Below are 57,671 nucleotides of genomic sequence, written 5' to 3'. Positions count from 1 at the left end.
GCGGCTGCCGGTCTCGGCGGCCCTGCGGTACCAGCTCTCGGCGATCTCCAACGCGCCGCGCTCGGCGGCCCGCACGCCCATCCGCACCTGGGCCCGGCCGTGGCCGGCGTCGGCCGCCACCGCGTACCAGTGCTCGGCCTCCTCGGAGGCGTCCCCGCGCCGGTCCAGCAGCGAGGCCAGCCGGAAGGCGCCCTCGGCGGAGCCGCCGGTGGCCGCCTGACGGTAGCGCTCCATCGCGGCCGTCAGATCGCCGCGCTGCTCCTTGACCACCGCGAGCTGCAGCGCCGCCTCGCCGTGGCCCTCGGCGGCGGCCCTGGCGTACCACTCCTGGGCCTGCTGCTGCTCGCCCCGGTTCGCGTGCAGGATGCCGAGGTTGAAGGCGCCGTCCACACTGCCGGCCTCGGCGGCCTTGGAGAACCAGGGCTCGGCCCCGGACTCGTCGCCACGCTGCAGCAGCATCACGGCCAGCGCGTTGCAGGCCTCCCGGTGCCCGGCGTAGGCAGCTCGGCGGTACCACTGCTCGGCCTGCGCCTGGCGGCCCGCGCTCGCGCAGAGCAGGCCGAGGTTGAAGGCGCCGTTGTGGTCACCGGCCTCCAGCGCGGCGCGGTACCAGCGCTCGGCGGCACCGTCCTCGCCGCGGCCCGCGTGCAGCGCGCCGAGCGCGTTGGCGGCGTTGCCGTCGCCCGCCTCGGCGGCCTCCTGCCACCACTCGGCGGCCGACGGCAGGTCGCCGGAGTCGCGCAGCAGGAAGCCCAGCGCGCAGGCCGCCCGGGGCTCGCCGTTCTGCGCCGCCTGCCGGTACCAGCGGGCCGCCTCGTCGCGCGCGCCGCGCTCCTCGACCAGCACGCCCAGACGCAGCGAGGCCCGGGCGTGGCTGCGGACGGCCGCCGTGCGGTACCAGGTCTCGGCGCTCTCCTTGTCCCCCGCCGCCTCGCGCATCCGGGCCAGCCGGTAAGCAGCCTCGCGGTGGCCCGCGTCGGCGGCGGCCTTGAACCAGCGCTCGGCGCGCACGTCGCGCCGGTGCTCCATCAGATCGCCCAGCGCGTAGGCGCCCAGCGCGTGCCCCTGCTCGGCGGCGAAGTGCAGCCAGTACTCGGCGGACTCCTCGTCGCCGTGGTCGCGCAGGTGCAGGCCGAGCGCGTGCGCGGCCGGCGCGCTGCCCGCCACGGCGGCCTGCCGCCACCAGCCGCCGGCCTCGGCCCGGTGGCCGCGCTGGTGCAGCAGAACGCCGAGGTTGTTGGCGGCGGCCCGCAGGCCGGCCGCCGCGGCCTTGCGCAGATACGGTTCAGCCTCGTCCAGATCGCCTTGGCGCAGCAGCAGCGCGCCCAGCTGGCTGGCCGCGCTGGTGTCGCCCGCATCGGCGGCGGACCGGTGCCTGGCCTCCAGCGCGGCGGACTCGCGGGCGGCCAGCTCGGTCTCGAAGGAGGCGGTGTCGAAGTCGCTCCCGGGCTCGTCCACCGAGGTCGGGGCCGGGTCGGTGGGCGCGGGGTAGCGCCCGGCCACCTGCGGGACCGGGACGTGCACCAGGCTCTGCGGGCCGTAGGCCCGCCCGGCCTCGGTGGGCCGGCTGCCACGCTGCGCGGGGACAGGCGCGGTCAGGGACGCCGGATCCACCACGGACTCGGTGGCCACGGCGGGCTCGGTGGGCACGGCGGGCTTGGTCACGGCGTCGAGGTCCTGCTGCCGGTGCTCGCTGCGCCTCATGCCGACTCCCACCCACGGCTCGTCAACTGCCGTGCCCCGTCCCCCATGTGGTCCATCGTCGCATCACCCGAAGACTCGCGTACACCGGCGCGGGCGATTTTGCCGGGCCGAACCGAAGCGGGCGAGATTGCTTCAGCGCTTTGTCGATTTCCCGACAGTTGCACCCCACAAACCCAACGGCGCCGGGGAATGTACCGAGTTTTGTTCGCCCATAGTACCGGAGGCGGTGCCACCGCTTACGGGTGACACCGCCTCCGTCAGTTCACAGTCACTCACCTCACGAAGTCTCAGCTCACGCTGATGTCATCCGCGTAGTAGGTGCCCTGGCCGTACCAGCCGTGCACCCAGACGGTCACCGAGGTGACCGAGGCGCCGGTGGTGAACTTGGTCGAGAGCTGGGACCAGCCGGAACCGCTGGTCCAGGTCGAGGAGTCCGCGCCGGAGCCGGTCACCCCGAGGTAGGTGTAGTTGCCCTGCACCCAACCGGAGAGCGTGTAGCCGGTGTTGGGCTTGACCGTGATCGTCTGCGCGCACTGGGCGTCGTCGCCGCTGCTCGCGGCGCCCGCGAGGGCGTACGAGCCGGAGTGCGCGGGGCTCCTCACCACCGAGCCCAGGTTGCCGGAGCAGGTCCACGGGGCGAGCGAGCCGGACTCGAAGCCGCCGTTGGCCACGATGCCGCCGCCCGGACCGGTGGGCGTGGGTGTCGGCGTAGGCGTGGGGGTCGACGTCGGGGTCGGCGTGGGCGTGGGCGTCGGGGTCGGCGTCGGAGTCGGCGTGGGTGTCGGCGTCGGAGTCGGGGTCGGCGCCGGGCAGGTGGACGCGGAGCCGTTGGTGTCGTTGACCACGTCGTTGAAGAGCGTGGCCGCCGGGTCCAGGTCGTAGAGCGAGAACATCATCGTCCCGCCCATGCCGTTGCAGTGCAGGTAGTCGGCCTTGGCCTGGATCGACTGGGCGTCCTCACCGGTCCAGAAGTTGGTCCCGTCGTAGAAGTACGCGGCCTGCGAGACCGGGTCCCAGAAGGTGTCGGCGGGGTTGTCCACCACCCCGGAGAGCTCCTTGTACATCCGGGTGCCGGCCACGTTGCCGGAGTCCGCGGCGCCCGGCGCCGGTCCGGTGGCCGTCTGGAAGAGCCCGTGGTTGCCGCCGGCCGGCACACCGGTCCAGCCGCGGTAGTAGAACGGCACGCCCATGGTGAGTTTGTTCGCCGGGAACCCGCCCGGGATGCCGTACTGCGGGTCGCCGACCGTGTAGGCCTTGATCGCCTCGTCGATCGAGTACTTGGAGGTCCCGGGAGCGATCGGGTTGGAGGGGTCGGCCGGGTTCTGGTAGATCGGCGACTGGTGGTTGGCCGGCCCGGTGGGCTCCCAACCGCCGTGCATGTCATAGGTCATCGGGTCACCGAAGGTCAGTGACTGGCCGATCTTGTCGGTCTCGACGTTCGAGATCTTGTCCTGGCCGGCCGGCAGGGCCGCGGAGAGCGAGTAGGACTTGCCGTCGGCCGCGCCCTGGGCGTTCAGCTCGGTGCGGAACTCGGCAAGCAGCGCGGTGAAGTTCTGCTTGTCCGCCGTGGAGGAGTGGTTGCCCAGGTGACCGCCGCCGCCCGGGTACTCCCAGTCGATGTCGAAGCCGTCGAAGATCCCCTTGCCGGTCCCCGCACCACCGTAGCCGCCCTGCGAGGGCAGGTTGCCCTTGATGAACATGTCGATGCAGGAGGAGACGAACTTCTTGCGCGAGGCGTCGGTGGCGGCGGCGTCGGAGAAGTACTTGGAGTACGTCCAACCGCCCAGGCTGAGAACCACCTTGAGGTTGGGGTACTTCGCCTTCAGCTCCTGGAGCTGGTGGAAGTTGCCGGCGATCGGCTGGTTCCAGGTGTCGGTGGAGTTGTCCACCGAGTTGCCGTTGGCGAAGGTCTTGCCGTAGTCGGCGAACGAGTCACCGGCGCCGTCACCCGCATCGGGGTTGTTCTCGTCCTGCGAGGCGGCCGAGTTGGCCTCGAAGCAGGTGAGGTTGGTCGGGTCGATGTTCTCGAAGTCGTAGATCAGGTAGTCGAGCTTGCTCGCCTCACCCGTGGTGTCCACGTTCTTCAGGTAGAACGCGTTCTGGTAGACCGACCACTGGTCGTAGTAGGCGACCTTGATGCCGCCCGACGTGGCGGGCGCACCGGTGGTGTTGGTGGGGGCGGTGGTGGTCACCGGAAGGCTCTGGATGGCCTGGGCGTGGGACATGCCCAGCATGGACAGCGCGCCGCCGAGCAGCACGGCGGCCGCCGCAGTCACCGCCCCGGCCGATCTTCTGGTTCTGCGCATTCGGAGGTCTCTTCTCTCTTTGTGGGGGACGAGAGATTCGGTCAGGGCATGCTGTGGAGGTGGCCGCCGACCGTGGTCGCGATGGAATTGCCGTTGCTGGCATCCCAGTTGGTGGACCAGGTCATCGCGCCGCCGATGCCCGGCCAGCTGGTGGTGGGCTTGAAGGAACCGCAGTTGCGCCCGCTCGCCAGGCAGTCGAGCGCGTTGTCCACGGTGGACGGCGAGACGTAGCCGCTGCCCGCCGCGCTGGTCGAGGCCGGTACCCCGAGGCCCACCTGGCTCGGTGCGAGGCCGCCCTGGAGCTGGATGCAGGCGAGCGCGGTGAGGAAGTCGACGCTGCCCTCGGAGTAGACGTTGCCGTCGCAGCCGTTCATCGAACCGGAGTTGTAGTACTGGGTGTTGACGATGGTGAGGATGTCCTTGGTGGCCAGCGCCAGCTTGAAGTACTCGGTCCCGGTGGACTGCATGTCGATGGTCTGCGGCGCCATCGTCAGCACGAAGCCGCTGCCCACCTTCGCCGCCAGCGAGTGCAGCGCCTGACCCATGTAGGTCGAGTTGACGCCGTTCTCCAGGTCGATGTCGACGCCGTCGAAGCCGTACTGCTGGACCAGCGCGTACGCGCTGTTGGCGAAGTTGGTCGCGGAGGTCGAGTCACTCACCGAGATGGTGCCGTTCTGGCCGCCGACCGAGAGGACCACCTTCCGGCCGGCCGCGTGCTCGGCCGCGATGTCGGCCTTGAACTGCGCGTCGGTGTAGCCGCCGAGTTTGCCGGCCAGGGTGCTGTCCAGGCTGAAGGTGATGCCGCCAGGACTGCTCGGGTCCTGGTTGGCGAAGGCCACCGCGATGATGTCGTAGGCCGGGTTGACGCCGCTGAGCTTCTGGTCGGTCGCGCCGTTGTCGAAGTCCTGCCAGTAGCCGGTCAGCAGGTGCTTGTTCCCGCCGCCAGGTCCCGTGGGGGTGGAGGTGGGCGTCGGGGTCGGCGTCGGAGTGGGCGTGGGCGTCGGGGTGGGCGTGGCGGTCGCGGTCGTGGTCGAGGTGGGGCTCGGACCGGCCGGACCACTGAGCACCAGGTCGTCCGCACCGTACGCGCCGGTCCCGTACCAGCCGTGCAGGTAGACGGTCACGCTGCTGGTCGAGGCGCCGGTGGTGAAGCTGGTGCTGAGCTGGTTCCAGGCGGAGTTGGTGCTCCAGGTGGAGGTGTCCGTCCCCCCTGTGCCGCTGTCGCCCAGGTAGACATAGCTGCCCTGCACCCAACCGCTCAGCGTGTAGGCGGAGTTGGGCTGCACCGAGACCTGCTGGGTGCACTGGGCGTCGTCACTGCCGGCCGGAGTGGCCTGCAACGCGTACGTTCCGCTGTGGACGGGACTGGTGACGACGGTGCCGGAGTTCGCCGAACAGCTCCAACCCGCCAGGCTGCCGAGCTCGAAGCCCGGGTTCTGCAGCAGGTTCACCACCTCGGCGCTGGCACTGCCACCGGCGGCGAGCAGCACCGCACCGCTCGCCGCCAGGGCGAAGGCCGCCACCCCGGCCACCGCGGAGCGCGTGGCCGCCGGCCGCCGCTCGCTCGCGCCGGGTCTTCTCTGGGTCTGTCTGGTCGCACGTTGCACGGTGCGGCTCCTCGGATCGGCAGGACGGCGCGGCCGGACCGGGCCGCGCCCGGACGCCCCGCCCGGACGGCAGGGCACAGGCGGGCAGGGAGTGCTGTCCTCGCGGACGGGACTCAGAGTGGACTAGACCAAATAGCCGGTCAAGGGGAGCCGCGTGGCCGGGATCGGCAGAGCGCTCGTCAAGTGCGCGCGCAACTGAGGCGATGCCGGTCGACACCGCATCAGGGCCGGTCAGCCGTGCTGCGGCGGGTTGCGGGACGGGGCGGGCGACATCCGGATTCCATCCCCCGTCCATCGGACGCCCGCTCAGCGGCGCCCTGGGCGACCGGGTCCGACGTCCCGGCAGAAGAGCGCGGTGAGCGGATGCATCCGGTAGCGGCCGTCCGCCGTGGGAAGCAGCAGGCCGTGCTCGGCGAGCAGGTCCAGCAGCGGCTCGACCCGGGGTTCGGGACGGCCGAGCAGCCCGGCGGCGGCCGCCGCCTCGAAGCCGCCGAAGCCCAGCGGCGCCAGCGCCCGCAGCGCGGCGGCGGCGGCCGGTCCGCCCGGCGCTCGGCGCAGTCGGGCCCGGGCCGAGCCCAGCACCCGCAGCACTCCCGCACCGCCCGGGCTGAGCTCCGCCAGCCGCTGCTCCTCGTCCGCCAACCTGGCCGCCAGCGCGCCGAGTCCATGTCCGGGGCGGGCCAGCAGCCGGCCCCCGGCCACCCGCAGGGCCAGCGGCAGCCCGGCGCACGCGGCCAGCACCGCGCCCTCGTCCTCGTCCTCACCCTCCCCCGCCTCCCCGACCAGCCGCCGCCACAGCCGCCGCGCGTCACCGGCCCCGAGGCAGTCCAGCGCCACCGGCCGGCCCCCGGGCAGCCCGGCCAGCCGCCCCCGCGCGGTGACCAGCACCGCGCAGCTGGGTGAGCCCGGCAGCAGCGCCGCCAGCTGCGCCTCGTCCCGCGCGTCGTCCAGCACCAGCAGCAACCGGCGCCCCGCGGTGACCGAACGGAACAGTGCGCCGCGCCGGGCCGGTTCGGCGGGCAGCGCCTCGGCCGCCACCCCGAGGTCGCCGAGCAGCGCGCCCAGCAGCGCGCCCACCTCGCCGGGCCGCCCGTCGGCCTCGTGCAGCCCGGCGTAGAGCTGGCCGTCCGGGAACCGCTCGCGCAACCGGTGCGCCACGTGCACGGCGAGCGCGGTCTTGCCCACCCCCGGCGGCCCGCTGATCACCGCCACCGGCACCGCCCCGCCCCGGCGGCCCTGGCTCGCCGCGAGACTCCGGGTGAGCAACCGCGCCTCGGCCACCCGCCCGGTGAAGTCCGGTAGATCGGAGGGCAGTTGGGCCGGACGGCAGACCACCCGCAGCCGGGGCCCGGGCGCCGTCGCGCCGCGGTCCAGCTCCAGGCTCGGGTCGCCTCGCAGGATCAGCCGTTGCAGCTGCGCCAAGTCGCCGCCGGGCTCGAGTCCTTGACTGTCGATCAGGTGCTGGCGGGTCTCCGCGAAGACCGCCAGCGCCTCGCTCTGCCGGCCGGCCCGGTACAGCGCCAGCATCAGCAGCCCCCGCAGCCGTTCCCGCTGCGGGTGCGCGGCGGCCAGCAGGCCGAGTTCGGCGACCACCTCGTGCTGGCGCCCGAGCAGCAGCGCCAGGTCGAACCGCTCCTCCAGGGTGGCCAGCCGCAGCTCGGCCAGCCGGCTGCGGTGCACTGCGGCGAACGGCCCCGGCAGCCCGTCCAGTCCGCCGCCCCGCCAGAGCGCGAGCGCCCGGTCCAAGGTGTCGGCCGCCCGGGCCGTCTCGCCCGCCGCGCGCTCGGCCCGGGCCCGCGACCGGGCCGCCTCGAACTCGTGCAGGTCCAACTCGCCGGCGCCGACCGCGAGGCGGTAGCCCGCGCCGTACGAGGTGAGCACCGCACCCGCCGCCCGCGGCGGCCGCTGCGGCTCCAGGATCCGCCGCAGCCGCGAGACGTAGGTGGCCACCAGGCCGGGCGAGTTGACGGTGGCGCGGACGCCCCAGACGGCCTGCACGATCTGCTCCCTGGGCACCGGCTCGTTGGCGCTGAGCAGCAGCACCGCCAGCACCGCGCACTGCATGGCGGGCCCCGGATCGCGGGCCTGCCCGGCCCGGCGGACCAGCAACGGCCCGAGCAGCTCGTAGCGGAGCAGCTCGCCCGCCCCGGCCCGCGCGACCATTCCTCCGCTCCCCTCACCCGTGGGAGCCGCCCGCGGGGTGGACCCACGGTGGACTAGACCAGAGGCGGCGTCAACACGCCCGGGAGAAATACTTGTCGCGCGAGCGACAACGCCGGTGCGCGGCAGCGACGTCGAGCCCCGGCGGAAGCGCCACGGACACGACACGGCGACGCCACGGAACGACAGAAAGGCCGAAGGCCCGGAGGAGAACCTCCGGGCCTTCGACTTCAGTAGCGGGGACAGGATTTGAACCTGCGACCTCTGGGTTATGAGCCCAGCGAGCTACCGAGCTGCTCCACCCCGCGTCGTTGTGTCTCAACCATAGCACGCTCGCGGCGGCCCCTGCGCACACCACCGATCCGGCGATGGGCGCAGGGGCGCAGCTCAGCGGCTATGGCGAGGCGCTCGCGCTCGGCGTACCAGTCGGTGCCGGCGCGGTCGGCAACGGCGGGGCGGCGGGCCCGCCGGTGTCCTTCTGGGCCGCTGCCGCCGCCGCGTTGAGTGCGTCCTGCAGCGCCTTCTGCGCCGTCCCGTAGGCCGCCCAGTCGCCTGCCTTCATCGCGTTCTGCGAATCCGTCTCGGCCTTCTGCGCCGCGGCCAGCGCCTGCTTCAGCGCCGGGTCGACCGTGCCGCCGCCGGTACCGCCACCACCGGTGCCACCGGTACCACCGGTACCACCACCACCGCCCGTGGCCGGCGGCGTCGTACTCCCGACGGTGCTGGTCCCCCCGCCGGCCGGCAGCACCCCGGTCGCCCCGGGCGCCGTGCCGAGCGCATCGGTCAGCGCCGCCCCCAGGTTGTTCTCGAAGCCCACGTTGTCGTTGCCGTAGACCGCGAGCACCTTCTGCAGCACCGGGTAGCTGGAGCCGCTGCCCTTGACGTACACCGGCTCGACGTTGAGGAACCCGCCGCCCACCGGCAGGGTCAGCAGGTTGCCGTAGTCCAGGTTCGCGTCGCTACCGTTCTTCAGCAGCGTGATCTGCGAAGCCACCACCGAGTCGGAGTTGAACTTCGCCTGCACCTGGCTGGGCCCGGGGGTGTTGCTGTCGCTGGGCACCGTGAGGATCCGGATCTTCCCGTAGTCGGGCCCGGGGTCCGAGTCCACCGACATCAGCGCCGCCAGGTTGGGCCGGCCGCTGGGCACGAAGGTGCTGTTCAACGAGAAGGTGGCGGCGGCCATGTCCGGCATCCGCAGGGTCAGGTAGTACGGCGGCTGGGCCTGGTTGCCGCTGTTGGTCGGGTCGGCCGGCACCTGCCAGATGTCCGTACCGTTGAAGAAGGCGGTCGGGTCGGTCATGTGGTACATGCCCAGCAGGTCGCGCTGCACCTTGAACAGGTCCTGCGGGTACCGCAGATGCGGCAGCAGGGCGGCCGGGATCGCGCTCGTCGGCTGGACCGTACCGGGGAACGCCTTCATCCAGGTCTTCAGCACCGGGTCACCGGCGTCCCACTGGTACAGCGTCACCTTGCCGGTGAACGCGTCCACCGTGGCCTTGACCGAGTTGCGGATGTAGTTGACCTGGCCGGCGTCGCCGACCACCTGGCCGCGCTGGTTGCTGAGCGAGTCCTTGGTGGCGTCGCCGAGCGTGGTCTTGGAGGCGAAGGGGTAGCCGTCCGAGGTGGTGTAGCCGTCCAGCACCCAGGTCAACTGGCCGTTCTGGACGACCGGATAGGGATCGCCGTCGATCGTCAGCCAGGGCGCGACCTTCGCCACCCGCTCCTGCGGCGTGCGGTCGTAGAGCACCTTGGCACCGGTGGTGATCGCCCCCGAGTAGAGGATCTGCGGCTCGTCGAACTTGACCGCGTAGGCGGCCCGGGTGATCGGGTTGTTCAGCGAGACCCCGCTGTCACCGCTGTACTGGTAGGTCTGCGCGCCGCCGTCGGCGGTGTTGTCGATCTCGTGGTTGGAGCCGCCGACGATCGAGTAGGTGTTGGTGTTCTCGCCGTAGTAGATCCGCTGCTGGTAGTCGCCCAGGTCACCGGTGGTGGGCAACCCCGACTCGGTGAAGACCGGCTGGCCGTTGCTGTTGACCTGGTTGCCCTTGGCCGCCACCACGCCGAAGCCGTGGGTGTACTTGAAGTGGTCGTTGATCCAGTTGTGCTGCTGCACGCCGTTCGGGTTCAGCTCGCGCACCCCGATCACGGTGTCCTGCACGCCCGGTGTGCCGTTCGGACCGGCGGTCGCGCCGCTGTACCGGTCGACGTCCAGGGTGGCGGGGAAGCCGTAGTACGAGCGCTGCTGCTCCATCTGCTGGAAGGTCGGCGAGACCAGGTTGGGGTCCAGCAGCCGGATGTCCGAGATGGTCTGGCTGTCCTGCTGCACGGCGGAGGCGGCCGCGGCCCCGTTCGGCGAGTACACCTGGGACTGGCTGCCGGCGATGCCGTAGGCCTGCCGGGTCGCGTCGATGTTCTGCTTGAGGTACGGCGTCTCCTTGGCCTGCTCGTTCGGCTTCACCTGGAACTGCTGCACGATCGTCGGGTAGAGCCCGCCGATCAGCACCGCGGAGAGCGCCATCAGGCCGAAGCCGATCAGCGCCGGGGCCCAGGTCCGCCGGATCGGCGTCAGGAAGAAGAGCAGCGCGCAGATGATCGCCACGCAGAACAGGATGGTCTTGGCCGGCAGGAAGGCGTTGGCGTCCACGTAGCGCAGCCCGGTGTAGCCCGGCACGCCCTTGTACGAGGCGGTCTTCACCGCCAGCGCGTACCGGTCCAGCCAGTACGCGACCGCCTTGAGCAGCACGAAGAGGCCGAGCAGCACCGCGAGATGGCCCTGCGCCCCGGCCGTGGCCCGGCGCCCGGGACCCTGCAGCCGCAGGCCGCCGTAGAGGTAGTGCACCAGCGCTCCGGCGATCAGCGAGACCACCACCGCGCTGAACGCGAAGCCGAGCAGGAACTCGTACCACGGCAGGTCGAAGGCGTAGAAGGCGACGTCCAGGTGGAACTGGCTGTCCTTCACCCCGAAGTCGGTCGCGTTGGTCCACAACAGCCACAGCCGCCACTGGCCGGCCGCCGCCGAACCCGCGATCAGGCCGACCAGCAGCGAGATGCCGATCAGCAGCCACTTGCGGAACGGCGCCACGCCCATCCGGTAACGGTCCAGGCTCTGTTGCTCGACCGACATCGCCGCCAGCGGCGGCCGCAGCCGGTGCGCCACCCAGATGTTCACCCCGGTGGCCACCGCCATCGCCAGCCCGAAGACCGCGAACAGCGCGACCTTCGTGCGCAGCTCGGTGCTGAAGACCCTCGAGTAGTGGACCGATTTGAACCAGAGCCAGTCGGTCCAGAGACCGGCGAACAGGACGAACCCCAGGAACAGCAGGACCAGGACGCCCACGGTGAGCAGCAGGACCTTGGCGCGACGGGATGGCGGACCGACCCTCGGCCGGAAACCCTGCCCGCCGCGGTCGGGCATCTGGAATACCAAGACGGCACCTCTGCTGTTGAAGTCGGGATGAAGTCGGGTTGTCGGACAGGACGGGGACTCGACCGGATCGGAACGGGCCTCGAGGACAGGCAACGCCAATCCGCCCGCCCCGGAGTGCAACTTAATCAGGCTCTCACCGAGTTCCCAGGCGCAGGGCGCGTTCCGCGCGGGTCCGGCCAGGGGCCGCGCGGCGACATGTGAGGATGGAGCCATGTCCGATGCTCGTAACACCCCCGCTCCGGCCACCCCTTCGGCGGACGGCCTGCCGCCGGCCGCGACCCCGCTCACCCGCGCCGCCCTGGAGATCGACGAGTACGTCGCGGGGCTCGGCTGGGACAAGCCGGCCCGCCTGTTCGCCCTGGTCGACAGTGCCCAGCTGCGCCGCAGCGACCCGGCCGTGGCCAAGCAGCTCGGCCTGGAGGACGAGACCGCGGGCAACCTGACCCCGGTCGAGCAGGAGGAGCTGCCGCCCGGCACGGCGCTGGACGAGTTCCTCGGCACCATCGCCTGGCCGGACATGGTCGCCGGCTGCGCGCTGGTGGTCGAGCGGCTGATGCTGCCGCCGGGTGCCGAGAAGAGCCGCCCGGCCGGCGCCACCGAGGCGCAGCTGGCCGAGTGGGTGGCCAACCACCCCAACCGCCAGGAGGTGCGGATCACCGCCGCCGTGCTGCGCGACGGCAAGCGCGAGATCGCGCTGCGGCTGCGCGAGAAGGACCTGGCACGCGAGGTGCTGACCGGCCCCGACCTGGTGCCGGGGCTGACCAAGGCGCTGCTGGCGACCTTCTCCTGACCCCGGCCGTCTCAGTCGCCGGTCACTTCGCCGGGCAGGAGGCGAGCGCCGATTCCTGCCCGGCCCGGATCTGACCGAGCGCCTTGAGCGCGTCGTTCAGCGTGTCCACCTTGATCAGCCGGAGCCCCTTCGGGGTGTTCGCGCCGGCCTCGGCACAGTTGTCGCTCGGCGTGAAGAAGTACTGGGCGCCGGCGTTGCGCGCGGCGATCACCTTCATCGAGATGCCGCCGATCGGACCGACGTTGCCCTTGTCGTCGATCGTCCCGGTGCCGGCCACGAACTTGCCGCCGGTCAGGTCGGTGGGGGTCAGCTTGTCGATGATGCCGAGCGAGAACATCAGCCCGGCGCTCGGCCCGCCGACGTCCTGCAGCCCGATGTCGATCTTGAACGGGAAGCTGTGGTCCTCCTCCGGCTGGATGCCGACGAAGGCCTTCCCGGTGCTGGGCGAGGTGGCCGTGGTGATGGTGACCTGGTTCTCGTCGGCCGGCGTCGGCGTCCCGCTGTCCTTGGCCTGCGGCACCACCGTGAAGACCACGCTCTCGCCTGGCTTGTGCTTGGTGACCAGCCCGGCCACCTGGTCCTGACCGGTGACCGCGGTGCCGTCCACCGCGACGATCCGGTCGCCCGCGTGCAGCTTGCCGTCCGCCGGAGCGCCGGCCACCACCGAGGAGACGACCACCTCGGAGCCGACCGGGATGCCGAGCTCGGTCAGCGCCGCCGCCTTGGCGCTGTCCTGGGAGTTGGTGAACTCCTCGGCGTTCTGCTGCTCGGCCTGCTGCTCGGTCTGGCCCTTGGGGTACAGGTTGTCGTGCGGCACCACCAGGACGTCCGAACGCAGCCAGCCGACCACCACCGAGACCAGGCTCGGCTGGTAGTCGGCACTGGTGACCTGGACGGTCGTCATGTTCAGGTGCCCGCTGGTCGGGTACGTCTGGTGCCCGGTGATGCTGATCACCGGGGTCCCGGCCTTGTCCTGGGCGCCGAGCGTGTTGTACGTCGGCCCGGGGCTCAGCTCGGAGTACGGCACCGACAGGAACACGGAGACGCAGAGCAGCGCTATGAGCATCAGGGTGGCGGCGAGCATCGTCGCAGAGCGGCGTGGCATGCCACGACAGTACGGGACCAGCGCTTGCCGCCGCCCGCCGGGCTAGGAAGAAGGGGAGCTGTCCGTGCCACCGCCATCGGCCCGCTGGCCGGCGGTGCTGCGCTCCATCGCGGCCAGGAACCGCTGGTGCTCGGCGAGTGAGGCGCCGTCACCGACCGCCCTGCGCGGTCGGGCGGCCCAGGACGCCCAGAGGACGGCGATCACGCCCGCCGCGACGGGGATCCCCAACCAGGCCAGTGCTCCCATGTCCGGTCCTCCGAATCCGTCGTGCCTATCAGCACATTAACCGCCCGGCGTGAGAACGGCCGTGGCGCCATCCGGGTTACGGCGAAGCGCAGACCGCCACCCCGTGGACGTATTCGTAGGACCGCCCCACCGCCGAACGGGTTCCCGGCCGGACAGGCTCGCGGCACTAGCAGGAACCGGCGCCGACCCACTCCTCCTCGCCGTCGGTGAAGACCTGGTGCTTCCAGATCGGCACCTCGTGCTTGAGGTCGTCGATCAGCTTGCGCGCCGCGGCGAACGCCTCGCCGCGGTGCGGGCAGGAGACCGCGACGATGACGGCGGCGTCGGTGATGTCCAGCCGGCCGATCCGGTGCACGGCGGCCAGCGCCCGGACCGGGTAGTCGGCCACCACCTTCTCGGCGACCCGGCGCATCTCCTGCTCGGCGCTCGGGTGGCAGCTGTACTCCAGGGCGGCCACCGACTTGCCGCCGTCGTGGTCGCGGACCGTACCGACGAAGATCGCGGTACCGCCGGCCGCGTCGTCGCCGACCGCCGCGTAGACCTCGTCGAGCGAGAGCGGGGTGTCGCGGATCGCGAGCAGACGGATGGGGTCGTGGTTATCGGACATGCTCCCCATGATCCGTCATCCCCGGCGGGCGGCGGCAATTGTCGGGTCGTCCAAGCCGGCCCGGCCCCCCGTCGCGGCCTCGCCCGGCCCGCTACTGGCGGACCCGCTCAGATCCGACGGCGCTTGCGGGCCCGGCGCACCAGCGCCGCGGTGCCCACCAGGGCTACCGTCGCACCCGCCGCGCCCAGGCTGGTGGCGGCCTCCTTGCCGCCGAGGCGCCGGCCGGCCACCGCGTGCTTGCCGGCGACCTGCGCCAGCAGTTCGGCCAGCACCTCCTCGTTGCTGTACCTGGGCCGCCAGCCGGCCTCGTGCAGCCGGCTGCCGGAGACCACCCACGGGTACATCGTGTAGGCCAGGTCCCCGGCCGGGGCAGGGGTGAGGCCGAGCCGGTGCAGGCGGGCGGCGGTGCCCAGGGCCAGCGAGGCGGGCAGTTCCATCCGGCGGATCCCGGAGAGCTCCTCGACCTCCTCCTGCTCCAGCCAGCCGTCGCAGCCGACCGTCACCTCGCCCTCGACCAGCCCGAGCGCCGCGTACTCCAGCGCGCCGGCCAGGTCGTCGACATGGCAGAACTGCCAGCAGGGCCGCGAGCCGGCCACCACCAGCAGCCGGGGCGCCTCGAAGTGCCGGGTCAGCACGGTGTCCACGCCGGGACCGACCACCACGGCCGGGCGCAGCACGGTGACCTGCAGCCCGGGATGCGCCCGCGGCGCCCGGTGGGCGAGGCGCTCGATCTCCAGCAGGTCGCCGACCAGGCTGGCCTCCTCGGTGGCCCGCAGCTCGGAATCCTCGGCCAGCGGCACCTCGTTGTCCGCCAGCGCGCCGTAGACCATCGCGGAGGTGCAGAGCACCACCCGGTGCACACCGGCGGCCGCGGCGGCGGTCAGCACGGTCTGCGCGCCCCGAACGTTGTAGGCGCTGCGGGCCCGCGGGTCGGACTCCATGTTCAGGTCCATCGCCAGGTGCACCACCACGTCCACCCCGCGCAGCCGCTCGGCCACCGCCGGGTCCCGCACGTCCAGCACCCGCCACTGCACCCCGGCCGCCTCACCGCGCCGATCGTCGATCGCGAGCACCTTGCGCACCCCGGGCGAGCCGGTCAGGCGGGCGGTGACCCGCTCGCCCAGCACGCCGGCGGCGCCGGTGACGGCCACGGTGAGCGGTCGGCCGCCGTAGGCTGGGGACGCGGACGCAGGCGCCACCTGCGCCTGCTCGCCTCCGGTCAGCCCAGAGCGAACGTCCGAAGGCGGGGAACTCACCGGCCATCCTCCACGGTTAGCTTATGTGCGTACGTACGAGTGTCACGTACGGTCCATCCTGCCCGAGGAGAGGGCCTGGCGGTGCACCCGGCGCGGGCGAGCCCGCCGTCCGCTCCGCGAGTTGTCCGACCACCTGCTCGAACCCGCTACTCCCACTTGCTTTCCCGCCACACCACCCAGCGCGTGACGGCCGACCAGATCGAGGACCCCGTGAGCGACCTCCCCTTCGGATTCGGTGTCCCGCCCGAGGAGCCCGAGGAGGGCAAGGACCAGGGCGGCGACGGCAACAAGGACGACCAGGCGAAATCCGGCGCGTCCGGTGACCAGCCCGGGCAGCCGGAGCCCTTCGGCTTCGGCGGCAACCCGTTCGGCGCGTTGTTCGGCATGGGCGGGGCCGGCGGCCCGGCCGGCGGCGCGGGTGACAACCCGTTCGCCGCGATGATGGGCGGGCTCAACCCGAACGACCTCGGTGCCGCCTTCCAGCAGCTCGGCCAGATGCTCTCCTTCGACGGCGGCCCCGTGAACTGGCAGCTGGCCAAGGACATCGCCCGGCAGACCGTGGTGGCCGAACCGGTCGAGGGTAAGCAGAAGGACCGGTCGGTGAGCGCCGCCGAGCGCTCGGCCGTCGAGGAGGCGGTCCGGCTGGCCGAGCTGTGGCTGGACTCGGCCACCGAGTTCCCGTCCTCCTCCGCCCGCGCGGTGGCCTGGAGCCGGGCCGAGTGGATCGAGGCCACCCTGCCGGTCTGGCAGGAGCTGGTCGACCCGGTCGCCGAGCGGGTCGGCAACGCCATGGGCGGCGTGCTGCCCGAGGAGATGCAGGCGATGGCCGGGCCGCTGATGGGCGTGATGCGCTCGATGGGCGGGGCCATGTTCGGCACCCAGATCGGGCAGGCGCTGGGCGCGCTGGCCGCCGAGGTGCTCGGCTCCACCGACGTCGGCCTGCCGCTCGCACCGGCCGGCAAGGCCGCGCTGCTGCCGCAGAACATCGCCGAGTTCGGCGAGGGCCTGAACGTGCCGGCCGAGGAGGTGCGGCTCTACCTGGCCCTGCGCGAGGCCGCCCACCAGCGGCTCTTCGCCCATGTGCCGTGGCTGCGGGCGCACCTGTTCGGCGCCGTCGAGGCCTACGCCCGGGGGATCAAGGTCGACACCTCCCGGATGGAGGAGCTGATGGGCCGGCTCGACCTGGAGAACCCCGAGGCGATGCAGGACGCGCTGGCCGGCGGCCTGCTGCAGCCCGAGGACACCCCCGAGCAGAAGGCCGCGCTGGCCCGCCTGGAGACGGCGCTCGCGCTGGTCGAGGGCTGGGTCGACGCGGTGGTGCACGCCGCCGCCGAGCCGCACCTGCCGCAGTCCTCCGCGCTGCGCGAGACGCTGCGCCGCCGCCGGGCCACCGGTGGCCCCGCCGAGCAGACCTTCGCCACCCTGGTCGGCCTCGAGCTGCGGCCGCGCCGGCTGCGCGACGCCTCCCGGCTGTGGGCCTCGCTGGCCGACGCGCGCGGCATCGAGGGTCGCGACGGGCTCTGGCAGCACCCCGACATGCTGCCCACCGCGAGCGACCTGGACGACCCGGACGGCTTCGTGCACCCCGGCGGCACCGAGATCGCCGAGGGCGGTCTGGACTTCGACGCGATCGACAAGCTGCTCGGCGAGGCCGCGGCCGGTCGGGGCGGGAAGCGCGCGACGCAGGACGAAGAGGGCGCGCCGGGCAAGCCGGACACCCAGGACGGCTCTGGCGGGCAAGCCGAGCAGAAGGACGAGCAGAAGGACGAGCCCGAGGCATGATCCACGCCGACGCCGTCCGGGTACTGAACGCCTGGACGCCCGAGGAGGCCGGCCAGCAGCAGCTGCGCCACGACTACCTGGCCCACCTGGCCGAGCACCCGGACGGCCTGTGGCGCTCCTGCCGGCCCGCGCACATCACGGCCAGCGCACTGGTGGTGGACCCGGCCGCCGGGCGGGTGCTGCTCACCCTGCACCCCAAGGTCGGGCTCTGGCTGCAGATGGGCGGCCACTGCGAGCCCGGCGACGAGACGCTCGCGGCAGCGGCGCTGCGCGAGGCCACCGAGGAGTCGGGGATCGCGGGGCTGCGGCTGCTGGCGGTCGGCGGGGCGGCGGAGCCGGCGCCGGTGCTGCTGGACAGCCACCAGGTGCGCTGCGCCGGCAAGGACCAGCCGGAGAACACCCACCTGGACGTGCAGTTCCTGGCGCTGGCCCCGGAGGGCGCACAGGAGGAGATCAGCGAGGAGTCACTCGACCTTCGCTGGTTCGGGTTCGACGCGCTGCCCGAGTTGACGGACGCCTCGCTGCGGCGGCTGGTGCAGCTGGGGCGCAAGCTGGTCGGCTGAGACCGACCGGTCCGATCCGCTGGGCGTTCTGACGCTGCCTCAGCCGCCTCAGCCGCAGACCTCGCCCGGTTCGGCCGGCGCCTCGGGCGCGCCGGCCGACCGTGCGCCCGGGACGTGCGGCAGCCGGGCGGCGCCGGCCACGCCCTCCAGGTAGCCGCGGGCGCGCTCGGTGCGCGGGTAGGCCTCCAGCAGCGCCCAGAACCGGGAGCCGTGGTCCGGGACGAGCAGATGCGCCAGTTCGTGCAGCAGCACGTAGTCCAGCACGTACTCGGGCATGCCCTGGAGGCGGTGGGAGAGCCTGATGGTGCGTTCACTGGGGGTGCAGGAGCCCCAGCGGGAGTTCTGGTTGGTGACCCAGCGGACCTGGTCGGGGCGGGCCCGGCCGTCGAGGTACGCGGTGGAGAGGCGGGCGGCCCGCTCGGCCAGCGCGTCGTCGCCGAGCGTGCGGCGGCTCTCCTGGGCGGCCAGCTTGTCGAGCATCTGGCGCACCCAGCGCTGCTCCTCGGCTGACGACATCCGGGCCGGGATCAGCACGATCGTGCGATCGCCCTCGCGATAGGCGGAGACCGTGCGGCTGCGGCGGGCACTGCGGCGGACCTCGACCGGACCGTGCTGGGGGTGGGCGCCGGTGGTCGGTGCGCCCGGGCCCGGCGCTGATGCCGGTGCCGATGGGGCCGGTGCTGCTAGGCCTGGTGCTGCTAGGCCTGGTACTGGCGGGCTCTGCCCTGCCGACGCGCCCTGCCCTGCCGGCCGCCCGCGCGTACCAGGCGTCGCGACTCCCGACCCGGCCGCTGCACGGGCACGCCGAGGCGACGCCGAGGGCTGGGAGTCCCGTTCGGCTGCCATGGCACACGACGTTACCCGCTGGCACTGACAGAAGTCCGCTGCCCCGGCCGAATTGTTTTCAACAACGGTCGGGGGTGGACGGCGCCTGGTCGACGCCGGGCTGACGAGAAGGATGAACGTCTTGAACACTCATCAGTTGTTCTCCACTGCCTGTGGATAACCGGCTTGGCGAATTCCCGCAGCTGGGGCAGGCTTTGATCACCTGAAGCGACCGAGCGGTTTCGCTCGGACACCGGGAGAGGAGGTCGCCATGCGTCCGATGCTCAAGTCCGCGTTGTCCCGGACCTGGCGGGACAAGCAGACCCTGCAGTTCGGCACCGAGCCCGAGCGGGCCCACGTGGTGGACCAGGCCGATGAGCGGTTCTGCGCCTTTCTCGACCTGCTCGACGGCGAACGGGACGGCCCGGCCGTGGCGGCGGCGGCCGAGGGCCTGGGGCTGGCCCCCGGGTACGTCACGCAGGCGCTGCGCTCGCTGACCGAGACGGGCCTGCTGGACGACGCGGCAGCGGTGGAGCAGGCGCTGGCCGAACTACCGCCCAGCCGCCGGGAGCTGCTCGGCCCCGATCTCGCCTCGCTCTCGTTGCTCCATCCCCGCCCCGGCGGCGGCGCCCAGGTGCTGGCCAGGCGGACCGGGCTGCGGGTGGAGGTGCGCGGTGCCGGGCGGGTCGGCACGGCCGTGGCGGCGGTGCTGGCGGCCGGCGGGGTGGGCGAGGTGCGGGTGGTGGACCAGGGACGGGTGCTGCCCGGGGACTGCGCACCCGGCGGTATCCCGGCCCAGGAGGTCGGGCGGACCAGGGCGGCGGCGGCCCGCGAGGCGGTGCGGCGCGCGGGCGGCCTCCCCGGCCAGGCCACGGCGGCGTCCCGGTCCGCGCGGACCGAGCCCGCCGGCCGCCCGCCCGATCTGGTGGTGCTCGCCCCACGGGACGGCAGCGGCGCCTACGCGGGAGATGCCGTCGAGGCACACACCCTGATGCAGGCGGGCACCCCGCACCTCTATCTCGGGGTGATCGAGCACCTGGGTGTAGTCGGGCCGCTGGTGCTGCCCGGTGCCTCGGCCTGCGGTCGCTGCCTCGGGCTGGCCCGCACCGACCGGGACGCGGCCTGGCCCCGGGTGCTCGCCCAACTCTCCGCCACGGGTCCGGCCCAGCCACGCGAGGTGGCTTGCGACGGCGCGGTGGCCGCGGCGGTGGCGGGTCTGGCCGGCCTGCACGCGCTGCTGCTGCTCGACGGGGTGCGGCCGCCGAGCGTGGACGGCTGGTGCGAGGTCTCCGCCCTGGACGGCATGGTGCGCCGGCTCCGGCTGCCGCCGCACACCGAGTGCGGCTGTTTCTGGCGCTGACCGGCCGGCGCCCACCGGCAGCCGTCGACGCCCGTCCCCGGGACGCCGAAGACCCACGGCACGGGCCCCGGCCGGGTCTTGGGGAGGAACGGGCACAATGGCACCGTGACCACCGTCCCTCAGCCGCCGCAGCCGCGGCAGCTGTCGGCGCACGTTCGATTGGGAGGCCCCGGTGAGCGATCTTCCGCGCAAGGCTGTGACCCGCACGGCAAGGCTCGCCGCCCTGCCGTTGGGGATAGCGGGCCGGGCCACCCTGGGGCTGGGCAAGCGGATCGGCGGCCGGTCGGCCGAGGTCGTCACCGCCGAGCTCCAGCAGGCCACCGCCGACCAGCTCTTCAAGGTCCTCGGTGAGCTGAAGGGCGGCGCGATGAAGTTCGGGCAGGTCCTCTCGGTCTTCGAGGCGGCCCTGCCGGAGGAGGTGGCCGGGCCCTACCGGGCCGCCCTGACCAAGCTTCAGGACGCGGCTCCGCCGATGCCGGCCGCCAGCGTGCACACCGCGCTGGCCGAGCGGCTCGGGCGGGACTGGCGGGCCAACTTCCGTACTTTCGACGACCGTCCGGCCGCCGCGGCCTCGATCGGCCAGGTGCACCGGGCCGTCTGGCAGGACGGGCGGCGGGTCGCGGTCAAGGTCCAGTACCCCGGCGCCGGCGACGCCCTGCTCTCCGACCTCGCCCAACTCAGCAGGGTGGCCTGGCTGCTCGGGCCGCTGATCCCCGGTCTGGACATCAAGCCGCTGATCACCGAGCTGCGCAGCCGGGTCGCCGAGGAGCTCGACTACGCGCTGGAGGCCGAGGCCCAGCAGGTGCACGCCGAGGAGTTCGCCGAGGATCCGGACATCACGGTGCCGGCCGTGGTCGCCCAGGCCGACCAGGTGCTGGTGACCGAGTGGCTGGACGGCACCCCGCTGGCCGAGGTGATCACCGGCGGTACCAAGGCCGAGCGCGACCGGGCCGGGCACCTGCTGGCCCGGTTCCTGTTCGCCGGCCCGGCCCGGACCGGGCTGCTGCACGCCGACCCGCACCCGGGCAACTTCCGCCTGCTGAAGGACGACGGCCCGGCGAGCGGCTGGCGGCTCGGGGTGATGGACTTCGGCACCGTCGACCGGCTGCCCGGCGGGCTGCCCGCGCCGATCGGCGACTCGTTGCGGATGGCGCTGGCCGGGGACGCGGTCGGGGTGCTGGACATGCTGCGGGCCGAGGGCTTCGTGAAGCCGAACATCGAGCTCGACCCGGACGCCGTGCTGGACTACCTGCGCCCGATCATCGAGCCGGCCGCGGTGGACGACTTCCACTTCACCCGGGCCTGGATGCGCTCCCAGGCGGCCCGGATCGCCGATCCCCGCTCCCCCGCGTACAACCTGGGCAAGCAGCTCAACCTGCCGCCGGACTACCTGCTGATCCACCGGGTCACCCTGAGCACCATCGGCGTGCTCTGCCAGTTGGGCGCCCAGGCCCCGTTCCGCAACGAGATGCTCGCCTGGCTCCCCGGCTTCGCCGAGATTTGAGCCGCCGGCCGAACCGCGCACGACCGTGCCCGGCCCCCGCTGTGCGGGGGCCGGGCACGGTTGTGTCAAGGAGCCGTCGGTACCGGTGCTGACCGCAGGTCAGAGCACCGCCGCGGCCAGGGCCTTGCGGGCCCGCAGCGAGGCGCGCTCGGCCTTGCGCCGCAGCCGGAAGGCGCGGACCAAGCGTTGGTCCTCAGCCTCCTGGAGGCGTTCTTGCATATGGGCACGGGCCAGGTTTTCGTGCATGAGATGCATCTCAAGGGTCCTGTTCTGGATGGAGAGTTCAGTGGTCTGGTCGGCGCGGGCGCTGGGCCCTGCGGTGATCGCCATGTCGTGGTCCTGCTCGTGGTGCGTGGTCGGGTAGGGGGTCTGTACCGCGGCATCAGCCTGGGCAAGGGCGATGCGGACGGAGTGGCGCAGTGCGCCGTCCGCCGGGGGGCATTCCCGGTGGACTGTCGCTGCTCGGTGCGCCGGGTTCACGCCATGACCTCGGTCTTGCGCGGGCGGCCACGCGGCCGCTTGCGGGCCACCACGACACCCTGGACGAACAGCTCGCCACCCCAGACACCCCACGGCTCGCGGCGGTCGAGGGCGCCGGCCAGGCAGGCCTCCTTGACCGGGCAGGTGCCGCAGAGGGACTTCGCGTACTCGACGTCAGCGGGCGTCTCGGCGAAGAAGACCTCGGGGTCGAACGAACGGCAGGGGATGGGAGCGCCGAGAGTCTCGGCGTCGTCGAGCGCGGTGATCTGCATGAGAGAGCCTTCCGGAGGAGGGAATGGAGCGGGCGCGGCCTGGGTCGGCGTTGTCAGCGGTACGGACGGGAGGGGCGGTGTGATGACCGTGGACACTGTTTGCGTCTTCCTCGTCTTGGTTGTGGTTCCGGTCCAGCCGACTGGTCGGGCTGGACCGGAGGCCCCGAGGGGCCTGGTGGTCTGTCGTACCGGAGAAAACAGAAGGGCCGCGGATCCCGGTGTACGGGTTCCGCGGCCCTGGAGTGCCGACCTGAGGGTTCCTCAGGTTCGCTCTCTCCAGGGTTCAGGCCCGCGGAAGGCCCGGATCCGGATGGCCTCGGCGCCGATAAAGGCGGCCTTGGCCTGGTTGATCAGCTGCTCGTCCTGCTTCTGGGCGGCTCCGGCACCGACGGCCAGCAGATAGGCGCCATGCTTGGCCGCCGCTTCCACTGCCTTCGGTGCCTCGGTCGGTCGCTCATCGCGCATCACAGGCGAAGAGTCGAAGGCGACCTGGGCCCAGCCGAGGGACAGACCGTTCTCGACAGCCGTCCCCGTGGTGCTACCGGAGAGCACACTGGTGCGCAGGGCACCGGTGGTACCGGTCGCGACGACACGGGTGGAGTCGAGACCCAGACCGCCGCGAACACCCGACAGCGAGACACCGTCGACGGGGGCACCGGTGGTGCGGGCACCCGGGACGGAGAGACGCGAGCAAGCGGAAACAGCGGCCTGGCCAGTCAGTTCGGCGCTCATCTGGATCTTCACTGTCTTCGCCTCCTCTCGGCGTCTCGCGGTGCCCAGTCTCCCGGGCTCCGGTGTTCGGATATTCGGTCGGTCCTACTGTCCTGCGGCGAAGCTGCCCTGCCGCGAGGCAGGGGTGAAGCAGGTCATGCGGTGGTACGCAGGGGTAAGCCGGTCCAGGAGAGCTCCCGATCGGCTTCGCGGTCTCGTCCCCTTGACCGCTCCGGCAGGCTATTGCGCTTCATGCACAGCGCGCAAACTATTTTTCCGGCGAGTTTCGGGACTGCTCCCCGGGCCCTTCGGACGGCTCCCCCGGCGGCTCCTGCCGAGCCTGCTCCGCGTCATCCGCGGCGAGGTCGCCGACGGCTTCACCCGAGAGGTCGTCCGCCTCGGCGGCCTGCTCCTCATCGGGGTCTTCCCCCGCGCACAACGAGAGCACAGCGGCCCCGTACTTGTCCAGCTTCATGGCACCGACTCCGGAGATCAGGCTCAGCTCTCCGGTGCTGGTGGGGGCGTCCTCGGCGATCGCCATCAGGGTCGCGTCGGTGAAGACCACGTAGGCCGGCACCGCTTGCTCCTTGGCCCGCTTGGAGCGCCACTCGCGCAGCCGCTCGTAGAGGCCCTCGTCCATCGTGGAGGGGCAGCCCTCGCAGCGGCGGAGCTTGCGCTCCACCGCCTCGGTCAGGGTGCGCCCGCAGACCCGGCACTTGACCGGCCCGCGCGGCGCTCGGCGCCCCGCCGAGCGCTCCGCCCCGCCCTCCACGCCACCGCGACCGCCGGGTGAGCGCCCGGCGCCCGCGGCCGAGCCCGGGCGCAGTCCGTCCAGGAACCGGCTCGGTTTGCGGCTGGCCCGGCCGCCGGGCGAACGCGACAGCGCCCAGGAGAGCGAGAGGTGCTCGCGCGCCCTGGTCACCCCGACGTACAGCAGCCGGCGTTCCTCCTCCAGTTGCTCGTCGGTCTTGGCGTAGATGATCGGCAGGGTGCCCTCGGTCAGGCCGACCAGGAAGACGGCGTCCCACTCCAGGCCCTTGGCGGCGTGCAGCGAGGCGAGGGTGACCCCCTCCACCGCGGGGGCGTGCTGGGCGGCGGCCCGGGCGTCCAGCTCGGCCACGTAGGCGGCCAGGTCGGCCGGCTCGCCGGCGGCCAGCCGGGCCGTCTCGAACTCCTCGGCGAGGCGGACCAGGGCGGCCAGCGACTCCCACCGCTCGCGCACCGCGCCGGAGCCGGCCGGAGCGGTGGCGGTGAAGCCGCGGGTGGCCAGCACGGCGCGGACCTGGGCGGCGAGGTCGGGCGCGTCGGCGGTCAGCGGATCGTTGCCGGCCCGGGCCGCGCCGCGCAGCAGCAGCCCCGCCTCGCGCACCTCGGGCCGCTCGAAGAACCGCTCGGCGCCCTTGAGCTGGTAGGACAGGCCGAGGTCGGCCAGCGCCTGCTCGTAGACCTCGGACTGGCCGTTGGTCCGGAACAGCACCGCGATCTCGCTGGCCCGCACCCCCTGGGCGAGCAGCTCCTTGATCCGGTGCGCGGTGCTCTCCGCCTCGGTGGGCTCGTCCGCGTACTCGGTGTAGACCGGCTCGGGCCCGGCCGGGCGCTGCGAGACGAGCTCCAGGCGGTGCCGGGCGGCCGCGCCACGGGCCTGCGCGAGCAGCCCGTTGGCCAGGTGCACCACCTGCGGGGTCGAGCGGTAGTCGCGGACCAGCTTCACCATGGTGGCGTCGGGGTGCTTGACCCGGAAGTTCAGCAGGTAGTCGGGGGTGGCACCGGTGAAGGAGTAGATGGTCTGGCTGGCGTCGCCGACCACGCAGAGACTGGCGCCCGCACCGCCGCCCGTCCACTGGTCGAGCAGCCGCTGCTGGAGCGGCGAGACGTCCTGGTACTCGTCCACGGTGAAGTGCCGGTACTGGGCGCGAACCCGCTCGGCGGTCTCCGGGCGGTCCTCCAGGATGGCGGCGGTCAGCAGCAGCACGTCCTCGAAGTCGATGACGTTGCGGTCGCGCTTGGTCTGCTCGTAGGTCGCGTAGACCCGGGCGATCTCGGCCGGGTCTCGGGGCGCGTCCCGGCCCGCCTTGACCACCGCGACCGGGTAGTCGTCCGGCACGATCTGGGTCACCTTGGCCCACTCGATCTCGCCGGTCAGGTCGCGCAGCTCGGTGCGCTGCACCCGCAGGCCGCTGCGCCCGGCGGCCTCGGCGACCAGCTGGACCTTGCGCTCCAGCAGCCGCGGCACCTCGCCTCCCACGGCGCGGGGCCAGAAGTACTGCAGCTGGCGCAGCGCGGCGGAGTGGAAGGTGCGGGCCTGCACGCCGTCGGCACCGAGCTGGCGCAGCCGGCCGCGCATCTCGCCGGCCGCCCGCGCGGTGAAGGTGACGGCCAGCACCTGCTGCGGCTGGAAGACGCCGCTGCGCACCCCGTAGGCGATCCGGTGGGTGATCGCCCTGGTCTTGCCGGTCCCGGCGCCCGCGAGCACGCAGACAGGTCCGTGCAGCGCGGTGGCGACGGCACGCTGCTCCGGGTCGAGCCCGGCCAGCACGGCGTCCGGGTCGGCCGGGCGGACGCCGTAGCCGCCGGGGCCGCCCTGGGAGTCGATCGACAGCTCTTCCTGCATGGGCTCCATCCTCTCAGCCCGGCGGGCCGACCGGCCCGGTCCGGACATCCTGACAGGAATCGCCGACAACCCGCCCCGAGTTGTCCACAGGCCCGGTACGACGATCGGCCCGCGCTTGCGGCGGAGCCCGCACACCCGCCGGAATGGACCCGGCCTCGCGTACGTTGTGCAGCGCGAGACCCACCCTTGGCGAACCACCCGCGACGAAGGAGCCCTTTCGATGTCCGGCAGCGTGACGATGTACAGCACGACCTGGTGCGGATACTGCCAGCGGCTGAAGAGCCAGCTCACCCGTGAGGGCATCGGCTACGACGAGATCAACATCGAGCAGGACCCGCAGTCCGCGCAGTTCGTCGAGTCGGTCAACGACGGCAACCAGACCGTCCCGACCGTCCTGGTCGTCTCCGCCAGCGGCGAGCGCACGGTGATGACCAACCCGAGCCTGCGTCAGGTTCAGGCCGCGCTGGCCGTCTGACCCGCGTTCGGTCCAGGCGGGTCCGGTGGCGGTCAGCCGCACCGGGCCCGCCGCTTCTCCACCGTGCGATGCGTCAAGATCATGACGCGGGCGTCATACCTGCCGGATCAGGGACGCTGACGTGCCGTCAGCTCGCCGAGCCCGTAGACCAGCCGGCAGCGGTCGGCCGAGTACCGGGTCTCGATCACCCGCACCGGGCCGCGCCGGTCGTAGGTGACCCGGGTCTGCACCAGCAGCGGGATGCCGGGGCCGCCCTGGAACCACTGCGCCTCCTCTGGGCCCGGCATCCGGGCGACCACCTGGTCCACCGCGCCGATCTCGAGGCGCCCGAGCGCCGCCAGCACCGCCTCGTCCCCGCCCGGGACCGGATCGGGCTCCATCAGTGCGGTACCGGCCGCGACCCCGGCCCGGTAGTGGCTCTCCTCGATCGAGTAGGGCTCGCGGTCCATCAGCCGCAGCTGCCGGCGGACCACCACCGCCTCCCCGGGCCGCAGGCCGAGCCGCTCGGCCACGTCCACCCGCGCCCGCACGATCAGCATCTCGAACTCGGCCGTCAGCGCCCGACCCGCCGCGTCGGCCTCGGCGTTGTAGACCTCGCTGGGCGCGGCCAGACCGTCCCGCTGGGCGGGCAGCACCGGTTCACCGGCCGCGGCGCCGGTGCACCGGGCCAACGGCGGGCCGAAGGCGCGGTGGTCCAGCACCGGGTGCTCGCGCAGGAAGGTGCCCTTGCCCTGGAGGCGCACCAGCCGCCCCTCGTTGACCAGCACGTCCACCGCCAGCCGGACGGTGTTGCGGGCCACGCCGTACTGCTGCTCCAGTTCGGACTCCACGGGCAGGGCGGTGTCGCCGGGCCACTCTCCGGCGGCGATCCGGCGGCGCAGGTCGGCGGCCAGTCGTTGGTACTTGGGGGACGGAACGCTTCCACTGGAGATGGTCACTCTGGAAATGTAGCGATTCCACCCAGACCGTCTCAGCTAAACCGACCATAATGGGCCATGATTGCCCGGCCGGAAATTGGTCCGTGAGCCCACATAAGCTCGCTGACCTGCTATTTTGTCGGACCTGATGGCCGATCGGAGCAGTTGATGGCAGAGCTTGGCAAAGGGGGGCGTGGATTAATTTCCGCACGCCCCCCTTGCTATTTCCGCTACCAGCGCGCCGTACTCGGCACCGGGCCGCCGTACCAGCGCTCGATCAGATGCCGGGCGATCGAGATCCCCGACGGCGGCAGGATCTCCCCGGACTCGATCCCGGCCCGCAGATCCTCGCGGGAGAACCAGCGCGCCTCGGCCAGTTCCTCCCCGTCCACGGTGATCTCGGTGCCACCGGGCTCGGCCCGGCCGACGAAGCCCAGCATCAGGCTGGCCGGGAACGGCCAGGGCTGGCTGGCCACGTAGCCGACCTCGCCGACCCGCACCCCGGCCTCCTCGAAGACCTCGCGGGCCACCGCCTGCTCGATCGACTCGCCCGGCTCGACGAACCCGGCCAGGGTGGACCAGCGGCCCTCCGGCCAGAGCGCCTGACGACCCAGCAGGCAGCGGTCCTGCTCGTCGGTGATCATCATGATCACCGCCGGGTCGGTGCGCGGGTAGTGCTCGGCCGCGCAGGAGGTGCAGCGGCGCAGGTGGCCCGCGCCCGCCTTCTCGGTCGGGTGCCCGCAGCGCGAGCAGAAGCTGTGCAGCCGGTGCCAGTGCTCCAGCGCCACCGCGTGCACCAGCAGGCCCGCGTCGCGGTCCGAGAGGCTGCCGCCGACCTCGCGCAGCCCGGCCGGCCGGGCGTCGCCGTCCAGCCGCCCGGGCAGTGTCTCGCCGGCCAGCGCGAAGTACGAGACGCCGTCGTCGTCGGTGCCGAGGAAGTACCGGTCACCGGTCTGCGACGCCTCGAAGGAGGGCAGCAGGACCAGCTCGGAGCCGTGGTCGGTGTCCACCACGAAGGCCTCGCCACCGGAGATCGGCAGCACCTTGGTGCTCGGGTGGCTCCAGGCGGCGGCCAGCCAGGGCTCGTCCAGCCGATGCTGCGCGGCCCGGTCGACCCCCGCCCGGGCGAGCGCGAGCCGGGGCGGTGTTTCGGTGTCAGGCAAGGTGCTCATTGGTCGGTCCGTCCCCGATCACAGATCATCAGTGGTCCCCGGCCACCGGCCGGTAGTTCTCGGCCAGGTCGCCCCAGAGGTAGGCGGCGGCCTCCACGCCCTTGCGCAGCAGGTCCAGCTCGACCTTCTCGTTCACCGAGTGCCAGCCGTCGGAGGGCACCGAGATGCCCAGGAAGAGCACCGGCGCCCCGAGCACGTCCTGGAGGTCGGCGGCGGGCCCGGAACCACCCTCGCGGGTGAAGAGGATCTCCTGTTCGAAGGCCCGCTCCATCGCCCGCACGGTGGACCGCAGCGCGGGGTGGTCCAGCGGGGTCAGGCAGGGGCGGGTGGCCGCGCGGAAGGTGATCTCGTGCCGGATGCCGGCCGGCAGTTGTCCGGCCACCCAGTCGGCGATGGACCGCTCCACCTTCTCGGTGTCCTGCCCGGCCACCAGCCGGAAGGAGATCTTCAGGTGTGCCTGGGCCGGCACGATGGTCTTGCTGCCGGGGCCGGTGTAGCCGCCCCAGATCCCGTTGACCTCGGCGGTCGGCCGGGCCCAGACCCGCTCCAGGGTCGAGTAGCCGGCCTCGCCCTGGGTGCCGTGCGACTTGGCGGTCGCCAGCCAGGCCGACTCGTCGAACGGCAGCTTGGCGAAGAGTTCGCGCTCCCGTTCGGTCAGCTCGATCACGCCGTCGTAGAAGCCGGGCACCGCGACCCGGCGGTCGCCGTCGTGCAGCGCGGCGGCCAGCTCGGCCGCGGTGGTCGCCGGGTTGGGCACGGCGCCGCCGAACGAGCCGGAGTGGATGTCGCTGTCCGGGCCGAACAGGTCGATCTGGCAGTCGGCCTTGCCGCGCATCCCGGTGCAGACGGTGGGGGTGGTCTCGCTCCACATCCCGGTGTCCGAGACGAAGACCAGGTCGGCGGCGAGCCGGTCGGCCTCCCGGCGCAGCAGGGCGCCGAAGTTCGGCGAGCCGGACTCCTCCTCGCCCTCGATCAGCAGCTTGAGGTTGACGGCCGGCGCGGTCCGCCCGGTGGCGGCCAGGTGGGCGCGCAGGCCCAGGGTGTGGAAGAACACCTGGCCCTTGTCGTCGGCCGCGCCCCGCGCGTACAGGCGGTTGCCGACCACCACCGGCTCGAACGGCTCGGTGTCCCAGCCGTCCGCCTTGGCGGCCGGCTGCACGTCGTGGTGACCGTAGAGCAGCACGGTCGGCGCGTCGGCCTCGCCCGCGGGCCACTCGGCGAAGACCGCCGGCAGCCCGTCGCTCTCCCAGACCTCCGCCACCGGGAACCCGGTCTCCCGCAGCTTCGCCGCCAGCCACTCGGCGGACCGGCGGACATCGCCCGCCCGCTCCGGGTCCGCCCCGACCGAGGGGATGCGGAGCCAGTCGGTGAGGTCCGCCAGGAAGGCGGCCTCGTGCTGATCGATGAAGGAACGGACGGCGCTGTCCGGGGTTTTCGTCATACGGACGACTTTAGTTCGCCCGACCGGCCGCGTGCCGCTGTGGTCCGCGAGGCGGACCACAGCGACGTGTAACCTCCGTCACCCCTCTCCCTAGGCCGCACGCCGCAGCAGGGTGATCCGCGAGCGGGTCAGCAGGGCGGCCAGCAGCACCGCCAGCAGCGGCAGGCCGACCAGGGTCAGCGCGATGCTCGTCCAGGGGAAGGCGATCACCGTGTGCGAGTGGTCCAGCGGCGAGGACGCCATCCCCTCGACCCGGCGCAGCGCCACCGCCGGCACCATCCCGCAGACCGTGCCGAGCACCGCGCCCATCGCCGCGATCACCCCGCACTGGAACCCGGAGAGCGTGCGCCGGATCCGCGGCGCCGCGCCGACCGCCGCCAGCGTGGTCAGGTCCTGCTGCGAGTCGGCGGAGGCCAGCCCGGTGGCGATGCCCGCCGCGCCGAGCGCCACCAGGACCGCGAAGCCGGTCAGGCCGAGCTCGATCAGCGTGTGCTGCGGCTGGTAGCCGCGCTCGACCCTGAGGTTCCAGCCGTTCCCCGTGACCGCCCCGGCCTCGGCCCGGGCGTGCTGCTCGGCGGCCGAGCTCGGCATCGCGGCCGGCAGCCAGACCGACCCGGCGTCGGTGGTGGCCAGCCCGAGGTGGGCGGCCGTCTGCGGGGTCATGAACATCCGCGCGGGCGCGTCGGGCAGCGGCGCCAAGGCCGCGTCCGCCGTGATCTCGTGGCTCGGCGGCGTCGTCGAGTAGTCCCCGTTCTGGTAGGGCTCCTGGAGGCGGAGGAAGGCCTTGCCGTCCTGCAGCATCCGCGGTTGGAAGACCAGCACCCGGCCGTCGGCCGCCGCCTGCTCGGCAGCACTGTCGTGCAGGTCGAACAGGTTGTGCAGGACGGTGGCGTCGCCCACCACGACCGAGCCGAAGGCGCTGCCGTAGGGCAGTTCGTCCGCGCAGCGCGGATCGCTCTCGGCCTGCCGGTAGTCGTCCGGACCGTGGCTCCCGGCGTCGTCCAGCGGGCACCGCTGGGCGACGGCCGGCTCGGCCATCGACTGGCCGCAGTGGTCGGCGGCCTGGTCGCAGCCGGCCGGGTAGCTGATGGTCCCGATGTCGGCCCGCGGCCCCAGGGCCGGGATGGAGCGCTCGACGGCGGCCCGCTGGTCCGCGAAGACCGTCGAGCCGGCCTTGGCCCGGTAGAAGGCGAGGGTGACCGACTTGCTCGGTCCCGAGGGGTGGTACGTCTGCCGGTTGGCCTCGTCGGAGCTCGTGGTGTAGATCCCGACCGCGACCGCTCCCGCGACCGCCGCCATCACGGCCGCCACCGCCGGTGCGGTCCGGCCGCGGTGGCGCACCGCGTCGCGCAGCGCCAGCCGGGGGCCCAGCGGCAGCCAGCGGCCCAGCTTGCCGAAGAGGCCGACCACCATCGGGGTGCACGCGACCATGCCCAGCTCGGCGAGCATCGAGCCGCCGAGCACGGCCGTGCTGCGGGTGCCCATGCCACGGGTCGCGCCGAGCAGCGCCAGTGCCGCTCCGCCGACCAGCATCAGCAGTCCGAGCAGGGTGAGCCGGCGCGACGGCGGCTTGATCCCGCCGCGGCCGGTGAGCGCGGCCACCACGTCCTGCCGGGAGGCCTGGACGGCCGGGACGACGGCCGCCAGCAGCCCGGTGACCAGGCCCATCGCGACGATGCCGAGCAGGTCGAGCGGCACCACCCGCAGCGACCCGAACCGCCGGCCGGCCAGCGGCTCGGTCCACGGCCGGGTGACCGCCACCAGCAGCACGGCCAGCAGCACCCCGATCACCGCCCCGGCGATGCCCAGCACCACCCCGCCGCCCAGCACCACCGCGCGCACCTGCGCCCGGTCACCGCCGGCGGCGGCCAGCAGGCCGAGTTGCCGCCGGGAGCGCCGGGCCCCGACGGCGAAGGCGGGGCCCGCGAGCAGCACGATCTCCAGCAGCGCCATGCCGGCGACGGTGACCAGCACCACCACGACGGTCTGGTTGAAGTAGCCGCCGTTCGGCGAGGCGTCCTGCTGGACGTAGTACGGCACCTGGGCACGGGCCGGCGGGTGCAGCACCACGCTGCGCGAGGTGGCCGCGAAGCCGTACCGGTTCAGCTCCTGGACCTTGGCCCAGTCGACGGTGGCACCGGCCGGCAGCCGGACCAGCCAGCTCGCGGGCGACCCGACGTCCGAACCGGTGTCCGAACCGGCCGCAGCCGGCTGCCCGCCGCTCAGCGCGCCCGGGCGGGCGATCAGGGCGGTGAGGGCGAGGTTGTCCGGGTTCTCGACCACACCGGTGATGGTGAACGGCGCGCCGCCCAGCGGCCGCAGCGTGGTGGTGTCGCCGAGCTTCAGCCCGGAGTCGTCCAGGAAGCGCTGGGTGGCGGCGATCTGGTGACCGTCCACCGGGGCCTGACCACGGATCAGGTTGAGCCGGCCGTGCCAGACGGGATCGGTCAGGTCGGCCTCGGTCGCCGTGGCCTGCAGTTGCCCCGCCACGCTGCCGGCCTGCACGTCCTGGCTGTCGGCCAGCGGCGTCAGCACCGAACCGGGCGGCAGCAGTTGGGCGGCCAGCACGGCCGGGTCGGTGTGCAGGCTGCGCTGCTGCTGCTCGGTGGGCTGCGGGCCGGGCGGCTCGTCGTTCTCGCCGGCGCTGGCGAACGGTGCCTGCATGATGGTGCCGCCGCGCAGGTGCGACTCCAGCAACAGGTCGGCGCGGCCCAGTTCGCGATCGGCCCGCTCGGCGGCGGTCAGGGTGCCGCTGTGGTAGACCACGTCGATGCCGGTCACGCCGAGCACCGGCAGCGCGATCATGGCCAGGACCAGCAGGCTGCGGCCCTTGGCCCGCAGGGCGTCGCGGCGGGCGATCCGCAGCGCCACTCGCCAGGAGGTGAACTTCACGACGCCTCCGGCCGGTTGAGGCTGTTGGTGGCCGCCGTGATCAGCAGCGATTCGGCGCTTCGCCGGCCGGTCTCGTCGACCAGCCGGCCGTCGCGCAGGAAGACCACGCGGTCCGCCCAGGCGGCGTGGCGCGGTTCGTGGGTGACCATCATGGCGGCCGCCCCCGCGTCACAGCGTGCCCGCAGGACCGCCAGCACCGCCTCACCCGTGGTGGAGTCCAGCGCCCCGGTCGGCTCGTCCGCCAGCACCAGGCGGCGCTCCCCGATCAGTGCCCGGGCGATCGCCACCCGCTGCTGCTGGCCGCCCGACATGTCGTCGGGGAAACGATCCGCCAGCTCCCCGATCCCCACCTCGTCCAGCGCCGCCTGCGCCTCCCGGCGCGCCGCCCGGGTGGAGACCCCGTCCAACTCCCGCGGGAGCATGATGTTCTCCACCGCCGTCAACGCCGGGATCAGGTTGTAGTCCTGGAACACGTAGCCGATCGCCCGCCGCCGGACCTCCGCCAGCCGACGCCGCGACAGCTCACCCAGCGAACGCCCCTCCACCACCACCCGCCCCCCGCTGGGGCTGTCCAGGCCGCCCGCCAAGGTCAGCAGGGTCGACTTGCCCGACCCCGACGGCCCCATCACCGCGACGAACTCTCCTGGGTAGACCCGCAGGTCCACCTCGCGCAACGCGTGCACCTCCGCGGCGCCCTGCCCGTGCACCCGGCTCACCTGGTCCAGGTGGAGCACGGGTTCGGTGCGGTCCCGAAAGCCGGTGTCGATCAACGTTCCCCCAGTTGTTGCTTGGTGCGGCGCCGCCTGGGCGCCTCGGCGGCGGGGGCGGCAGCGGTCTGCCGCTCGCGGTGGTTGGCCAGCCGGGTCTCGCAGTGGTCCAGCCAGCGGATCTCGGCCTCGGCCTGGAAGATCAGCTGCTCGAGCACCAGCAGCCAGGCCAGTTCGGTCCCCTCGACCCCGCCGGCGGCCGCCTCGCCCGCCAGCGCCCGGGCCTTGAGCCGGGTGTAGTCCTGCAGCGCCTGGATGCTGTGCCGGCGCTGGGCCTGGACGACCCCGTGCACGTCCACCCCGGGCACGGTCACCGCCATCGCGAGCTTGATCGCCAGCTCGTCCCGGGGCGGGTTGGTCCGCGGCACCGGCGTGTCGAACCAGGCGCGCAGTTCCGTGCGTCCCTTCTCGGTGACGGCGTAGAAGAGGTGACCCTCCTCGTCCTCACCGTCGGGGACCACCAGGCCGTCGCGCTCCAGGCGACCGAGCGTGGTGTAGACCTGACCGACGTTCAACGGCCAGGTGGCACCGGTTCTGGCCTCGAACTCGGTGCGTAGCTGGTAGCCGTAACGGGGTCCCTGGTCGAGCAGGGCGAGCAGACCGTGTCTGATGGACATACCACGTATGTATACCCGGTATGCAGCGCAGTCTCAAGCTTCCGGCCTGCCTGGCGTACCGTCACCAGGTGTGAGCCCGCTTCGCATCGCCACCTTTAATCTGCTGCACGGCCAGCCGCTGGCCGCCGACGGCAGCCCGCTGCCCTACCCGGACCAGGCGGCCGACCCGCTCTTCGAGGCGATCGCCGCGCTGGACGCCGACGTGCTGGCGCTCCAGGAGGTGGACCGGTACCAGCAGCGGTCCGGCCTGAGCGACCAGAGCGCGGTGGCCGCCAAGGCGATGGGCGCCACCGACTGGCGGTTCGCGGCCGCACTGCACGGCAGGCCGGCACCGGTGGCCGGCTGGCTGCGCGAACCGGCGGTGCCGGGCCTGCGGGTCTACGGGCCCCAGGAGGTGGAGACCGCCACCGAGCTGCCCTCCTACGGCACCGCGCTGCTCACCCGGCTGCCGGTGCGGCACTGGCGGGCCCGGCGGTTCGCCCCCGCCCCGTTCGGACTGCCGCTGCGCGTGGCCGGGCGGCGCGGGCTCACGCCCGTGCCCGACGAGCCGCGGGCGGCGCTGGCGGCCGTCCTGGAGGGCGACCGCGGCCCGTTCACCGTGGTCGCCACCCACCTGTCCTTCGTGCCCGGTTGGAACATGGCCCAACTGGCCGGCATCCGCCGCTGGATCGCCGACCTGCCCCGCCCCTACCTGGTGCTCGGCGACTTCAATCTGGTCGGCCCGGTCCCGCGCACCGTGCTCGGCGGGGCCACCGCGCTGGACCGCACACCCGGCACCCGCCGGCGCCCGCGCGAGCCGCGCGCCCTGCGCCGCTCCCGCCCGCTGCCCGGTGCGCGGCGCCGCCCGGGCCGCGAGGGCTCGCCGCAGCTGCGCGGCTGGCACGACCTGGCCCGCACCCCCACCTACCCCTCGCACCGCCCGGCGGTGCAGTTCGATCACGTGCTGGCGGTGGGCGTGCCGCGCACGGCGGTGGGCACCGTGTCGGCGCCCCGGGTCGGGGTCTCGGACCACCGGCCGCTGCTGGTGGAGGTGGAGCTGTGATCCGTCGTCCCGACCCGGCCGGGAGGCCGAACTGACGCGAGCTCAGCCGGTCGAGCGGCCGCGACCCCTCGACCGCCGGCCGGACCGCGCTACTGGCGGGCCAGCCGGCCGTTCTGGTGCGGCAGTTGCTGCGGCCCGCCGTTGACCACCGGCTCGTACTGGAGCAGCAGCATCGCCGCGTCGTCCCCGAGCTGCCGCCCGACATGCCGCACCACGTCCGCGTGCAGCCGGTCCAGCACGTCCACCGGGCCGCCGGCCGCGCAGCCGGGCAGCCGCTCGGCCAGCGGGTAGAACCGGCCGGCCCGGTCCCGGGCCTCGATCACGCCGTCGGTGAAGAGCAGCACCCGGTCACCGGGCTCGAACGGCACCCGCTGGACCGGCGGCGCCACGTCGGCCGGGTCGAGCACGCCCAGCGGCGGCACCGTCTCCGCCAGCTCCAGCGCCCGCACCACGCCGTCGGCGCGCAGCAGCAGCGGAGCGGGGTGGCCGCAGTTGACGATCTCGGCGCTGCCGTCCGGGGCCACCCCGATCAGCACCAGGGTGACGAACTCCTCCTCAACCCCGGGGTGCTCGTGCTCGTGCAGCGCCCGGTCCAGGCTGACGGCCAGCCAGCCCGCCACCTTGTCCAGCGCCGGCTCCTGGTGCGCGGCCTCGCGGAAGGCGCCGAGCACGGCGGCGGCGGTCTCCACCGCGCTCAGGCCCTTGCCGCGCACGTCGCCGACCACCGCGCGCACCCCGTGCCGGGTGTTGACCACCTCGTAGAGGTCGCCGCCGATCCGGGCGTGCGCGGCGGCGGCCGCGTAGTGCACGGCGGCCCGCACGCTGCCCACCCGGTCGGGCACCGAGCGCAGCAGCACCCGGCGGGCGATCTCGGCCACCAGCTGGGCGTCGGCCAGCGCCTGCTCCTGGCGGACCCGCAGCGTGGCACTGACCCAGCTGATCGCGGTGACCAGGGCGATCGCGAAGACCGTGGCGCTGTGCACCGACTCGCCGAGCACGTGGTTGTAGCCGGCCAGGGCGAAGGCGGCGAACTCGGCCAGCAGGCCGGTCAGGATCGGGTACCAGACCCGGCGGCTGACGATCGCCGCCAGCGCGGGCACGGCGGTGAGGGCCGGTTCGACCGTCACCTCGATGGTGCTGAAGTAGTCCAGGCAGACCACCAGCGCCATGCCGATGAACGGCAGGGCCAGTGCGGTCCTGGGCCAGGTGCCCGTCGGGCGGACGGTCGCCGGGCCTCGGGTCGGACCGGCGAACCGGTCTCGGAACCAACCGGTCGCGCTCGACTTCCCAGTGGCGCTCAACTTAGGTGTCTCCAGCAGAAGGCGCCCGGTGCTCGCTGAGCACCTGCGGCAATGACTGAGGGTGAGGGGCGGGGCCTGTCCGGCGGCCGAGCAGACGCGGGTGACCGGTTACCGACCCCACCATAGGCGCGAAACGTGCACGACGCATCGGTTTCGCGCGACTCCGTGACGAGATGGATGCTCTCTGTGACCTATTAGTCACTCTTCCCGACCAGAAGCGTTTCCAACGCATTCCGGTCAGGAAGTCCTGTCGGTCTTTCGATCCGCCCGCTGCGGACGTAGCAGAAGGCGGCGGTGACCTGCTCCAGCGGCAGGTCGCGCTGCTCGGCCCAGGCGAGGCGGTAGATGGCCAGCTGCAGCGGGTCGGCGTCCTCCTGGTGGCCGGTCTTCCAGTCCACCACCTCGTAGCGGTAACCACCCCGTGACCCAGTGTCGTCGTCACGCTCCCGATACACCGCGTCGATCCGGCCGCGCACCACCCGCCCGGCGAGCACCACCTGAACCGGCGCCTCGACCCGGTAGGGCCGCCGGTGCGCGTAGGGGCCGCGCAGGAAGGCCTCCTTGAGCCGTTCCAGATCGCGCTCGTCCTCGATCCCGTCGTCCGCCGCGTCCTCGGGGCCCAGCAGCGCGTCCGGTTCGAGCAGCGGCAGCGGGGCGTACCGCGCCTGGATCCAGGCATGGAAGCGGGTGCCGCGCCGGGCCGGGCCGGCCGGCGGGCGGGGCATCGGACGGGCCAGCTCGTGGGCCAGGCCGTCCGGGTCGGCGGCCAGCCGCATCAGCTGGGTGGCGGAGAGCGCAGGGGGCAGCGGCACGGCGCGCTCGGTGCGCCGGGCGCGCTCCAGCTCGCCGAGCAGCGCGTTCAGGTCGCGGTCCCAGGAGTCCACCTGGCGCTGCTCCTCCGGCGCGAGCGGCTCCGGCGCGGGAGCCGGGGCGCCCGCCAGCCGGGCACCGATCACCTGGGCCACCCGCCGGCGGGCCAGGTGGGCGCCGGAGTCCAGCGGCAGCGGCCACGGCGTCTCGCCGGCCGGGCGCAGCGCGGGGTTCTCGGCGTCCTCGACCGGTGGCTCGGCCCACTGCTCGACCTCGCCCGCGCCCGGCTGCTCGGCATGCGCGCGCAGCGCCTCCAGGTACTCGGAGGGACCGCGCCGGGTGCTCTGCGTCGGGCCCCACCAGTGGCCGCCGGCCAGCAGCAGCGAGCGCGGACGGGTCACGGCGACGTAGCCGAGCCGCAGTTCCTCGGTGCCGGTCTGGTCCTTGAGGGCGGCCTTGAAGGCGGTCATGCCCTTGGCCGTCCAGTCCGCCACCTCGGGCAGGGTGGCCGCGTCGCCGCGCAGCGGGTAGGGCAGCACCGCCCGGCGGCTGGTCCAGCGCTCCCGGCCGCGGCTGCTCGGGAAGGCGCCCTTGACCAGTCCGGGCAGCGCCACCACGTCCCATTCCAGGCCCTTGGACTTGTGCGCGGTGAGCACCTTCACGGTGTCCTCGCCGCCGGGCAGGCTGCTGTCCAACCCCCGGTCGTACTCCTCGGCGGCGCGCAGGAAGGCCAGGAAGGCGGACAGGCCCGGGTCGCCGTCCAGGTCGGCGAAGCCGGCCGCGACGTCCAGGAAGGCCTGCAGGGTCTCGCGGCGGCGGGCGGCCAGCGCGAGCGGGGAGGCGGAGAGTTCGACGTCCAGGCCGGTGGCGGCGAGCACCCGGTGCAGCACGTCCATCAGCGGGTCGGCCAGCGCCCGGCGCAGGTCGCGGATCTCCCTGGCGAGGTAGGCGAAGCGCGTCCGGGCCTCGGCCGAGAAGGGCAGCTCGTCCGGCTGCTCGCCGGCGTTGACGAAGGTCTCCAGCGCGTCGCAGAGCGAGACCACCTCGGTCGGGTCGGTCTCCGCGACGGCGGCGGAGAGCGCGTCGGCGCCGCCCGCCCGGGCGGTGCGGACCAGGCCGGCGGCACGTCGGCCGAGCAGGGCCAGGTCGCGCGGGCCGATCCGCCAGCGCGGGCCGATCAGCAGCCGCACCAGGGCGGCGTTGGCGGTGGGGTCCTGCAGCACCTCGCAGACCGCGACCAGGTCGGCCACCTCGGGCAGCTGGAGCAGGCCGCCCAGACCCACCACCTCGACCGGGACCTCGCGGGCCACCAGCGCGGCGTGGATGTCGGGGAAGGCCGCGCCGCCGCGGCAGAGCACCGCGATCGAGCCGGGCGCGGTGCCGGTGCGGACCAGGTGGGCGATCGAGTCGGCCAGCCAGTCGATCTCCTCGGCGTGGGTGGGCAGCAGGGCGACCCGGATCAGGCCGTCCCGCTCCGCGCCGGGGGCCGGTCGCAGTGCCTCGACGCCCTGGTGGCGGGCCCGCAGCGGAGCGGCCAGCTCGTTGGCGAAGGCCAGCAGGCGACCGCCGCTGCGGCGGTTCTCACTGAGCGCGTAGCGGGCGCCCGGGCCGCCGTCGGCCTTCGGGAAGTGGGCGGGGAAGTCGTCCAGGTTGGCCACCGAGGCGCCGCGCCAGCCGTAGATCGCCTGGCAGGGGTCGCCGACGGCGGTCACCGGGTGGCCGCCGGGGTACGCCGGGGTGGCGCCGAAGAGGCCGGCCAGCAGCAGGCGCTGGGCGACCGAGGTGTCCTGGTACTCGTCCAGCAGCACCACCTGGTACTGCTCACGCAGCAGCCGGCCGACCTCCGGGCGCTGCTGGGCGAGGCGGGCCGAGGCCGCGATCTGGTCGCCGAAGTCCAGCAGGCCCGCCGCGCGCTTGCGGCGGCGGTACTCCTCGACCAGGGTGAGCAGCTCCTGGCGGCCCTGGGCGGCCTCGGGGACGTCCCGCAGCTCCTGGTTGGTCAGCTTGACGCCGGCCAGCTCGGCCAGCAGTTCGGCGTCGAAGGCCCGCAGCGCGGCGGGCTCCACCAGGTGCTCGGCCAGCTCGGCGTCGAGCGCGGTCAGCTCGCTCACCAGGGCCGAGAAGCGGTCCTTGAGATGCGGGAACGGGCCGCGGGCGGAGCGCAGCACCCGGGCCGCCAGCTGGAACCGGGTGGCGTCGGCGAGCAGCCGGACATCGGGCTCGATGCCGATCCGCAGGCCGTGTTCCTTGAGCAGCCGGCCGGCGAAGGCGTGGTAGGTGGAGATCTCCGGCTCGCCGACGACCGCCGCGTCCTCCCGCAGGCCGGCCCGGGCCAGCGCGGTGCGCACCCGCTCGGCCAGCTCGGCGGCGGCCTTGTTGGTGAAGGTCAGCCCGAGCACCTGATCGGGGCGCACCGCCCCCGAACCGACCAGCCAGACCACCCGGGCGGCCATCACCGTGGTCTTCCCCGAGCCCGCCCCGGCAACGATCACGGCAGGCTCCAGCGGGGCGCCGATGGCGCGCATCTGCTCCCGGTTGAAGGGGATGCCGAGCAGCTCCTTGAGCTGGTCGGGGTGGCTGAGCATGGGGACACGGTAGTCGGGCCCGCCGACACAGCGCCTAGTCGATCAGCTGGCGGCCGTCGCGCTGGGCCGAGCAACTGCGCTTGAAGGTGCAGTTCCCGCAGGCGTCCCCGGTGGTCGGGACGAAGCGCTCGGCCAGGACCCGGCCCGCCGCGTCGGCGAGCAGGTTCTCGATCCACGGCTCGCCGTCGGCGGGCGGCTGGTGCTGGACCTTGGGAGCGTCCGGCAGCTTCTTGTCCTCGAAGCGCAGCTGGACCAGCTCGGCCCCGCCCAGCGGCGGCCGGTCGTTCACCAGGTCGTCCAGCGCCCCCGCGCGGACCGCCAGCTGGTAGACCGCCAGCTGCTTGTGCTCCGGCAGCGACTTGTCGCTCGGGACCCGCTTGCCCGTCTTGAAGTCGACCACGTACGCCCGGCCGACCGCGTCCTGCTCGACCCGGTCCATCACGCCGCGGATCCGCACCGCGAGCTCGCCCACCGGCAGAGTCAGGTCGAAGCCGTGCTCGGTGGCCAGCGTGGTGCGCCCGCGCTCCAGCACGTGCCAGTGCAGGAACCGCTCCAGGGCGGCCCTGGCCTGCGTCTTCTCCTGCGCCGACTTCCAGGGGGCGTCGAAGGCGAGCGCGTCCCAGACCGTGTCCAGCCGGTCCAGCAGCACCGCGAGGTCGGCCGGCGAGCGCCCGGAGCCCACCTCGTCGGCCAGCGCGTGCAGCACGTTGCCGAAGCCCTGGGCGCCGGAGGTGGCGGTCTGCGCGTTGACCTCCTTGGTCAGGAACCACTGCAGCGAGCAGGCGTCGAGCTGCTCCAGACCGCTGCCGGAGAGCTGCACCGGGCGGTCGGGCTCGCGCAGCGGCACCGGGTTGCTGGTCACCTCGGCCATCCCCCACCAGCGGTCGGGGTGGGCGGCCGGCACCAGCACGGTGCCGTCCTCGCCGCGCGCGGCGGCGAGGACGGCGAGCCGCTCGGCGGCGGTGCGGCGCAGCTCGGGCGAGCGGGCCGGATCGACGGTGACCGCGCGCAGCTCGGCGACCAGCGCGGCGACCGACAGCGGGCGGCGCGGGCGGTGGGTGACGTCCTCGACGGTGACGTCCGGGGTGCGGCGCAGCACCTTGCCGGTGCGGGCGTCGAGTTGCTCGCGGTAGAGCTCGCGCAGGAACCGGGAGGGCTCGTCGCCGTCCTCGGCCGGCGCCTTGACGGCGGTCACGATCAGGCGCTCCTTGGCCCGGGTGGCGGCCACGTAGAAGAGCCGGCGCTCCTCGGCGAGCAGGGCGCCCGGGGTGAGCGGCTCGGCCAGGCCGTCGCGGCCGATCCGGTCGGCCTCCAGGAGCGAGCCGCGCCGGCGCAGGTCTGGCCAGAGCCCCTCCTGCACGCCGGCCACCACGACCAGCCGCCACTCCAGGCCCTTGGCCCGGTGCGCGGTCATCAGCCGCACCGCCTCGGAGCGGGCGGTGCGCACCGTCAGGGTGTCGGCGGCGATGTCCTGGGCCTCGACCTCGGCGAGCAGGTCGAGGGCGCCGCGGTGCCCGGTGACCTGGTCCTCGGCCCGGGCAGCGGTCTCGAAGAGTGCGCAGAGCGCGTCCAGGTCGCGGTCGGCGTTGCGGCCGACGGCGCCACCGCGCAGCGCGGCCCGCTCCAGCCGCTCGCGCCAGCGGGGGCTGCCGTCCCAGAGCTCCCAGAGCGCCTCCTCGGCGGTGCCGCCACCGACCAGCAGGTCGCGCACCTTGCGCAGCAGCATGCCGAGCTCGCGGGCCCGCCGGGCGGGCGGCAGGTCGAGGGTGACCAGCTGCTCGGGGTGGGCCAGCGCCTCACGGACCAGCTCGTCCGAGGGGCGCACCATGGCGGCCGGCCCGCCCTGGCCGGCCTCCTCCGCCGCCGCCGCCAGGACCGCTGCCCGCTCCTCCTCGCGCAGCGCCCGCCCCAGCCGGCGCAGGTCGGAGCCGTCCAGACCGCCGAGCGGACCGGTCAGCAGGGTGTGCGCGAGCTCCACCGTGAGCGGATCCGGCGGCCCGGCCGCATCAGCCGGGTCGGTCGGGTCGCCGGACGTCGACCCGTCCGACTTCTGCCACACGGCCCCCTCCGCGCAGACCCGCAGCGCGAGCAGCAGCGGCACCACGGCCGGTTCCTCACGCAGCGGCAGGTCGTCGCCGTCGATCTCCAGCGGGACACCGGCCGCGCTCAGCGCCCGCCGCACCCCGGGGATGGCCCGCGCGCCGGCCCGCACCAGCACCGCCATCTCGCCCCACGGCACGCCGTCCTCCAGGTGCGCGCGGCGCAGCAGGTCGGCGATGCTCTCCAGCTCGGTCCCCGGAGTGGGATAGGTGTAGATCTCCACCGTCCCGGCGGGGCCCGCCCGCCCGGGCAGCAGTGCCCGGTGCTGGGCCAGCTTCTGGGCCGGCAGCCGGCCCATCGGCAGCCGCTCGACCAGCTCGCGCGAGGCCGCCAGCAGCGTCGGCGCCGAGCGGCGCGACACCCGCAGCACCTTGACCTCGGCCGGCTGGCCGTCGCGCTGCCGGAACTGCTGCGGGAAGTCCAGGATCCCGTTCACGTCGGCCCCGCGGAACGCGTAGATCGACTGGTCCGGATCCCCCACCGCGACCAGGTCCCGCCCGCCGCCCGCCAGCTGCCGCAGCAGCCGCACCTGGGCCGGGTCGGTGTCCTGGTACTCGTCCACGAAGACCACGTCGTAGCGGGCGGCGAGGTCCTCGGCGGCCCCGCCGGCCCGCTCCGCGAGCAGCACCGCGCGGTGCACCAGCTCCGCGTAGTCCAGCACCCCGCGCAGGTCCAGCACGTCCAGGTAGTCGGCCAGGAAGTGCGCGGCCGCCGCCCAGTCGGGCCGCTGGACGCCCTCGGCGAACCGGGCCAGCTCCGCCTCGCCGAGTCCCAGCTCCCGGCTGCGGGCCAGCACCGCGCGCACCTCGTCGGCGAAACCGCGGGTGGTCAGACAGGCCCGCAGGTCCAGCGGCCAGCCGATCCGGGACCGGCCGGCCGCCGCGTCCTCGGCGCCGCCGGCCAGCAGCTCGCGCACCATCACGTCCTGCTCGGGGCCGGAGAGCAGCCGCAGCGGCTCGGCGAACCGCTCGGGCTCCTGCTCGGCGCGCAGCAGCGCGTAGCAGAACGAGTGGAAGGTGGTGGCCTGCGGCGCCGCCGCCAGCCGCACCGCCATCCGGTCGCGCAGCTCCATCGCGGCCTTGCGGCTGAAGGTGAGCACCAGGATCCGCTCGGGATCGGTGCCCCGCTCGATCCGCCGGGCCACCGCCTCGACCAGGGTGGTGGTCTTCCCGGTGCCGGGCCCCGCGAGCACCAGCAGCGGACCGCCCGCGTGCTCGGCCACCGCGCGCTGGTACTCGTCCAGCACGGGCGGCTCGGGCGTCGCGAGCGGGCTGCGCACCAAGCGGTAGGGAGAGGCCACGGAAGTCCTGCGGGTCGGCGACGAAGGGATCCCCTGGAAGAGAGGGAGTCCTCAGACCGACCGGCACATGGTGGGCGGTCGGTCTTAGAGCCTACGAGATCCACCGGCGCGCGCGGGAACGGGTGCGCCCGTCCCTGGTCCGCCGGGGCGTTCGGCGAGGCAGGATGCTGGTGTGCCCGTGCTACCGACCGTCCCAGCGGGCCTGCCGCAGGTCGACCCGCGGCAGGTCCTCGGCCGCCTGCGAGCCGCGGGCGGGTCCTCGGCCCGCGGTGCTGCGCAGCGGCGTCGCCTCCTGCCGGTAGGCGGCCAGCGCCCGCTGCTCGTGGCCCGGCAGCAGCGCGCCGTCCGCCCTGACCACCCGCCACCAGGCGACGGTGCCGCCGTAGCGGGCCATCACGGTGCCGACCTGGCGCGGCCCGCCCTGCTCCAGGTACTCGGCGACATCCCCGTACGTCATGACCCGCCCCGGCGGGATACGGTCGACCAGTTCGAGCACCAGCTCGGCGAACGGGGGCAGGTCGGCGGCGGCTCGAGGGCCCGCGCTGTTGTCCGTCACCCGGGCATTCTTGCCCATCCGGACCAGTCCCGGAGCACCTGCGGGGTATTCGCCGCGCCCGGTCCGGCCCCTGTCCGGCGACCGGTCACGGAGCATGCCACCATCTTCGGGGCGGTGAGTGGTGATACGAGGACAAGACCAGATGACCGGGACGGTTGACGTGGACGTGGACGAGAGTGCCGGAGAATCCGGCTCCACGATCCCGCCGACCGAGGAGCCCAAGGTCTCGCTGGTGAAGCCGGCGGCGCGACGGCATCCGGCGGCGACGCCCGCGCCGGAGCCCGTGGCAGTGTCGGCCCCGCTGCTGCCGGTGCCGGCCGAGGACGAGGACGACGGCGACCGCCTCGCGGTGGACGAGCCGCTGCTCGCCGCCCGCACGCACCGCCCCTCCGACCTGATCCGCTTCGTGGCCGGCCTGCTCGGCATCATCGCCGTCTTCGTCATCGCGGGCATCGCCACCTCGACCACCAGCGGCATCTCGACGGACATCCAGGCCAACGTCAAGCACGTGGCGCCCTGGCTGACCACCGTCCTGAGCCTGGTCTCCACCGTGGCGGTGCTGGCCGTACCCGTGGCCTTCGCGGTCGAGCGGCTGATCAAGCGGGACGGCCTGCGGGTGGCCGACGGCGTGCTCGCCTCGGTGCTCGCCTACGGCGTGACGCTGGCGGTGGACTGGTGGGTGGCCGAGGGCGCCTCGGAGAACATCCGCAAGGCGCTGACCCGGCTGCCGACGGTGGCCGGTGGCCCGATCAGCGAGCCGGTGCACGGCTACCTGGCGCCGGTGATCGCCTACATGACGGCGGTCGGCATGGTCAGCCGGCCGCGCTGGCGGCTCGCGCTCTGGTCCGTCGTACTGCTCAGCGGCGCCGCCGAGCTGATCGGCAGCGACACCACCCCGCTCTCGCTGCTGCTGACCGTGCTGATCGGCTGGTCGGTGGCCTGCGGCACGCTCTACGCGATCGGCTCGCCCAACATCCGGCCGACCGGGCAGCACCTGATGCTCGGCCTGCGCCGGCTCGGCTTCACGCCGCGCAACGCGCACCGCGCACCGGACGCCCCCGGCGGTACCCGGCGGTACTTCGTCAACCAGCAGGACGCCCCGGCGCTGGACGTCCACATCATCGACCGCGAGCAGCAGGCCTCCGGCTTCTTCTACCGGGTCTGGCGCCGGGCCCGGCTGCGCTCGGTGGCGGTGCGGCGCAGCCCGCAGTCGCTGCGCCAGGCGCTGGAGCAGGAGGCGCTGATCGCCTACGCGGCGGCGGCGGCCGGCGCCCGCGCCCCGCAGCTGGTGGCCACCTCCGAGCTGGGTCCGGACGCCGCGGTCCTGGTCTACGAGAAGGTCGAGGGCCGCATCCTCGACGAGCTGCCCGACGAGCAGATCACCGACGAGGTGATGGCCTCGTTCTGGGAGTCGGTCGGCTCCCTGCACCAGCGCCGGATCGCGCACCGCCGGCTGACCGGCGAGTCGCTGCTGGTGGTGGACGAGAAGCTGGGCACGCTGGTCAACCTCTCCGGCGGCGACATCGCGGCCGGCGACCTGACCCTGCGGATCGACATCGCGCAGTTGCTGACCACCTTCGCGCTGCGGATCGGCCCCGAGCGCTCGGTCGCGATCGCCAACCGGGTGCTGGGCGCCGAGAAGGTGGCGGCCGCGCTGCCGCTGCTGCAGCCGGTCGGGATGAGCCGGCAGACCCGTGCCGACCTGGCCAAGCAGGCCAAGGAGCGCAAGGCCGCCGCGCAGGCGCTGGCGGTCGAGCAGGTGGCGGCCGGCGAGAAGACCCGGGAGGCGGCCGAGGAGGACATCGCCGCGGCCGGCGAGGATCTGCTGAGCCGGATCCGCGGCCAGATCCTGGAGATCGCCCCGGAGGCCCCGCTGGCTCCCGCCAAGCTGGAGCGGCTCAAGCCGAAGACGCTGATAACGGTGATCGCGCTGGCCTTCGCCGGCTACCTGGCGGTCACCACCATCCAGCCGGGCCAGCTGAAGCTCTCCCACATGAACTGGGCCTGGGCCGCGGCCGCGCTGGCCGCCGCCACGGCGAGCTACGGCGCCGCGGCGATGAGCCTGACCGGCTTCGTGCCCGAGCGGCTGCCGTTCAGGCGGACGGTGGCGGCGCAGCTGGCCGGCTCCTTCGTGAAGCTGGTGGCCCCGGCCGCGATCGGCGGCATCGCGCTCAACACCCGCTACCTGCAGAAGCAGGGCGTGCGGCCCGGGCAGGCGGTGGCCAGTGTGGGCGCCTCGCAGCTGGCCGGCCTGGGCGGGCACCTGCTGCTGCTGTTCTGCTTCGGCCTGATCACCGGCAGCCAGGGCGCCGGGGACATCGGCAGCGAGCGCGCCGTGATCATCGGCGTGCTGACCGCGGCCGTGCTGGCACTGGTGATCGCGGCGGTCGGTCCGCTGCGCCGGTTCGTGGTGACCCGGGTCCGCTCGCTCTTCTTCGGCGTGGTGCCGCGGATGCTCGACCTGATGCAGACCCCCAGCAAGCTGGTGACGGGCTTCGGCGGCATCCTGCTGCTGACCCTGGCCTTCACCGCCTGCCTGGACGCCTCGGTCAAGGCCTTCGGCGGCTCGATGAGCTTCGCCACCGTCGCGGTGATCTTCCTGACCGCCAACGCGGCCGGGTCCGCCGTGCCGACCCCGGGCGGCATCGGCGCGATCGAAGGCGCCCTGATCGTCGCCTTGGTGACCCTCGGGCTGCCGGCCGCCACCGCCACCTCGGCGGTCTTCCTGTTCCGGGCGCTCACCTTCTGGCTGCCGGTGCTGCCCGGCTGGATCGCCTACAGCTATCTGCAACGCACGGGCGCGATCTAGGACGGCGGCGGCGGACAGCCGAAGAGGCCGGCCCCCACGAGGGGGACCGGCCTCTTCGGCTGTGCTTCGGATCAGGCTGTACGTCAGATCAGGCCGTGCGTCGGATCAGTAGACCGGCTTCTCGGGCTCGATCTGGTTGACCCAGCCGATCACGCCGCCGCCCAGGTGGACGGAGTTGGCGAAGCCGGCCGCCTTGAGCACGGCCAGCACCTCGGCCGAGCGGACCCCGGTCTTGCAGTGCAGCACGATCTTCCTGTCCTGCGGCAGCTTCTCCAGCGCGTTCCCCATCAGGAACTCGTTCTTGGGGATGAGCACCGCACCCGGGATGCTGACGATCTCGTACTCGTTCTGCTCGCGGACGTCGATCAGCAGGATGTCCTCGTGGTTGTCCTGCATCTCCTTGAGCTGCTTGGCCGTGATGGTCGAGCCGAGCGCGGCCTCCTGGGCCTCCTCCGAGATCGCCCCGCAGAACGCCTCGTAGTCGATGAGCTCGGTGACCGTCGGGTTCTCGCCGCAGAGCGCGCAGTCGGGGTCCTTGCGGACCTTGACCTGGCGGTAGTTCATCTCCAGGGCGTCGTAGATCATCAGCCGGCCGACCAGCGGCTCGCCGACTCCGGTCAGCAGCTTGATCGCCTCGGTGACCTGGATCGAGCCGATCGAGGCGCAGAGCACCCCGAGCACGCCACCCTCGGCGCAGGACGGGACCATGCCCGGCGGCGGCGCCTCCGGGTAGAGGCAGCGGTAGCACGGGCCGTGCTCGGCCCAGAAGACGCTGGCCTGGCCGTCGAACCGGTAGATCGAGCCCCAGACGTACGGCTTGCCGAGCAGCACCGCGGCGTCGTTCACCAGGTACCGGGTGGCGAAGTTGTCGGTGCCGTCGACGATCAGGTCGTAGCCGGAGAAGATCTCCATCACGTTGTCGTTGTCCAGGCGCTCGTCGTGCAGGATCACCTTGACGTACGGGTTGATCTCCTGCACCGAGTCCCGCGCCGACTCGCCCTTGGAGCGGCCGATGTCGGACTGACCGTGAATGATCTGCCGCTGCAGGTTCGACTCGTCGACGGTGTCGAACTCGACGATGCCGAGCGTGCCCACACCGGCCGCGGCCAGGTACATCAGCGCCGGCGAGCCGAGGCCGCCGGCGCCCACGCAGAGCACCTTGGCGTTCTTCAGCCGCTTCTGCCCGGCCATCCCGACGTCCGGGATGATCAGGTGGCGGGAGTACCGGCGGACCTCGTCTACGGTGAGCTCGGCGGCCGGCTCGACCAGGGGTGGCAGCGACACGGGGACTCCGATGGTCGTCTATACGGTCTTTCCTTCAACCAACAGTGTCATGCCGGTGCGGTATTCCGAGACAGCAGGTCCGGCAGGTGAGACAGCCACCGCCGGATGCTGGGCACCGGCCCCGCGGCGCGCCCGGCCGGCCCGGCTACACCCGGCAGGCGGTCTCCAGCCAGACATCGCCCAGCGACTCCTCCAGTGGGGTCTGGGCCCGCCAGCCGAGCCGCTCGCGCGCGGTGCGGACATCGGCCTGCCGCCAGGGCACCGGCTCGACCACCGGACGCGGCTCGGGGGGCGCGAGCACGGCGGCGCCGGAGAGCGGTGGCTCCGCGGCGGCCTGCGCGGGCAGCGCCACCGTGCGGATCTCCTCGCTCAGCGCGCCCTCGAATCCCGCCGCCCGCACCAGCAGCTCCGCCGCCTCACGAGCCCGGACGGCGTGCCCGCTGCCGATGTTGATCACCCCGGTGGCGGCCGAGACCGCCGCCGCCAGCACCGCGTGCGCCACGTCGCGGACATCGACGAAATCCCGGAACGGGGACAGGTCCGGCATCCGGACCTGGCTCTCCTGTTGCTCCAGGGCCCGGCGCAGCCCTTCGGCGAGCCGGCCGAAGAGCGAGGCGGCCGGCGTGCCGGGGCCGACCACGTCGAAGACCCGCAGCACCGCCGCGTCCAGCCCGGAGGAGAGCACCAGCTCGGTGCCGGCCAGCTTGGACACCCCGTACGGGCCGACCGGCCGCGGCTCGGCGCTCTCCGCGACCGGCGCGCCGACGGGCACCGAGCCGTACTCGGCGGCCGAGCCGATGTGCACCAGCCGGGCCGGTTCCCGACTGCGCCGGATCGCCTCGCAGACGGTCGCCACGGCGAGCGCGTTGGCCCGCACCAGGGCCCGCGAGGTCCCGTAGGTGGCACCGGCGCAGTTGACCACCACCTGTGGCGCCACCGCGTCCAGGAACCGGGCCAGCGCTCCGGGGCTCCCGGCCGCCAGGTCGAACCTGATGTCGGCCGAATCCCGCCGCCCGAGCACCGTGACCTGCAGGTCGCGATCCACCAGCAGCCGATCGGCGACCCGACGGCCGATGTAGCCGCCGGCACCCAGCAGCAGCACCCTCATCCCAGACTCCTGACCATTGCCTTCGATTGATTGACGTGGTTCCCGAGCCGGCGGCCCCGCACCGCCGCACCGCACCGCCGCCTCACCGGTGCGCCTGCGGGCGGCCGAGCGCCACCCACGCGTACGGCAGCAGCACCACGGCCGCCGTGCCGGTGGCCAGCGCCGTCAGCGCGCCCGGGGCCGCCGCCCAGCCGGCCGGCAGCAGGCCGCAGGACCGCACCGCCGACAGGCCCGCGCCGAGCCCGTCGGCGGTGAGTAAGCCGGCCAGCGCGACGCTCTGCCGACCGCAGCGGCGCAGCGCGGCGGCGACCGCGATCAGCAGGCCGAGCGAGGCCTGGGCCACCCACTGGGTGGGGCCGGCCCGGTGGATCACGGCCTGCAGCAGCCCGCCGGCGGCCGGGCCCGGGCGCGGGGCGATCGCGGTGAGCACCGCGAGCGCGGTGAAGCTGGTCAGCGCGAGCACCGCCAGGTGCAGCCCGAGGGCCACCGGCAGCACCGGACGCATCCGGGCCCGGAACTGCGCGAGCGTGCCGACCGTGCGCAGCTGGACCTGGCCCGCGTGCCGCACCCAGCGGGCCGCCCGGTCGGCGGCACCGCAGGCCGCCCAGGCCGCGAGCACCAGCGCCGCCGCCGTACCGACCTGCGACGGGCCGCTCGAGCCGGCCGACCCCGCCGCCGGGCCCGGTCTCCCGGCCGCGGCGCCGAGCACGGTGACCAGCGGCAGCAGCAGCGCTCCGAGCAGCGCGCCCCGCGCCCAACAGCGGTGGCGCCACCCGGAGGCGCGCTGCGGCGGCCGCGGCCCGGCCACGGCCGGGGTCCCGGGCGGCGGCTCGTCGTCCGCGGGCTTGCGCGGCACCCGGGCGTAGAGCTCCTCGGCGAGCGAGAAGACGTCCGCGTGCCGGTAGCGCCGGGCCGCGGCGGACCCCAGGCCGGCCTCCTCCAGCACGGCGGCGATCTCCCACGGGTGGGTGGCCCGCTCGCACAACTCCCGGTGCTCCGCCAGCAGTTCCCGTACCGGGTCGGCCCCGCCCCCGCCCATCAGTGCGCCCGCGCCATCGTGTCGGCCGCCGTGCCGGCCACCCAGAATTCGGCCGGCCGCGCGAACGGCCGGGGCAGCGCCCCGAAGCGGCGCTCGGCGGCCGGGAAAGCCGGCCAGCGGGAGACCAGCTCCAGGTAGATCTCCCGGAACGCGGCCACCACCGGCTCCACCGCGAACCGCTCCTGCGCCCGCAACCGCCCGGCCAGCCCCAGCCGGGCCCGCCGCTCCCCGTCGCCGAGCAGCGCCAGGCAGGCGACGCCCAGCGCCGCCGGATCGCCCGGCGGCACCAGCAGCCCGGTCGGCCCGACCACCTCACGGGTCACCCCGACATCGGTGGCGATCAGCGCCCGCCCGCTGAGCATCGCCGAGACCAGTGCCCCGGGACCTCGCCGGGCCCGTGCGGAGAACACCGCCACCGTCCCGTCCGCCCAGTCGCCGGCAGACTCCCCTGCTGCACCCTGGAAGACCGCGGCGTCCCCCAGCCGCAGCCGCCGGGCCAGCTCCGCGCAGTGCTCGCGGTACCCGGGCACCCCTTCGGGGCCGCGCAGCAGCAGCCGCGCCTGCGGCGACTCGGCGCGCACTTGGGCGAAGGCGTGCAGCATCAGCTCCGGATCGCCGGCCGGCTCCAGCCGCCCGGTCCAGAGCAGCGTGGGCCGGGTCGGCTCGGCACCGGCCGCCGGGTGGTCCACCGCCGCCGTACCCCGGTAGACCACCCGGATCCGCTCCTGGGAGGCCCCGCAGCGCAACTGCCAGTCGCGGTCGTAGGAGCTGCCGGGGGTGAGCAGCGCGGCCTGCCGGTAGGTCTCCACGGTCAGCAGCCGGAAGAAGGAGAGCAGCAGCGCCCGCACCGGCCAGCGGTAGGGCGCCTGCCGGTAGCCCAGGTACTGCTCGCGCAGGTGCAGGCCGTGCTCGGTCAGCACGAAGGGGACCCCGTGCAGCCGCTTGGCCACCAGCGCGGGCAGCGCGGCGGGCCCACCGCCGACCACATGGCACAGGTCGGCGCCGCCCAGGCCGCCGGGCCCGGTGCCGTACCAGTCGGCCGCGAGCGGGCGCAGGCACTGCTCGAGCAGGTCCCCGGCGACCAGCACATCACGCAGCAGCGGCTGCCCGGCGGCGGTGTCGGCGCCGGGTGCGGTCCAGACCCGCTCCAGCACCTGGTGTGCGTGCTCGGAGGCCAGGAACGCGGGCAACGCGCCGTCCTGCTGGGCCAGTTCGGCCAGCGCGTGCAGGCCTGCCGCGAAGCCGGCCCGCTCGCGCGGCAGGACCAGGGCTCTGACCAGGTCCTCGTAGGCGCGGGCATAGTGCCGGCGGCGGATCGCACCCGGCCCGCGCCCCCCGCGCGGCGGGCCGCCGAGCACCAGCGTGCGCACTCCGGGCTGCGGCTCGGCGGCGGCCTCGGCCTCGGGCAGCAGCAGAAAGCGCTCGAACTCGTGCTCCGGCAGCCCGGCGGTGAGCCGCTCGCACCAGCCGGCGGCACGCTGGGCAGGCGGGCGGGCACCCTCGGTGAGCAGGGCAATGCGCATGACGACCTCCGATGGCAGAACTGTGAACGCGGTGGACGCGGCCGGACCCGCTGTTGCGGCACCAGGGACACCCCGACCCTGACGGCCGGTCAGAACGGCGGGAGCACCCGCCCTTGAGTCACGTTCGGGGCGCCCCCGCGCCCCCACCGCACGACCAACCCCCACGGCCGCGCCACCGGGCGATCACCCGGCCCCGACGGGGCAACCCCCGCCCACTGCTCACTTCAAACACACCCTCGGGCGCCCGCCCCGGCTCACCGGCGGCCACGCCCCCCACATCTGTTCGGTCCGACACCACGAAGGTAGAGCGCACTGCCCGCCGGACGACGCTCAGCGGCCCGCCTGCCACCTGAACGAGTGAACGTCCGTAACCTCATTCGGCCCCTGACGTTCGGTCAGCCCGTCACCTCACGCAGCAACTCCCTTACCGCCCGCCCCACCTGCGCCGGGTGCTCCATCATCGCCACGTGCCCGGACTCCGGCAGCACCAGCAGCCGGGCGTCCTGGAAGGCGGCGCAGGCCCGGGCCGCCGAGCGGTACGAGACGAGCTTGTCGCGCAGCCCGTACACCAGCAGCACCGGCGCCTCGACCCGCCGGGCCTGCCGCCACAGCGCCTGGTCGCCGCGCTCGGTGTAGGCCGAGACGATCCCGCGCGCCGAGCCGACCAGCACCTGCATCGCGTACGGCAGCCCCAGCCGCCGCCGGTACTCGGCCACCGCCGACTCGCGGCGCTCGACCGGGATCTCCCGCGCGTTGCCGTAGACCAGGTCGAGCAGCCCGTCGGTGGCCTGCTCCACGCTGCGCCCGTCCGCCGGGATCCGCCGCAGCAGCCTGGGCACGCCGGGCACCGCCAGCGCGGCGGTGGGCAGCGCGGTGTGCTGCGGTGGCAGTTCGGGCAACGCGGGCGAGATCAGGGTCAGGCTGAGCACCAGGTCGGGACGGAGCGCGGCCAGCCGCACCGCCACCGCGCCGCCGAGCGAGTTGCCGAACAGGTGCACGGGGCCGCGCCCGCTCGCCTCCAGGTAGCCGATCACCGCCCGCATGTGCCCGGAGACCGAGAGGTTGCCGTCCACCGGCGGCGGCGACCAGCCGAAGCCCGGCAGGTCCAGCGCCTCACCACGGACCACCCCGACCAGCTCGTCCATCAGCTCGGTCCAGTTGTCCGAGGAGCCGCCGAGCCCGTGCACGAAGAGGGCCTCGGGCAGGCCGGCCGAGGCGTCCGCGGTCGGCCCGGTCACCGAGAGCAGCGCGCCCGGCACCTCGACGGTCCGGGTCGCCCAGCGGTCGGCCGGCCGCGGATCCGCGCCGCCGTCGCCGCCCGACCACCGCTGTGCCCCGGCCCGTTCCCGCTGCTCAGTGCTCATGGGAGAAGATGGTAGTGAGACTCTGGCGCCCACCGGGGCCGCGCGCCGTATTGTGGGCTCTCGACAACCCGAGAGCAGCAGTTTTCCCTGCACAGGCAGGCGCGCACCGGGTTACCCGAAAGTAGAATCACTCCCCATTGCCCGAGCACCACCGCCAGCCAGAAGTGAGGAGCGCCGTGACGGCCATCCAGGAGGCCCAGGACCGCCCACGCGGCGCCCGGCTGCCGCGTAGCGCCCGCCGCGAGCAGTTGCTCGGAGCCGCGCAGGAGGTGTTCGTCGCACAGGGCTACCACGCCGCCGCGATGGACGACATCGCCGAGCGCGCCGGGGTCAGCAAGCCGGTGCTCTACCAGCACTTCCCCGGCAAGCTGGAGCTCTACCTCGCGCTGCTCGACAAGCACTGCGACGCGCTGGTCGAGTCCACCCGCAACGCGCTGGACGCCACCACCGACAACAAGCAGCGGGTCGCGGCCACCATGCAGGCCTACTTCGACTACGTGGCCAGCGAGTCCGGCTCGTTCCGGCTGGTCTTCGAGTCCGACCTGACCAACGAGCCGGCCGTGCGCGAGCGGGTCGACCGGGCCGCCGACGTGAGCGCCACCCTGGTCAGCAAGGTGATCGCGGAGGACACCGACCTGCCCGAGGCGGAGGCCAAGCTGCTGGCCGCCGGCGTCTGCGGACTGGCCCAGATCACCGCCCGCTACTGGCTCTCGCAGGGTCGCGAGATCCCGCGCGAGGAGGCCGTGCGGCTGGTCGCCAGCCTGGCCTGGCGCGGCCTCAAGGGGTTCCCGATGCACCCGGGCGAAGGCGGCCAGCCGCCGGTCGCGGGCTGATCGGCCAACTGATCCACCTGGCAGCCGTGCCGTTGCTCTAAGGTGAAGCCGTACGGCACGGCAGCCGAGGACTCCGGTTCGGACGACCCGGCGATCGTGCGTGGCTGGCATGAACCCCGGAGGGACGGAAGCCGTGGAGGTCAAGATCGGCGTGCAGAATGCGCCGCGAGAGATCGTCATCGAGAGCCCGCAGACCGCTGATGAGGTGGAGAACGCGGTCGCCAAGGCGCTGGACGGCACTTCGAAGCTCTTCTCGCTGACCGACGAGCACGGCCGCCGCATCATCGTCCCGGCCGAGCGGTTGGCGTACGTCGAGATCGGCGAGCAGGCCGCGCGCAAGGTCGGCTTCGGCACCATCTGAGCGACCGGCGCAGCGGACAGCTGAGGGCTTCACCACACTGCCCGCCACTCCCTTGGGGAGTGGCGGGCAGTGTGATTGGATCAGCGCAGCCGGGGGTATGGGTGGGCCACTGCGGTCCCCCCACCGCGATCCGCCCCAAGTCCTTCCCCCGGAGGCCGCCGTGCCGCTGCCCGTCGAAGCCGTCGTCTTCGCGCTGATCGGCCTGCTGGCCGGGGCTGTGGCCCTCTTCGCGGTCCCGGAGTACTTCCCGATGGCGCGCGGCCTGACCATCGGCACCGCACTGGTCTCCGCCCTCCTCAGCGGTCTGGTCTCGCGCTTCACCCTGGCCGGGGACCTGGCGGAGACACTGGCGGCGACGGTGATCTGCACCGCGCTGCTCACCTCGGTGCTGGCCCGCCCCGACCTGGCCGCCCGGCGCGGCAGCCACCGGCGCCGGCGGCACGCCGCGTAGCTCCGGAGAGCGGCCAGGGCCCTAGGAGGCCAGCCCGAGCGCGCTCATCCGCTTGGTGTGCGCCTCGGTGATCCGGTTGAACATCTTGCCGACCTCGACCAGGTCGAACCCGCGCACCTCGGCGCCGCCGACCAGCAGGTTCGAGAGTGCGTCGCGCTCGGCCACCACCCGCTGCGCCTGGCTGAGCGCCTCGCCCATCAGCCGCCGGCCCCAGAGCGCGAGCCGGCCGCCGACCCGCGGGTTCTCCTCGATCGCCTGCCGCACCTTGTCCACCGCGAACTGCGCGTGCCCCGTGTCGCTCATCACCCCCAGCACCAGGTCCCGGGTGTCGTCGTCCAGCCGGACCGCCACCTCGCGGTAGAAGTCGGTCGCGATCGAGTCGCCGACGTACGCCTTGACCAGGCCTTCCAGCCAGTCCGAGGGCGCGGTGACCCGGTGGAAGTTCTCCAGCGGCTCGACGAACGGGGTCATCGACTCGGTCGGGTCGGCGCCGATCTCGGCCAGCCGGTCGTGCAGCAGCTGGTAGTGCGCGAACTCGGCCGAGGCCATCCGGGCCAGCGCGGCCTTGTCGGCCAGTCCGGGGGCGAGCTTGGCGTCGTCGGCGAGCCGCTCGAACGCGCTCAGCTCGCCGTAGGCCAGTGCGCCCAGCAGGTCGAGCACCGCGGCGCGGTAGTCGGGGTCCGCCGAGCAGGTCGTCCAGTCACCGATCGAGCCGACCTGGCCGGCCTCGCCTTGAGTCTCCATGGACCCAAACTCTAGACCGCCGCGCGGGGCGCACCGAGCGCTGGTCAGCGGCCATGTCAGACGCGTCACGTGTTCGAGTCGGCGGCTGACGGTACAGTGGTGCAGAGACCCGTATACCCGCACGGTGCGCAAGCCGCGCGGGTTCGCCTCGTCCGGAGGATTCCGGCACGCGGCGCCCGGGGACTCACGTACGCGGATGCCCGGTCGGAGACCCGATCGGCTCCGACCTTGGCTTGGACCCCAAGCCAGGCACCGCATCAGTGGCCGAGCGAGGGCCGCCGCGGACCGCGCCGCAGGGCGCTGGTCCCGCGCCGGACCCCTCACGGGACCTTTCCCCGCGCCACGGGACGCCGCGGCCCAGCCAGGGCCGGCCTCCCGGACGCCGCAGGGACCGGCGCGGTCGTGCACGACCTCGCGAGCTCGCGACCAGGCCCACCGGGCCGGGACGCGGCCGCGCGGCTGCCCGCCGTCCTCTCGCCCTCGGCCCGCCACACGGAAGAGGCAGCACCCTGTCCACCACGACCGAACCCACGAAGACCACGTTCCGCGAACTCGGCATCCTCCCGGAGACCGCCGAGGCGCTCGAAGCGGTCGGCATCGTCCACCCGTTCCCGATCCAGGAGATGACCCTCCCGGTCGCGCTGACCGGGCACGACGTCATCGGCCAGGCCAAGACCGGCACCGGGAAGACCCTGGGCTTCGGCCTGCCGCTGATCGAGCGCGCCATCGTGCGCGCCGACGTCGACGCCGGCCGCGCCACCGAGGCGCAGCTCTGCGACAGCCCGCAGGCGCTGATCGTGGTCCCCACCCGCGAGCTGTGCACCCAGGTCACCAACGACCTGCAGACGGCCGGCAAGGTCCGCAACGTCCGCGTGCTGGCCATCTACGGTGGCCGGGCCTACGAGCCGCAGGTGGAGGCGCTGAAGAAGGGCGTCGACATCGTGGTCGGCACCCCGGGCCGCCTGCTCGACCTGGCCGGGCAGAAGAAGCTCGACCTCTCCAAGGTCCGCGCGCTGGTGCTGGACGAGGCCGACGAGATGCTCGACCTGGGCTTCCTGCCCGACGTCGAGAAGATCATCACCATGCTGCCCGCCAAGCGGCAGACCCTGCTCTTCTCGGCCACCATGCCGGGACAGGTGATCAGCCTGGCCCGCCGCTACATGAGCCAGCCGACCCACATCCGCGCCGCCGCGCCGGACGACAGCGGCCACACCGTGGCCAACACCACCCAGCACATCTTCCGGGCGCACTCGCTCGACAAGGTCGAGCTGGTCTCGCGCATCCTGCAGGCCGACGGCCGCGGCCTGGCGATGATCTTCTGCCGCACCAAGCGGACCGCGGCGGACGTCTCCGACCAGCTGACGCAGCGCGGCTTCGCGGCCGGCGCCGTGCACGGCGACCTCGGCCAGGGCGCGCGCGAGCAGGCCCTGCGGGCGTTCCGCAGCGGCAAGGTCGACGTGCTCGTCTGCACCGACGTCGCGGCCCGCGGCATCGACGTCGAGGGTGTCACGCACGTCGTCAACTACCAGTGCCCCGAAGACGAGAAGACCTACCTGCACCGGATCGGCCGCACTGGCCGGGCCGGTGCCTCGGGCACCGCGGTCACGCTGGTGGACTGGGACGACATCCCGCGCTGGCAGCTCATCAACAAGGCGCTGGAGCTGGGCTTCGGCGAGCCGGAGGAGACCTACTCGACGTCTCCGCACCTGTACGAGCTGCTGAACATCGCGCCGGGCACCAAGGGCGTGCTGCCGCGGGCCGAACGGACCCGGGCCGGACTGGCCGCCGAGGAGGTCGAGGACCTCGGCGAGACCGGCGGCCGCGGCTCGCGCACCGGCGGCCGGGGCGAGCGCCCGCGCGGCGGACGCGGCGGCTCGGACCGCCCCGAGCGGACCGAGCGCAACGACCGCACGGACCGCTCCGGCGGGCGGCGCGGCGGAGCGGGCGAGCAGCAGCAGCAGGCGAGCGAGGAGCGGCCGGCCCGCGCACCGCGCAACCGGCGGCGCACCCGCGGCGGTTCCACGCTGAACGGTGCGGCCGAGGGGGCGGCCACGCCGCTGACGTCGGCCGCCGAGACCACTGCCGTGGCGCAGGGGCCGGCGTCGCCCGCGGGTCCCGCGGCGGACGGCGACAGCACGGCGCCGCGGCGTCGTCGACGTCGCTCGCGCGGCAACGCTTCGGGCGAGGCCGCACCGGTGCGGGCCGCGGTCGAGGCTCCGGTCGAGACCGCGGCCCCGGTTGCCGAGGCGCCGGCCGCGGTCGTCGAGGCGCCGGTGCCTGCCGCAGTGCTGCCGAGCCAGCCGGCCGCGCCGGCTGCGGAGAGCACCGCTCCGGTGGCGAAGAAGGCCACCCGGACCCGCAAGACGGCGGCCAAGAAGGCCGTCGCCGAGCCGGTCGTCTCCGAGGCTCCGGCCGAGGTCGCGGCTGCGGCCCCGGTCGAGGTCGCGGCCCCGGTCGAGGTCGAGCAGCCGGTCAAGAAGGCGGCCGCGAAGAAGACGGCCACCCGGAAGACGGCGGCCAAGAAGACCGTGGCCGAGGCGGTCGCCGCCGAGGTCGCGCCCGCCGAGGAGGCCCCGGCCGCCGAGGAGGTCAAGCCCCGCAAGCGCACCACCAAGAAGGCCACCGCCGAAGCGGTCGCCACCGAGGTCGCGCCCACCGAGGACGCCCCGGCCGCCAAGCCGCGCAAGCGCACCACCAAGAAGGTCACCACCGAGGAGGCCCCGGCCGCCGAGGAGACCAAGCCGCGCAAGCGCACCACCAAGAAGGCCACCGCCGAGGAGGCCCCGGCCGCCGAGGAGGTCAAGCCCCGCAAGCGCACCACCAAGAAGGCCACCGCCGAAGCGGTCGCCACCGAGGTCGCGCCC

At 73.6% G+C, this 57,671-nt stretch carries 41 protein-coding genes, 1 tRNA gene and 1 pseudogene (1 of these 43 running past the window's edge); 12 read left to right on the top strand and 31 right to left on the bottom strand.

Features of this window, described 5'->3' with window-relative positions:
- From ABH937_RS14460 to ABH937_RS14435, 6 genes are all read right to left on the bottom strand, one after another.
- On the bottom strand, positions 1 to 1,704 hold the 5' portion of the coding sequence (locus tag ABH937_RS14460; protein ID WP_370218358.1) for a tetratricopeptide repeat protein. Its footprint begins 252 nt before the window's first position; 1,704 of the gene's 1,956 nt are visible here — the first part of the coding sequence; its start codon is at positions 1,702 to 1,704; its stop codon lies beyond the left edge, outside the window.
- A gap of 287 nt (positions 1,705 to 1,991) precedes the next feature.
- On the bottom strand, positions 1,992 to 4,010 hold the full coding sequence (locus ABH937_RS14455; RefSeq protein ID WP_370218357.1) for a glycosyl hydrolase family 18 protein: 2,019 nt from the start codon (positions 4,008 to 4,010) through the stop codon (positions 1,992 to 1,994).
- A 41-nt stretch (positions 4,011 to 4,051) separates the two neighbouring features.
- On the bottom strand, positions 4,052 to 5,617 hold the full coding sequence (locus tag ABH937_RS14450) for a chitinase (protein ID WP_370218356.1): 1,566 nt from the start codon (positions 5,615 to 5,617) through the stop codon (positions 4,052 to 4,054).
- A 306-nt stretch (positions 5,618 to 5,923) separates the two neighbouring features.
- A complete protein-coding gene (locus ABH937_RS14445; protein ID WP_370218354.1) occupies positions 5,924 to 7,780 on the bottom strand; it encodes a BTAD domain-containing putative transcriptional regulator in 1,857 nt (618 codons plus the stop codon).
- 231 nt (positions 7,781 to 8,011) lie between these two features.
- Positions 8,012 to 8,085: transfer RNA gene (locus ABH937_RS14440), tRNA-Met, on the bottom strand.
- An 86-nt stretch (positions 8,086 to 8,171) separates the two neighbouring features.
- The gene (locus ABH937_RS14435; protein ID WP_370218449.1) at positions 8,172 to 11,192 is read right to left on the bottom strand and encodes a UPF0182 family protein; all 3,021 of its coding nucleotides are present in this window, start codon (positions 11,190 to 11,192) and stop codon (positions 8,172 to 8,174) included.
- A 223-nt stretch (positions 11,193 to 11,415) separates the two neighbouring features.
- On the opposite strand from ABH937_RS14435, the gene ABH937_RS14430 reads away from it, so the two are divergent.
- Complete coding sequence (locus ABH937_RS14430) at positions 11,416 to 11,994, top strand: PPA1309 family protein (protein ID WP_370218353.1); 579 nt, start codon at positions 11,416 to 11,418, stop codon at positions 11,992 to 11,994.
- Positions 11,995 to 12,016: 22 nt separating this feature from the next.
- Here ABH937_RS14430 and ABH937_RS14425 read toward each other — a convergent pair whose 3' ends face one another.
- The 4 genes from ABH937_RS14425 to ABH937_RS14410 form a co-directional block, all read right to left on the bottom strand.
- Complete coding sequence (locus tag ABH937_RS14425) at positions 12,017 to 13,099, bottom strand: PDZ domain-containing protein (protein WP_280687598.1); 1,083 nt, start codon at positions 13,097 to 13,099, stop codon at positions 12,017 to 12,019.
- Positions 13,100 to 13,141: 42 nt separating this feature from the next.
- Positions 13,142 to 13,345, bottom strand: a complete 204-nt coding sequence (locus ABH937_RS14420) for a hypothetical protein (RefSeq protein ID WP_280687600.1) — start codon at positions 13,343 to 13,345, stop codon at positions 13,142 to 13,144.
- A 166-nt stretch (positions 13,346 to 13,511) separates the two neighbouring features.
- A complete protein-coding gene (locus ABH937_RS14415; protein ID WP_280687602.1) occupies positions 13,512 to 13,961 on the bottom strand; it encodes a molybdenum cofactor biosynthesis protein MoaE in 450 nt (149 codons plus the stop codon).
- Between the two features lie 98 nt (positions 13,962 to 14,059).
- Positions 14,060 to 15,208, bottom strand: coding sequence for an NAD-dependent epimerase/dehydratase family protein (locus ABH937_RS14410; RefSeq protein WP_370145648.1), 1,149 nt, complete (start codon positions 15,206 to 15,208; stop codon positions 14,060 to 14,062).
- 210 nt (positions 15,209 to 15,418) lie between these two features.
- Between ABH937_RS14410 and ABH937_RS14405 the strand changes: the two genes are divergently transcribed.
- Positions 15,419 to 16,990 (top strand): zinc-dependent metalloprotease, encoded by a 1,572-nt coding sequence (locus ABH937_RS14405; RefSeq protein ID WP_370218448.1) that lies wholly within the window; start codon positions 15,419 to 15,421, stop codon positions 16,988 to 16,990.
- The gene (locus ABH937_RS14400) at positions 16,987 to 17,553 is read left to right on the top strand and encodes an NUDIX hydrolase (protein WP_370218352.1); all 567 of its coding nucleotides are present in this window, start codon (positions 16,987 to 16,989) and stop codon (positions 17,551 to 17,553) included. The genes ABH937_RS14405 and ABH937_RS14400 overlap by 4 nt, the downstream gene beginning before the upstream one ends.
- Before the next feature lie 48 nt (positions 17,554 to 17,601).
- Here the strand turns inward: ABH937_RS14400 and ABH937_RS14395 are convergent.
- Positions 17,602 to 18,177, bottom strand: a pseudogene (locus ABH937_RS14395) (M48 family metallopeptidase); the annotation flags it as partial.
- Positions 18,178 to 18,649: 472 nt separating this feature from the next.
- Between ABH937_RS14395 and ABH937_RS14390 the strand changes: the two are divergent.
- Positions 18,650 to 19,738, top strand: coding sequence for a ThiF family adenylyltransferase (locus tag ABH937_RS14390; RefSeq protein ID WP_280687608.1), 1,089 nt, complete (start codon positions 18,650 to 18,652; stop codon positions 19,736 to 19,738).
- A 172-nt stretch (positions 19,739 to 19,910) separates the two neighbouring features.
- Entirely contained in the window at positions 19,911 to 21,242 is a 1,332-nt protein-coding gene (locus ABH937_RS14385; RefSeq protein ID WP_280687609.1) for an AarF/ABC1/UbiB kinase family protein, read from the top strand.
- 99 nt (positions 21,243 to 21,341) lie between these two features.
- On the opposite strand, the gene ABH937_RS14380 is transcribed toward ABH937_RS14385, so the two are convergent.
- From ABH937_RS14380 to ABH937_RS14365, 4 genes are all read right to left on the bottom strand, one after another.
- A complete protein-coding gene (locus ABH937_RS14380) occupies positions 21,342 to 21,572 on the bottom strand; it encodes a hypothetical protein (RefSeq protein WP_370145645.1) in 231 nt (76 codons plus the stop codon).
- 146 nt (positions 21,573 to 21,718) lie between these two features.
- On the bottom strand, positions 21,719 to 22,090 hold the full coding sequence (locus ABH937_RS14375) for a WhiB family transcriptional regulator (protein ID WP_370145642.1): 372 nt from the start codon (positions 22,088 to 22,090) through the stop codon (positions 21,719 to 21,721).
- 165 nt (positions 22,091 to 22,255) lie between these two features.
- Positions 22,256 to 22,738, bottom strand: coding sequence for a hypothetical protein (locus ABH937_RS14370; protein ID WP_280687610.1), 483 nt, complete (start codon positions 22,736 to 22,738; stop codon positions 22,256 to 22,258).
- Between the two features lie 235 nt (positions 22,739 to 22,973).
- Positions 22,974 to 25,316, bottom strand: coding sequence for an ATP-dependent DNA helicase UvrD2 (locus tag ABH937_RS14365; RefSeq protein WP_370218351.1), 2,343 nt, complete (start codon positions 25,314 to 25,316; stop codon positions 22,974 to 22,976).
- A gap of 220 nt (positions 25,317 to 25,536) precedes the next feature.
- Between ABH937_RS14365 and ABH937_RS14360 the strand changes: the two genes are divergently transcribed.
- Positions 25,537 to 25,791: a mycoredoxin gene (locus tag ABH937_RS14360; RefSeq protein WP_280687612.1), complete on the top strand. Its 255-nt coding sequence runs from the start codon at positions 25,537 to 25,539 to the stop codon at positions 25,789 to 25,791.
- Positions 25,792 to 25,898: 107 nt separating this feature from the next.
- Here the strand turns inward: ABH937_RS14360 and ABH937_RS14355 are convergent, their stop codons facing one another.
- The 6 genes from ABH937_RS14355 to ABH937_RS14330 all read right to left on the bottom strand — a co-directional run bounded on the left by ABH937_RS14355 (position 25,899) and on the right by ABH937_RS14330 (position 33,597).
- On the bottom strand, positions 25,899 to 26,729 hold the full coding sequence (locus tag ABH937_RS14355) for a GntR family transcriptional regulator (protein WP_280687614.1): 831 nt from the start codon (positions 26,727 to 26,729) through the stop codon (positions 25,899 to 25,901).
- A gap of 209 nt (positions 26,730 to 26,938) precedes the next feature.
- On the bottom strand, positions 26,939 to 27,880 hold the full coding sequence (nudC, locus tag ABH937_RS14350) for an NAD(+) diphosphatase (protein WP_280687616.1): 942 nt from the start codon (positions 27,878 to 27,880) through the stop codon (positions 26,939 to 26,941).
- A 28-nt stretch (positions 27,881 to 27,908) separates the two neighbouring features.
- Entirely contained in the window at positions 27,909 to 29,321 is a 1,413-nt protein-coding gene (locus ABH937_RS14345; RefSeq protein ID WP_280687618.1) for a dipeptidase, read from the bottom strand.
- Positions 29,322 to 29,411: 90 nt separating this feature from the next.
- On the bottom strand, positions 29,412 to 32,213 hold the full coding sequence (locus ABH937_RS14340; protein ID WP_370218350.1) for an FtsX-like permease family protein: 2,802 nt from the start codon (positions 32,211 to 32,213) through the stop codon (positions 29,412 to 29,414).
- On the bottom strand, positions 32,210 to 32,983 hold the full coding sequence (locus tag ABH937_RS14335) for an ABC transporter ATP-binding protein (protein ID WP_280687654.1): 774 nt from the start codon (positions 32,981 to 32,983) through the stop codon (positions 32,210 to 32,212). Before ABH937_RS14335 ends, ABH937_RS14340 begins: the two co-directional genes overlap by 4 nt.
- On the bottom strand, positions 32,980 to 33,597 hold the full coding sequence (locus ABH937_RS14330; RefSeq protein WP_280687656.1) for a PadR family transcriptional regulator: 618 nt from the start codon (positions 33,595 to 33,597) through the stop codon (positions 32,980 to 32,982). Before ABH937_RS14330 ends, ABH937_RS14335 begins: the two co-directional genes overlap by 4 nt.
- Positions 33,598 to 33,667: 70 nt before the next feature.
- Here ABH937_RS14330 and ABH937_RS14325 point away from each other — a divergent pair, with 70 nt between their 5' ends.
- Positions 33,668 to 34,639: an endonuclease/exonuclease/phosphatase family protein gene (locus ABH937_RS14325; RefSeq protein ID WP_280687658.1), complete on the top strand. Its 972-nt coding sequence runs from the start codon at positions 33,668 to 33,670 to the stop codon at positions 34,637 to 34,639.
- An 89-nt stretch (positions 34,640 to 34,728) separates the two neighbouring features.
- Here the strand turns inward: ABH937_RS14325 and ABH937_RS14320 are convergent, their stop codons facing one another.
- The 4 genes from ABH937_RS14320 to ABH937_RS14305 form a co-directional block, all read right to left on the bottom strand.
- The gene (locus tag ABH937_RS14320) at positions 34,729 to 35,940 is read right to left on the bottom strand and encodes a PP2C family protein-serine/threonine phosphatase (RefSeq protein WP_280687660.1); all 1,212 of its coding nucleotides are present in this window, start codon (positions 35,938 to 35,940) and stop codon (positions 34,729 to 34,731) included.
- Between the two features lie 194 nt (positions 35,941 to 36,134).
- Positions 36,135 to 39,335: a UvrD-helicase domain-containing protein gene (locus ABH937_RS14315; protein ID WP_370218349.1), complete on the bottom strand. Its 3,201-nt coding sequence runs from the start codon at positions 39,333 to 39,335 to the stop codon at positions 36,135 to 36,137.
- A gap of 34 nt (positions 39,336 to 39,369) precedes the next feature.
- A complete protein-coding gene (locus ABH937_RS14310) occupies positions 39,370 to 42,735 on the bottom strand; it encodes an ATP-dependent helicase (protein ID WP_370218348.1) in 3,366 nt (1,121 codons plus the stop codon).
- Between the two features lie 181 nt (positions 42,736 to 42,916).
- Positions 42,917 to 43,309, bottom strand: a complete 393-nt coding sequence (locus ABH937_RS14305) for an MGMT family protein (RefSeq protein ID WP_280687665.1) — start codon at positions 43,307 to 43,309, stop codon at positions 42,917 to 42,919.
- 124 nt (positions 43,310 to 43,433) lie between these two features.
- On the opposite strand from ABH937_RS14305, the gene ABH937_RS14300 reads away from it, so the two are divergent.
- Entirely contained in the window at positions 43,434 to 46,100 is a 2,667-nt protein-coding gene (locus tag ABH937_RS14300) for a flippase-like domain-containing protein (protein WP_370218347.1), read from the top strand.
- Positions 46,101 to 46,205: 105 nt separating this feature from the next.
- Here ABH937_RS14300 and moeZ read toward each other — a convergent pair whose 3' ends face one another.
- The 5 genes from moeZ to ABH937_RS14275 all read right to left on the bottom strand — a co-directional run bounded on the left by moeZ (position 46,206) and on the right by ABH937_RS14275 (position 52,418).
- Entirely contained in the window at positions 46,206 to 47,384 is a 1,179-nt protein-coding gene (gene moeZ, locus ABH937_RS14295; RefSeq protein WP_280687667.1) for an adenylyltransferase/sulfurtransferase MoeZ, read from the bottom strand.
- Between the two features lie 145 nt (positions 47,385 to 47,529).
- Positions 47,530 to 48,492, bottom strand: coding sequence for an NAD-dependent epimerase/dehydratase family protein (locus ABH937_RS14290; RefSeq protein WP_370218346.1), 963 nt, complete (start codon positions 48,490 to 48,492; stop codon positions 47,530 to 47,532).
- A gap of 82 nt (positions 48,493 to 48,574) precedes the next feature.
- Positions 48,575 to 49,531 (bottom strand): hypothetical protein, encoded by a 957-nt coding sequence (locus ABH937_RS14285; RefSeq protein WP_370218345.1) that lies wholly within the window; start codon positions 49,529 to 49,531, stop codon positions 48,575 to 48,577.
- Positions 49,531 to 51,054, bottom strand: a complete 1,524-nt coding sequence (locus ABH937_RS14280; protein ID WP_370218344.1) for a DUF3492 domain-containing protein — start codon at positions 51,052 to 51,054, stop codon at positions 49,531 to 49,533. Before ABH937_RS14280 ends, ABH937_RS14285 begins: the two co-directional genes overlap by 1 nt.
- Positions 51,055 to 51,449: 395 nt before the next feature.
- Positions 51,450 to 52,418 carry an alpha/beta fold hydrolase gene (locus ABH937_RS14275; protein ID WP_370218343.1) on the bottom strand — a complete coding sequence of 323 codons (969 nt, stop codon included), beginning with the start codon at positions 52,416 to 52,418 and terminating at the stop codon, positions 51,450 to 51,452.
- Positions 52,419 to 52,594: 176 nt separating this feature from the next.
- On the opposite strand from ABH937_RS14275, the gene ABH937_RS14270 reads away from it, so the two are divergent.
- The 3 genes from ABH937_RS14270 (at position 52,595) to ABH937_RS14260 (ending at position 54,063) form a co-directional block, all read left to right on the top strand.
- Positions 52,595 to 53,251: a TetR/AcrR family transcriptional regulator gene (locus ABH937_RS14270; protein ID WP_280687677.1), complete on the top strand. Its 657-nt coding sequence runs from the start codon at positions 52,595 to 52,597 to the stop codon at positions 53,249 to 53,251.
- Between the two features lie 133 nt (positions 53,252 to 53,384).
- Positions 53,385 to 53,612 carry a DUF3107 domain-containing protein gene (locus ABH937_RS14265; RefSeq protein WP_280687678.1) on the top strand — a complete coding sequence of 76 codons (228 nt, stop codon included), beginning with the start codon at positions 53,385 to 53,387 and terminating at the stop codon, positions 53,610 to 53,612.
- A 160-nt stretch (positions 53,613 to 53,772) separates the two neighbouring features.
- Positions 53,773 to 54,063, top strand: a complete 291-nt coding sequence (locus ABH937_RS14260) for a hypothetical protein (protein WP_280687679.1) — start codon at positions 53,773 to 53,775, stop codon at positions 54,061 to 54,063.
- A gap of 21 nt (positions 54,064 to 54,084) precedes the next feature.
- Here ABH937_RS14260 and ABH937_RS14255 read toward each other — a convergent pair whose 3' ends face one another.
- On the bottom strand, positions 54,085 to 54,807 hold the full coding sequence (locus ABH937_RS14255; protein ID WP_280687681.1) for a ferritin-like fold-containing protein: 723 nt from the start codon (positions 54,805 to 54,807) through the stop codon (positions 54,085 to 54,087).
- Positions 54,808 to 55,430: 623 nt separating this feature from the next.
- Here ABH937_RS14255 and ABH937_RS14250 point away from each other — a divergent pair.
- The coding region (locus ABH937_RS14250; RefSeq protein ID WP_370218341.1) for a DEAD/DEAH box helicase at positions 55,431 to 57,671 on the top strand (2,241 nt) is incomplete at its 3' end.

The sequence above is a fragment of the Kitasatospora sp. GAS1066B genome (assembly GCF_041262605.1).
In the GTDB taxonomy this organism is placed as follows: Bacteria; Actinomycetota; Actinomycetes; order Streptomycetales; family Streptomycetaceae; genus Kitasatospora.
This window is presented reverse-complemented; position numbering and strand designations above follow the sequence as displayed.

Coding starts and splice junctions, on each gene's coding strand:
- ABH937_RS14445 (WP_370218354.1), bottom strand. CDS start 7,780: ATGGTCGCGCGGGCCGGGGCGGGCGAGCTGCTCCGCTACGAGCTGCTC.
- ABH937_RS14305 (WP_280687665.1), bottom strand. CDS start 43,309: ATGGGCAAGAATGCCCGGGTGACGGACAACAGCGCGGGCCCTCGAGCC.
- ABH937_RS14415 (WP_280687602.1), bottom strand. CDS start 13,961: ATGGGGAGCATGTCCGATAACCACGACCCCATCCGTCTGCTCGCGATC.
- ABH937_RS14345 (WP_280687618.1), bottom strand. CDS start 29,321: ATGACGAAAACCCCGGACAGCGCCGTCCGTTCCTTCATCGATCAGCAC.
- nudC (WP_280687616.1), bottom strand. CDS start 27,880: ATGAGCACCTTGCCTGACACCGAAACACCGCCCCGGCTCGCGCTCGCC.
- ABH937_RS14390 (WP_280687608.1), top strand. CDS start 18,650: ATGCGTCCGATGCTCAAGTCCGCGTTGTCCCGGACCTGGCGGGACAAG.
- ABH937_RS14365 (WP_370218351.1), bottom strand. CDS start 25,316: ATGCAGGAAGAGCTGTCGATCGACTCCCAGGGCGGCCCCGGCGGCTAC.
- ABH937_RS14280 (WP_370218344.1), bottom strand. CDS start 51,054: ATGCGCATTGCCCTGCTCACCGAGGGTGCCCGCCCGCCTGCCCAGCGT.
- ABH937_RS14275 (WP_370218343.1), bottom strand. CDS start 52,418: ATGAGCACTGAGCAGCGGGAACGGGCCGGGGCACAGCGGTGGTCGGGC.
- ABH937_RS14435 (WP_370218449.1), bottom strand. CDS start 11,192: ATGCCCGACCGCGGCGGGCAGGGTTTCCGGCCGAGGGTCGGTCCGCCA.
- ABH937_RS14330 (WP_280687656.1), bottom strand. CDS start 33,597: ATGTCCATCAGACACGGTCTGCTCGCCCTGCTCGACCAGGGACCCCGT.
- ABH937_RS14380 (WP_370145645.1), bottom strand. CDS start 21,572: ATGGCGATCACCGCAGGGCCCAGCGCCCGCGCCGACCAGACCACTGAA.
- ABH937_RS14300 (WP_370218347.1), top strand. CDS start 43,434: ATGACCGGGACGGTTGACGTGGACGTGGACGAGAGTGCCGGAGAATCC.
- ABH937_RS14430 (WP_370218353.1), top strand. CDS start 11,416: ATGTCCGATGCTCGTAACACCCCCGCTCCGGCCACCCCTTCGGCGGAC.
- ABH937_RS14315 (WP_370218349.1), bottom strand. CDS start 39,335: ATGCTCAGCCACCCCGACCAGCTCAAGGAGCTGCTCGGCATCCCCTTC.
- ABH937_RS14360 (WP_280687612.1), top strand. CDS start 25,537: ATGTCCGGCAGCGTGACGATGTACAGCACGACCTGGTGCGGATACTGC.
- ABH937_RS14425 (WP_280687598.1), bottom strand. CDS start 13,099: ATGCCACGCCGCTCTGCGACGATGCTCGCCGCCACCCTGATGCTCATA.
- ABH937_RS14255 (WP_280687681.1), bottom strand. CDS start 54,807: ATGGAGACTCAAGGCGAGGCCGGCCAGGTCGGCTCGATCGGTGACTGG.
- ABH937_RS14290 (WP_370218346.1), bottom strand. CDS start 48,492: ATGAGGGTGCTGCTGCTGGGTGCCGGCGGCTACATCGGCCGTCGGGTC.
- ABH937_RS14455 (WP_370218357.1), bottom strand. CDS start 4,010: ATGCGCAGAACCAGAAGATCGGCCGGGGCGGTGACTGCGGCGGCCGCC.
- ABH937_RS14285 (WP_370218345.1), bottom strand. CDS start 49,531: ATGGGCGGGGGCGGGGCCGACCCGGTACGGGAACTGCTGGCGGAGCAC.
- ABH937_RS14420 (WP_280687600.1), bottom strand. CDS start 13,345: ATGGGAGCACTGGCCTGGTTGGGGATCCCCGTCGCGGCGGGCGTGATC.
- ABH937_RS14400 (WP_370218352.1), top strand. CDS start 16,987: ATGATCCACGCCGACGCCGTCCGGGTACTGAACGCCTGGACGCCCGAG.